The organism is Mangrovibacter yixingensis, assembly GCF_020523985.1.
GTDB lineage: Bacteria > Pseudomonadota > Gammaproteobacteria > Enterobacterales > Enterobacteriaceae > Mangrovibacter > Mangrovibacter yixingensis.
In genome coordinates, this window is the sequence record NZ_JAIVKM010000001.1 from 2,190,271 (window position 1) to 2,247,941 (window position 57,671).

Genomic DNA, 57,671 nt, shown 5'->3' on the forward strand with positions numbered 1-57,671 from the left:
CGCGCCAGTACCGTTTCGGCTGCCGGAACCAGGCTGGCGCTTAGCGCCACCTGTAAGCGATTGTGTTGTGGTTCAGGCCGGGCAACCACCAGCCCGGTAACACCACCAATAACCATCACACGGCTGAACGATTCTTGAGTAACAGACTCCAGGCCACCTACCGCACGGGCGGCCAGGAATTGGCGCATCCATTCCCAGTCATAGGGTGGCTGGTATTGAAGAAAAAACAGGTTGTTCTCTTTACCAGTAATCTCGTCAGGGGTTGCTGGCAGCATGGGGGCACCTTCGGGCAGTGAGCAATAAACAGAGTCAGTATTATCTCCACTACTATACTTGAAATCACTTGTGATACAGACAAGCGAAACTGCTTCGGCCTTCTGCCAGTCACCGAATAAGCACAAAACCCTTTTACCCACACAAAAACAAAGTCATTAAGTACAACCCACTGTACTGACTGAAAAAGAATCCGTGCCTTTCATCACATTTATTAGCCCACCATCGCGCATTTTTGGCTTACCGGTCTTTTCTTTGATGTCTTTCACAAAAAAACCCCGCCGCCGCCGCCACACTGATTCCATTAATACAGACCGGAGTCCAGCATAATGGAAAACAGCAAAGTTCCAGCGCTTACTCGTGCCATTGAGATCCTTAATGTTATTGCCAAATATGGCCCATGTCCGGCCGCAAAAATTATTTCTGAATTAGGTATTCCCAAAAGCACAGCATATTTATTACTAGCTGAATTAAAAAAACACCGTTTTATTTCCACCGACACCAGGGATAATTATTGCTTATGGACCAGGCTGGTTGAGTTGTCTGAACAGGCGCTAAGTAAAATGGATTTACGTGATATTTCCCGGCCAGACCTGACTCATTTAATGGAAGAAACGGGTCTGTTATGCCACCTGGGCATTATGGATGGTGACAGTGCTTATTACATTCTAAAAATCGAGTCTTCCTCAACAATTAGTGTACGTTCACACGAAGGGAAAAGCCTGTCGTTATACAGTTCAGGAATTGGTAAATGCTTGCTGGCATGGCAGGAACCCACCCGGCAGAAAGAAATTCTGAGCCACCTGAGTTTTATTCGCCACACTGCCACCACGCTCAATTCACGTGAAAAACTTGAACACGAACTCACCTGTATTCGCCGCCAGGGCTGGAGTTTTGATAATGGCGAAGATTATATCGATGTCCGTTGTATTGCTGCGCCAATATTCAACGCACGCAATCAACTTGCAGCTGCCATTTCAGTTGTCGGCACACGTTTACAAATAAATCCGGATAATCAGGACTTTTTCGCCAGCAAAGCGATTGCTTGTGCCAAAAATATTTCCAGAAAACTGGGATGGCGTAGCCCGCTGGAATTAAAAGCATCCTGATTATTTTTGTAATAATGGAGAAATAACAATGACCCTACCAAAAATTAAACAAATCCGTGCTTTTTTCTGTGGAGGAGCAACAGCAGATGCTGGTGCTGGCGGGGCTGATTATCATGATCAGCAAGGTAATCACTGGATTGATGACCATATTGCAACCCCCATGAGCAAATATAAAGACTATGAACAATCTCGCCAGTCATTTGGTATTAATGTGCTTGGTACATTAATTGTTGAAGTTGAAGCCGATAATGGCCAGACAGGATTTGCTGTTTCTACTGCTGGTGAGATGGGTTGTTTTATTGTCGAGAAGCATTTAAACCGATTTATTGAAGGGAAATGCGTCAGTGATATTAAATTAATACATGACCAGATGCTGTGCGCCACACAATTCTACTCTGGGTCTGGCGGTTTGGTGATGAACACCATTTCCTGCGTGGATTTGGCGCTGTGGGATCTGTATGGCAAAGTTGTTGGCTTGCCTGTATTTCGCCTTCTGGGTGGTGCGGTACGCGATGAAATTCAGTTCTATGCAACCGGAGCCCGCCCGGATCTCGCTAAAGAAATGGGGTTTATTGGCGGGAAAATGCCCACTCACTGGGGCCCACACGATGGTGATGCCGGTATCCGCAAAGATGCCGCCATGGTTGCTGAATACCGGGAAAAATGCGGGCCTGATTTTTGGCTGATGCTGGACTGCTGGATGAGCCAGGATGTGAATTATGCAACCCGCCTTGCCCATGCCTGTGCGCCCTATAATTTGAAGTGGATTGAAGAGTGCCTGCCGCCACAACAATTCGAAGGTTACCGTGAACTGAAACGTGCTGTCCCCCCGGGAATGATGGTGACCAGTGGTGAACATCACGGAACACTACAATCCTTCCGTACCCTTTCGGAGACGGGAATTGATATTATGCAACCCGATGTCGGCTGGTGTGGCGGGTTAACGACCCTGCTGGAGATAGCTGCGATTGCCAAATCCCGCGGGCAGTTGGTGGTGCCTCATGGTTCTTCTGTTTATTCACACCACGCGGTGATTACCTTTACTAATACGCCGTTCAGTGAATTTCTCATGACCAGCCCTGACTGCGCAACGTTACGCCCGCAGTTCGACCCTATCTTGCTTAATGAACCTGTCCCAGTAAATGGGCGTATTCACCAGTCTGTGCTGGATAAACCCGGTTTTGGTGTTGAACTCAACCGCGATTGCGCCATGAAGCGCCCTTATTCTCATTAATTTAAGTCGTTATTAAAGCCACGAAGCGGCTGGCGTTAATACCAGCTGCTCACCTCTCCATTGAGGAATTCTATTATGAATCTGCATCTTGACAGCGCAGTGAAGAAAAACCGTGCCCGCTTGCTGCCATTTATGCTGGCACTTTATGTCCTGTCGTTTTTGGACAGATCGAATATTGGTTTCGCCAAAGAAGCCTACCAGTTGGATACCGGGCTGAGTAATGAAGCTTATGCACTGGGTGCGGGGATCTTTTTTGTGGTGTATGCCCTGTTGGGTGTGCCCGCTAACCTGATGATGCGCAAAATAGGCGCACGTACCTGGATTGGCGGCACTACGCTTGTGTGGGGAGCGCTTTCTGCAGCAATGGCCTTTGCAGATACAGAAGCAAAGTTTCTACTGGTACGTACGTTGCTCGGTGCTGCCGAAGCCGGTTTTTTCCCTGGAATGATTTACCTGACCTCTCAGTGGTTTCCGCAACAAAACCGCGCAGCAATTATGGGGCTGTTTTATATGGGGGCACCTCTGGCATTAACCCTGGGTTCACCACTATCGGGAGCTTTGCTGGAAATGCATGGCTTTATGGGGTTCGCTGGCTGGTTCTGGATGTTTATTATTGAAGGTTTGCTGGCCGTGGTCGCTGGTGTTTTCACCTTCCTGTATTTAGATAATACACCTGAGCAGGCACGCTTTTTAAGCCATGATGAAAAGCAGGCGCTCATTCGCCAACTGGCCAGTGAAGAGGAAACTAAACTCACATCCCGATTCAGTGTTGCGCTTAAAAATTCACGGGTGTGGCACCTTGCCCTTATCTACATGACTATTCAGATTGCGGTATACGGGCTTATTTTCTTTTTACCCAGCCAGGTTGCTGCCCTGCTTGGCACCAAAGTGGGTTTTACCGCTTCAGTTGTTACCGCTATTCCCTGGGTTGCAGCCTTGTTTGGAACCTGGCTAATTCCGCGCTACTCCGACAAAACCGGTGAGCGTAGGCTAACTGCCGCGACCACTCTGCTTCTTGCCGCATTGGGAATTGGTATTTCCGGTCTTGTCGGCCCGGTGGCTGCCATTATTGCCCTGTGTTTTGCTGCCATTGGTTTTATCGCAGTACAACCCGTTTTCTGGACGATACCCACTCAGTTGCTTTCAGGTACAGCCCTGGCAGCAGGAATTGGGTTTATTAACCTGTTTGGTGCTGTGGGCGGTTTTCTCGCTCCGCTGATTCGTGTGGAAGCAGAAGCACGGTTTGGTTTCCCGGCGGCAGGCCTGTTGACACTGGCGGCCATCGCGTTGCTGGGCTCCCTGGCGATTGTCAGCCTGCGTACCCCAAAAAAGCCGCTTAGCCATAACCCGGCGGCGTCTCACACCAGTAAATGATTTACTCCCGTCTAACGAGGAACAAATATGAAAAACACAAATATGAAAAACACATTGTGTAATCCTTTTAAAACCGCGCTGAGCCGGGGTGAATGCCAGGTTGGATTGTGGTTAAGCAGCACAACCAGTTATATGGCAGAAATTGCTGCCACAGCGGGCTACGACTGGCTGTTAATTGATGGTGAACACGCACCGAATACAGTACAGGATCTCTACCATCAGTTGCAGGCTGTTGCCCCCTATGACAGTGAACCGGTTATTCGCCCGGTAGAAGGCAGCCATGCCTTAATTAAGCAGGTACTGGATATTGGTGCCCAAACTATTCTGGTGCCGATGGTAGATACAGCGGAACAGGCCCGTGATGTTGTTGCCGCCACACGTTACCCCCCGGAAGGTGTCCGTGGAGTTGGAGCCAGTGTTGCCAGGGCTGCCCGCTGGGGGCGAATAGAAAACTACATGGCTCAGGTGAATAGTGCGTTATGTTTACTGATTCAGGTTGAGAGTAAAACTGCGCTGGAAAACCTGGATGCCATTTTGGATGTCGAAGGCATCGATGGTGTGTTTATTGGCCCAGCAGACCTTTCTGCCTCTCTGGGCCACCCGGATAACGCCAACCACCCGGAGGTCATGGCTATTATCGAACAAACAATTAAGCGTATATGCCAGTCGGGAAAAGCCGCCGGCTTTCTTGCTGTTGACCCGGAAATGGCTCACAAGGTGATTGAATGGGGTGCCACATTTGTAGCCGTGGGTGTGGATACCATGTTGTACACCCAGGCACTGGATAACCGGCTGGCAATATTTAAACCGCAGCAGATTACCGCGCAAAAAAACGGGAAAAGTAGTTATTAATTACCACCTGTGGCACAACCTGCATTTTGGGTTGTGCCGTGATTATTATTACTAACTCTATTTATTGAAATTAATATTACCTTTAATTCACACTTGATATTTTTAATAAGCATTGAAAAAACAAATAGAAAAACAAGTCGCCGGATAAAGAGTGATTTAAAACAGCAATGAAATGAACGCAGTGTATTATAATAATTAATCAGGTAACGTATACACCGCGCAGGCACCATACACAAAGCATAATTCAATTGTGCGAATATTATTGTGTAGCCTGCGTTTACTGCCATTTTCTGCAACGGATTTTTTTATGAACAAAAAACGTATTTTTCTGCCCACCCTGGTGGCTCTGCTGCTTACGCCCTTCGCTTTTGCCAGTGTTGAGGTAACTGGCGGGAGCATCGATAAAGGCGGGATAGAAAAGCCAACCATTGAAAAGCCCCGTGTTGTTGGGCCACAAGTTAAGGTGGGCGTTCGTGGTGTACGGGTTGAAAAGCCCCATGTGGAAGGCCCTAAAATCAATGGCCCGGTAGTAGAAAAACCCCATGTCACTGCCCCAGAGATAACCATCAAACCGGGTGTTAAAAAGCACTAACCGGGTCGCTGTGTTATTCGGGCAGCAATCAATAGCACATAAAGCATAATAACCAGCAGCTGACTTCCTCTGTAGCGCACTCCTGTTTCCCCTATATTCCATTTGCTGTCAGTGCCACATTCCGCTAAAGTCCTGCCCCTTCTTCACTGGCATGGGGATAACGAGGCATTATGTTTATTGGTTTTGATTACGGTACAGCGAACTGCTCCGTAGCAGTTATGCGTGATGGCAAGCCCACAATGTTGAAGCTGGAGGGCGACAGTGTTTTATTGCCTTCTATGCTGAGTGCGCCCACACGTGAAGCAGTCAGTGAGTGGCTTTATCGCCATCAACAAGTGAGTTTTGAAGATGCTGAGTCTGCGGCCTTGTTACGCCGTGCTATCAGCGCTAACCGCCTGGAAGATATTGATGTAACCGCACAGTGTGTCCAGTTCGGCCTGACATCATTGCGCCAATATATTGAAGACCCGGAAGAAGTCTGGTTTGTAAAATCGCCTAAATCATTTCTTGGCGCATCTGGGTTAAAACCCCAGCAAGTGGCGCTGTTTGAAGACCTGGTGTGCGCCATGATGCGCCATATACGCCAGCAAGCCGAAAGCCAGTTACAGGAAACGATTAGCCAGGCGGTTATTGGCCGCCCGATTAACTTCCAGGGGTTGGGGGGCGAAGACGCTAACCAACAAGCGCAAGGGATCCTGGCTCGAGCAGCGGCGCGTGCTGGTTTCAGCGATGTTGAATTCCAGTTTGAACCGGTTGCCGCCGGGCTTGATTACGAAGCCTCACTGAGCCATGAACAGCGTGTGTTAGTCGTGGATATTGGTGGCGGTACCACCGACTGTTCTTTTCTGTTAATGGGCCCGCAATGGCACCACCAGTCTTCCCGCGAATCCAGCCTGATTGGGCACAGTGGTTGCCGTGTTGGGGGGAATGATCTGGATATCATGCTGGCATTTCGCCAGTTAATGCCCGCTCTGGGCATGGGTGGGCTCACCGAAAAAGGCATTGCGTTGCCCATTCTTCCCTGGTGGAATGCTGTCGCGATAAACGATGTTCCTGCACAAACTGAGTTCTACAGCAAAGAAACCGGGCTGCTGTTGCAGACCCTGATTCGTGATGCCCGCGAACCTGAACAAGTCACTCGCCTGTTGAAAGTGTGGCGCAACCGCCTGAGTTACCGCCTGGTGCGTAGCGCTGAAGAGGCAAAAATAGCCCTTTCCCAGGCAGATGAGACCGGCACAACGCTTGATTTTATTGCAGATTCGTTAGCTGTGGGCACCCATAAAACAGAGCTTGAAAGCGCAATTGAGCAACCGTTGCAACGTATTCTTGAACAGGTAAACCTGGCACTGAGCCAGGCAGATACTCAACCGGATGTCATCTACCTGACTGGCGGCAGCGCACGCTCCCCTATTATTCGCCAGGCTTTGCAGCAAGCACTACCAGGTATCGCCATTGTCGGTGGGGATGATTTTGGCTCCGTTACCGCAGGCCTTGCCCGCTGGGCAGAGGTTATTTTCCGCTAAATTTCACAACCCCGCCACCAGGCCCTAAAAGTGCAAATTACACTTTTAGGGCCTGTGATTCGCCGCCCGTTATGCATTTCTGTATGCCTGTAGCGCTTATTACGAGCCCGCTCGAAAATATTTTTGTGATATAAAACTGCGTTCCAGACTGTTCCATACAGTCTTCCATTTTTCCTTCATTTTTATAGGTTCCCGCCTCTTTAAACTAGTATGATTAACGCCCACTGGTTTTAAGGAAGAGACAACAACTCCATGAAGAGCGCGACAAAAACACGCTGGTATTTTGGTGCTGGGCTTATTATCGCCATTATTATTGCCGCCATTTGGTATTCCAGGCAGACAGGAAGTGCTGCCGGGCAGGCTGAAAATAAAGCAAGGCAGTCACACTCAAGTGGAAATGGGCGCCACGGTATGCGCCCCCTGGCTCCGGTACAGGCCGCCATTGCTCAAAACCAGGCCGTTCCGCATTATCTCAGTGGCCTTGGCACTGTTACTGCCGCCAATACCGCTACAGTTCGCAGCCGGGTGAGCGGGCAGTTAATTGCCATCCACTTTAAAGAAGGCCAGCAAGTGAAAGCAGGAGACCTGCTGGCAGAAATTGACCCAAGCGAATTTACCGTTGCACTTGAGCAAGCAGAAGGCCAGTTGGCAAAGGACCAGGCGACTCTGGCAAATGCCCGGCGCGATTTGGCGCGTTACCAACAACTGGCCAAAACCAGCCTGGTTTCCCGACAGGAGCTGGATGCACAGCAGGCCCTGGTGGCTGAAAGTACAGGCACAGTGAAAGCAGACCATGCGTCGGTTGCCAGCGCCCGGTTACAACTTAGCTGGAGCCGTATCACTGCCCCTATTTCCGGGCGCGTTGGCTTGAAACAAGTAGATATTGGCAACCAAATCTCTACCGGCGATACTACCGGCATTGTGGTTATTACCCAAACCCATCCCATCGATGTTATTTTCACACTCCCTGAAAGCAATATTGCACAAATTGTCGCGGCACAACATGCAGGCAAAACCCTCGAAGTAGACGCGTGGGACCGCACTAACACGAAGAAGCTTGCCAGTGGCGAATTACTGAGCCTTGATAACCAGATTGATGCCACAACTGGCACGATTAAACTCAAAGCGCGCTTTACTAATGATGATGACGCCCTGTTTCCCAATCAGTTTGTGAACGCACGCATGTTAGTGGACACCCAGCAAAATGCTGTTGTGATACCCGTTGCCGCTCTGCAAATGGGTAATGAAGGTCATTTTGTCTGGGTGCTGAACAGCGAGAATAAAGTCAGTAAACACCTGGTAACACCAGGAATCGAAGATAACCAGCAGGTGGTAATTACTGCCGGGCTTTCTGCCGGTGACCGTGTGGTGACAGATGGTATCGACCGGTTAACAGAAGGTGTAACGGTTGAGGTGGTTGCCCCACAGAGCGCCACAGACCAGGCTATTTCCCCCAAATCGGAAACCCGGAAAGCGCACACAGGCCAGCATAAAGGAGAGCGCTCCTGATGCAGGTATTACCGCCTAACGCTACCGGTGGGCCTTCCCGGCAATTTATTCTGCGCCCCGTTGCCACCACGCTGTTTATGGTGGCAATTTTGCTTGCAGGGATTATCGGTTACCGCTTTTTGCCTGTTTCGGCCTTGCCAGAAGTAGACTACCCAACAATCCAGGTTGTCACTCTCTACCCAGGTGCCAGCCCTGATGTCGTGACATCCGCCATTACTGCGCCGCTGGAGCGGCAATTTGGCCAAATGTCCGGCCTGAAACAAATGTCATCACAAAGCGCCGGTGGTGCTTCGGTTGTGACGTTGCAGTTCCAGTTAACTCTGCCGCTTGATGTTGCCGAACAGGAAGTTCAGGCCGCTATTAACGCTGCCACCAGTTTACTGCCTGATGACCTGCCTAACCCGCCGGTTTACAGCAAAGTTAACCCGGCGGATCCGCCAATAATGACACTGGCTGTCACCTCTTCCGCCTTGCCCATGACCCAGGTGCAGGATCTGGTAGAAACCCGTATTGCCCAAAAGATAGCGCAAGTAAATGGCGTGGGTATGGTTGGGGTTTCTGGCGGGCAACGCCCGGCCGTACGGGTCAAGCTGAATGCACAGGCTCTGGCTGGGCTGGGTATCAGTACCGAAACGGTACGCAGTGCTATCAGCAAGGCAAACGTGAATTCCGCCACCGGTAGTCTGGATGGCCCGGAGCGTGCAATTACGATTTCCGCCAACGACCAGATGAAAACGGTACAAGAATACCGGGACCTGATTATTGCGTATGTTAACGGGGCTGCCGTACGGCTTGGCGATGTCGCGGCCGTTGAACAGGGTGCAGAAAATGCCTGGCTTGGTGCGTGGTCGAATCATGAACCCGCTATTGTGATGAATGTCCAGCGCCAGCCCGGTGCTAACATTATTGAAACTGCCGACAGTATTCGTGCGTTATTACCCGGCCTGAAGGAAAGCCTGCCCAAATCTGTTCACCTGACGCTGGTAGCGGACCGTACCAATAATATTCGTGCTTCAGTAGAAGATACCCAGTCGGAACTGATGCTGGCCATCGCGCTGGTTGTCATGATTATCTACCTGTTTTTGCGCAATGTTCCGGCGACGATTATCCCTGCGGTGGCCGTACCACTTTCCCTGGTGGGGACTTTTGCAGTCATGGTGTTCCTCGATTTCTCCATCAACAACCTGACCCTCATGGCGTTGACTATCGCCACCGGGTTCGTGGTGGACGATGCGATCGTCGTGATTGAAAATATTTCCCGGTATATCGAGAAAGGCGAAAAACCGCTGGCGGCCGCCCTGAAAGGGGCTGGGGAAATCGGCTTTACCATTATCTCACTCACTGTGTCACTGATTGCGGTACTTATTCCGTTGTTGTTTATGGGTGACATTGTAGGCAGGTTATTTCGGGAATTTGCCATCACTCTGGCCGTCGCCATTTTGATTTCAGCCGTGGTTTCACTGACCTTAACGCCCATGATGTGCGCTCGTATGCTCAGCCATGAATCACTGCGCAAACAAAACCGTTTTTCACTGGCCTGTGAGCGTTTCTTTGAATGGGTTATTGCAGGTTATGGCCGTGCGCTTAACCGGGTATTACTGCACCCGTGGCTCACGCTGAGCGTAGCATTTGGTACCCTGGTGCTCACCATTTTACTCTGGGTCTGGATACCCAAAGGCTTTTTCCCTGTACAGGATAACGGCATTATTCAGGGAACCTTGCAGGCACCCCAGTCGGCCTCTTTTGCCAGTATGTCTCAGCGCCAGGCTCAGGTGGCAGACCTGCTGCTAAAAGACCCGGATGTAGCAAGCATGACCAGTTTTGTGGGGGTCGATGGCACCAACCCGGCACTGAACAGCGCACGTATCCAGATAAACCTGAAACCCCTCAGTGAACGGGATGACAGGGTTACCGAAGTGATACAGCGCCTGCAGGATAAAGTGGCGACACTGCCCGGTGTCACACTGTACCTGCAACCCGTACAAGACTTGACGATTGATACCACAGTCAGCCGTACGCAATACCAGTTTACATTGCAGGCCAATACGCTGGATGCCCTGAGCACTTGGGTGCCCAGGCTAATGGCACAACTTAAAACGCTGCCCGAACTGGCAGATGTCAGCAGCGACTGGCAGGATCAGGGCTTACAGGCCATGGTGAAGGTGGATCGCGATAGCGCAAGCCGCCTGGGTATTTCGATGGCTGATGTTGACAATGCACTGTACAACGCCTTCGGCCAGCGGCTGATATCCACCATTTATACCCAATCGAACCAGTATCGTGTGGTGCTCGAACATGACACCCGCAACACACCGGGGCTGGATGCGCTTAATGGTATTCACCTGGTGAGCAGCGATGGTGGAATGGTTCCGCTGAGCGCCATTGCCCAGGTTGAGCAACGCCATATGCCGCTTACCATCAACCACCTGGACCAGTTTCCTTCCACCACTATCTCATTCAATGTGGCAAAAGACGCTTCATTGGGTGAAGCCGTGGACGCCATACTGGCAGCAGAAAAAGAGATGGATTTCCCGGCAGACATCATGACCGCATTCCAGGGCAGTACATTGGCGTTCCAGGCCGCGCTGAGTAGCACCGTGTGGCTGATTATTGCTGCCATTGCCGCAATGTATATAGTGCTGGGCATTCTTTACGAGAGCTTTATTCACCCAATTACTATTCTCTCCACATTACCCACGGCGGGGCTGGGGGCGCTACTGGCATTTCTGGTTTCAGGTTATGAGCTGGATGTGATTGCGATAATCGGCATTATTTTGCTGATTGGTATCGTGAAGAAAAACGCCATCATGATGATAGATTTTGCGCTGGCAGCAGAGCGTGAGCAAGGCATGCCACCACGCGAGGCTATTTACCAGGCCTGCTTGCTGCGTTTTCGCCCTATTCTGATGACCACGCTTGCCGCCCTGCTTGGGGCTTTGCCGCTCATGCTCAGTACTGGCGTAGGTGCTGAACTGCGCCGCCCGCTGGGTATAGGTATGGTAGGCGGTTTGTTGGTCAGCCAGGTGCTGACACTGTTTACCACGCCGGTTATCTATTTGCTGTTCGACCGACTTTCTCACTGGCTGCGTAGCCGTTTGCCGCGCCACGAGGAGGCCTGAGTGCGCTTTTTTGCTCTGTTTATCTACCGCCCTGTCGCCACCATTTTGATTTCAGTGGCGATAACGCTGTGCGGGGTTTTGGGGTTTCGGCTGTTGCCCGTCGCCCCCCTGCCCCAGGTGGATTTCCCGGTGATTATGGTGAACGCATCACTACCTGGTGCTTCGCCAGAAACCATGGCATCGTCGGTAGCCACACCGTTGGAACGTTCGTTGGGCCGGATAGCTGGCATCAACGAAATGACGTCCACCAGTTCGCTGGGTAGCACCAGAATCATTCTGCAATTTGAACTCAGCCGGGATATTAACGGCGCTGCGCGGGATGTGCAGGCGGCGATTAATGCCGCGCAAAGTTTGTTGCCAACCGGCATGCCCTCGCGGCCAACTTACCGTAAAGCTAACCCGTCAGATATGCCCATCATGATTCTGACGCTCACATCCGACACACTATCGCAGGGGGAATTATATGATTTTGCCTCCACACAACTGGCACAAAATATTGCGCAAATAGATGGCGTTGGCGATGTGGATGTTGGCGGTAGTTCATTGCCAGCTATTCGGGTGGATTTAAACCCACAAGCACTGTTTAACCAGGGTGTTTCGCTGGATGCAGTGCGAACTGCTATCAGTAACGCTAATGTGCGCAAACCCCAGGGGGCAATCGAAGACAGCACGCACCGCTGGCAGTTACAAACCAATGATGAACTAAAAACGGCTGCTGAATATCGCCCGCTGATTATTCATTACAACAATGGTGCCGCTGTGCGCCTGGCTGATGTAGCGAATGTCACTGATTCGGTGCAGAATGTGCGCAATGCCGGGATGACCAACGCCCAGCCAGCTATATTGCTGATGATCCGTAAACTGCCTGAAGCCAATATTATCCAGACCGTAGACCGGATCCGTGCCCGCCTGCCTGAGCTGGAGCAAACTATCCCGGCGGCCGTTAATGTTCATATAGCACAAGATTCCTCGCCCACTATTCGGGCTTCACTCGCCGAAGTCGAACAGGCGCTGTGTATTTCCGTAGCGCTGGTTATTCTGGTGGTATTCCTGTTCCTGCGCTCCGGCCCGGCAACGTTAATTCCTGCAGTGGCTGTGCCTGTTTCCCTGATAGGCACTTTCGCCGCGATGTACTTGTGCGGTTTCAGCCTGAATAACCTCTCCTTGATGGCACTCACTATTGCCACTGGCTTTGTGGTGGATGATGCCATTGTGGTGCTGGAAAATATCTCAAGGCACCTGGAAGCTGGGGTGAAGCCGCTGCAGGCTGCGTTACAAGGTGCTCGTGAAGTGGGATTCACCGTGCTTTCCATGAGTGTATCGCTGGTAGCCGTGTTCCTGCCGTTATTGCTGATGGGCGGTTTGCCAGGCAGGTTATTCCGCGAATTTGCCGTCACGCTTTCGGTTTCTATTGCCATCTCCATGGTGGTTTCTCTGACCCTCACCCCCATGATGTGCGGGTGGCTGCTTAAAAACCCCAAACCTGGCGCTAAACGGCAAGGTGCCGGGCGGTTGATGCTGGCCGTACAGGGTGGTTATGCCCGCTCGCTCGCGGTGGCACTGAAATACAAACGCCTGGTGGGTGTTTTGCTGCTGGCGACTATCGGGCTCAATATCTGGCTGTATATCGCAGTACCCAAAACCCTGATGCCCGAACAAGATACCGGGCGAATCATGGGGAATATCCGTGCCGACCAGAGTATCTCTTTTCAGGCGATGCGCGGCAAATTACAGGACTTCATGAAAATCATCCGTGAAGACCCGGCAGTGGATAATGTTACCGGCTTTACCGGGGGTTCACGGGTTAACAGCGGCATGATGTTTATCTCGCTGAAGCCACGTAGCGAACGCAAAGAGACGGCGCAACAAGTGATTGACCGCCTGCGGGTAAAACTGGCAAAAGAGCCTGGTGCCACACTGTTCTTGATGGCAATGCAGGATTTAAGAGTGGGTGGGCGCCAGGCAAATGCCAGTTACCAGTACACTCTTTTGTCTGATGACCTGGGCGCCCTGCGCACCTGGGAGCCGAAAATTCGCCAGGCACTGGCTGCCCTGCCGGAACTCACTGATGTCAACTCAGACCAGCAGGATAAAGGCTCGGAGCTGGCGCTAACCTATGACCGGGCAACGTTATCACGCCTGGGGATCAACGTGGCTGATGCCAATAGCCTGCTTAACAATGCTTTCGGGCAACGCCAGATTTCAACCATCTACCAGCCCATGAACCAGTACAAAGTGGTGATGGAGGTTGACCCTCGCTATACCCAGGATGCCAGTGCGCTGGAAAAAATGTTTATTATCAACAGTGAAGGCAAGCCTGTTCCACTGTCCTGGTTTGCTAAATGGTTGCCCGCAAATGCCCCGTTGTCAGTTAACCACCAGGGCCTTTCTGCCGCTTCAACTATTGCATTTAACCTGCCCGATGGCGTGTCTTTGTCGCAAGCCAGTGATGCCATAGAGCGCACCATGACAGCGTTGGGCGTACCTTCCAGTGTACGTGGTAGCTGGGCGGGCACTGCACAAATCTTCCAGCAAACAATGAACTCCCAGCTGATTTTAATTCTGGCGGCAATTGCTACTGTCTATATTGTGTTGGGTATGCTGTATGAAAGTTATGTTCACCCACTCACCATTCTTTCTACATTGCCTTCGGCCGGTGTCGGGGCATTACTGGCGTTACAGATGTTCAGTACCCCCTTTAGCCTGATTGCGCTTATTGGCATTATGTTGCTGATTGGTATCGTCAAGAAAAACGCCATTATGCTGGTTGATTTTGCCCTTGAAGCCATGCGTAACAGCAATGTTTCCGCGCAGGATGCCATTTTCCAGGCCTGCCTGCTGCGTTTCAGGCCCATTATGATGACAACGCTGGCGTCCATTTTTGGCGCATTACCGCTGGTGATGGCAACCGGTGATGGCGCTGAATTACGCCAGCCACTGGGGATTACCATTGTGGGCGGTTTAGTAGTGAGCCAACTATTAACACTGTATACCACTCCGGTGGTGTTCCTGTTTTTTGACCGTTTGCGGCCGGGTAGCCGTGCACGGAACAAACAACATTTATTACAGGCCAGTGAGTAACACTGGCTTTATCACCCGCCTGGCATGTAAAGCCCTGGCGGAATATGACTGAACTGGAGCCCCGTATGAAGTTCTGGCGCCTGGGTATTACTGGCAAATTGTTTGTCGCTATTTTGTCCACCTGCATTCTGTTGCTTATCACAATGCATTGGGCCGTACGTGTCAGCTTTGAACGGGGCTTTATCGATTATATTAAGCACGGTAACCAACAGCGGCTGGTGTTGCTGCGTGACACTCTGGCGGAGCAGTATGCTATTCACGGGAACTGGCGTTTCCTGCGCCACAACGACAGGTTTATGTTCCAGCTTTTGCGCTCCTTTGACCGTGATTTAGCCGGTGCCCCAATGCCACCACCCCGGGCTGGTGAACGCAACATGGAGCAATATATCCCCGAATCAGAGGGCAAAGACCAGGATGACATGGCAGATAACGATCCTTCTGGAATGGACCACGGGCAACCAGATCCCTTTGCACCCAACAGCGAACCGCCCCAGGAGGATAACGGTGGTCCGAATGGACCCGGAATGGATCCATTACATGGCTGGCGTACTCAATTCTGGGTGCTGGATCAAAAAAGCCGCTTGCTGGTTGGCCCTCCCTTCCCTATTCCGCCAGACAGTAACCGGGAGCCGATTAAATTTAACGACACCACTGTTGGCTGGGTTGTCGCTTCACCCGTGGAACGGCTGACCCGCACCACTGATATCAGCTTTGATCGCCAGCAGCGGCGCACCAGTTGGTTGATTGTTGCGCTGGCAACACTGATGGCCGCCGGGGCAACGTTCCCGCTGGCTCGCGGGTTGCTGGCACCGGTGAAACGCCTGGTGGACGGAACACACAAACTCGCCGCAGGTGACTTCAGTACCCGGGTAGAACAAAGCAGCAACGATGAGCTGGGCCGGCTTGCCAGTGACTTTAACCAACTTGCCAGTACCCTTGAGAAAAACCAGCAGATGCGCCAGGCCTTTATGGCGGATATTTCCCATGAACTGCGCACGCCACTGGCGGTATTGCGTGGCGAACTGGAGGCAATTCAGGATGGCGTGCGGAAATTTACTCCAGAATCTGTCGCTTCATTGCAGGCTGAAGTTGGCACGCTGACCAAACTGGTTAATGACCTGCACCAGTTATCAATGTCGGACCAGGGCGCCCTGGCCTACCAGCGGCGTCACATTGAAGTTATCTCTTTGGTGGAAATGGCTGCTGGCGCATTTCGTGAACGTTTTAACAGCCACGGGTTAACCATCGACCTGAGTTTACCGGATAACGCCATGTTATTTGGCGACCCGGACCGTTTGATGCAATTATTCAATAACCTGCTGGAAAACAGCCTGCGCTATACTGACAGCGGCGGCGGGTTGTCCATTAACGGCCGCATCCAGGATCGCATACTGCATCTGCAATTTGCAGACAGCGGCCCGGGGGTTACAGACGAACAGCTTGCACAATTATTTGAACGGTTTTACCGTGCAGAAGGTTCGCGTAACCGGGCAAGTGGCGGCTCTGGTTTGGGTTTATCTATTTGCCAGAATATTGTGGAAGCCCATGGCGGAAAAATCTCCGTCGGGCATGCCGCTGCCGGGGGCATCAGTATTGATGTGACCTTACCATTAGAGAGTGAAACACAGAGAAGCGTATGAGCGAATTCCCGATTGATGAAAATGCACCACAGATCCTGATTGTGGAAGATGAGCCAAAACTGGGCCAGTTGCTTATCGATTATCTGCGGGCAGCCAGTTATGCTCCAACCCTGGTTAACCATGGGGATCAGGTTGTTCCTTATGTGCGCCAGACGCCACCCGATCTTATCCTGTTGGATCTGATGTTGCCGGGCACAGATGGCCTGACAATTTGCAAAGAGATCCGCCGTTTTTCCGATGTGCCCATTATTATGGTCACCGCTAAAATTGAAGAAATAGACCGCCTGCTGGGGCTGGAAATAGGCGCGGATGATTATATCTGTAAACCCTACAGCCCACGTGAAGTTGTTGCCCGGGTAAAAACCATTCTGCGCCGTTGCCAACCAAAAGCGTTCCAAAACGAAACAGATAACGGCCCGACACTGAAAATTGATGAAAGCCGTTTTCAGGCAACCTGGAATAACAAAGCACTGGATCTGACCCCGGCAGAGTTTCGGCTACTGAAAACTCTCGCCCATGAACCGGGTAAGGTCTTTTCCCGTGAACAGTTGCTGAACCATCTTTATGATGACTACCGGGTAGTGACTGACCGCACTATAGACAGCCACATCAAAAACCTGCGCCGTAAGCTGGAAGCGCTGGATGAAGAACAACCATTTATTCGCGCTGTTTATGGTGTAGGCTACCGATGGGAAGCCGATCCCTGCCAGTTTCTGTAACCCCCCGCCGGGCGTGCTGACGCCCGGGTTTATTTCCCCTGCCGCAAGCGCTACAATGCCCGCCCTGAAAGTATGGCATTATGACGCCTACCTGCCGTTTCACCTGGTGAAGCGGTTCTGACCTGACATCAGAAAGAGCCCAACATGTTTAAACCGGAATTACTCTCTCCGGCGGGAACGCTGAAAAATATGCGTTACGCCTTCGCTTATGGCGCAGATGCCGTTTATGCGGGACAACCTCGTTACAGCCTGCGGGTGCGTAACAACGAATTCAACCACGAAAACCTTGCACTGGGTATAAATGAAGCCCATGCATTGGGGAAAAAGTTTTATGTAGTGGTGAATATCGCCCCCCATAACGCCAAACTGAAAACCTTTATTCGCGACTTGCAACCCGTTGTGGATATGGGCCCGGATGCGCTCATCATGTCTGATCCTGGTTTAATCATGATGGTTCGTGAAGCCTTCCCGGAGATGGCTGTTCACCTTTCCGTACAGGCGAACGCCGTTAACTGGGCGACAGTAAAATTCTGGAAACAGATGGGGCTGACTCGGGTGATTCTTTCCCGTGAGCTTTCTTTAGAAGAGATAGCAGAAATTCGTGCACAGGTTCCAGATATGGAACTGGAAGTGTTCGTTCACGGCGCGTTATGCATGGCATATTCTGGCCGTTGCCTGCTTTCCGGCTATATCAATAAACGCGACCCGAACCAGGGAACCTGCACTAATGCCTGCCGCTGGGAATACAAAGTTCAGGAAGGCAAAGAAGACGATATCGGCAATATTGTACATATGCATGAACCCATTCCAGTACAAAATGTCGACCCAACACTTGGGGCCGGTGCGCCAACCGATAAAGTATTCATGATTGAAGAGAGCCAGCGCCCGGGTGAATATATGACGGCGTTCGAAGACGAACACGGCACTTATATTATGAACTCCAAAGATTTGCGCGCCATTCAGCATGTTGAGCGCTTAACCCAGTTAGGCGTGCATTCGCTGAAAATTGAAGGCCGTACTAAATCTTTTTACTACTGCGCACGTACCGCCCAGGTTTACCGCCGTGCCATTGATGATGCCGCTACCGGGAAGCCATTCGACCCGTCCCTGCTGGAAACACTGGAAGGCCTGGCACACCGTGGCTATACCGAAGGTTTCCTGCGCCGCCATACGCACGACAGCTACCAGAATTATGAATATGGGTATTCTGTTTCCGACCGCCAGCAATTTGTTGGTGAATTTACCGGCGAGCGTAACGGCGAGCTTGCCGCTGTGGCGGTAAAAAATAAATTCAGCAAAGGCGACAGCCTGGAATTAATGACGCCACAGGGCAACATCAGCTTTACGCTGGAGCACATGGAAAATGGCAAGGGCCAACCAATGGATGTCGCTCCGGGTGATGGCTACACTGTATGGCTGCCCGTTCCTGCAGACCTGGCGCTGGAATATGGCCTGTTGATGCGTAACCTGGCGGGGCAAACAACCCGTAACCCACACGCAAAGTAACGGCCAGTGGTGTTTATGTTTAGTAGCGCTAACCTTAGAACTGGATCACATACGTGACGGTTCAATATAGGTATTATTAGCAGGCTGAAAAACATAACCCATAAATGCTAGTTGTACCAGGAACCACCTCCTTAGCCTGTGTAATCTCCCTTACGCAGGCTTATTTTTTTGCGCATTTTACAGAAAAGTTGTTAACGCCTTTTGGTTGAGGATAAAGTTAAACCATTTCTGGATGCCTGCCACATGGCAGATATAAACAGAAATGAATTTAATGAGTTGTGCAGATATTTTTTTGGTGGATTATGAATGCACGAAAAATAATCAGAATTGCCGCTTCCAGAGTTTTACGTGGATTAGGAATGGGAATTTCTTCAACCGGCTTGCTATTTTTCGTTTGGTTTTTCATCTTTTCAGTTGATGAATCTCGCCTGACATGGGGGGTATTATCCTGCCTCCCCATTGTTGCTGGTTACTTTATCTATCGTCTGGCTATTCTGAAGGTCTTTGACGAAAGACAGTATTAAACCATACCCCAAAGCCAAATAATCAGACTTATATTGATGTTCGGTTATTAGAGCCAGGGCTCGGCATTCAGCCAGCCTCTGGATCTTCGTCCTAATTTCAGCGTACCAAACACGTCTTTCCCACCACACCACTCAGGCGATTTGTTGTAGGCAACGGCCTTATTTTATTGCCACGCATAAAGTCTTACTTTCCCCTCCAGTTTTCAGGCTGTTCTGACGATAACAATCTTTATATAGCACTACACTTTGGGTGTGGAGCACTTTACAGGGAATACAAGCCATGAAAACACTTGCCTCTTCCATGCTAATTCTTAACGGCAAACTTGCTAATGATCCCATTTTGCGGGACACCATTCATCAGTTTCGTGAACGGGGGTTTGACCTTCATGTCCGTGTGACCTGGGAATTTGGTGATGCAGAGCGGTTTGTTAATGAAGCTCATCACCTGAAAATCGAAAACGTTATTGCTGGTGGCGGTGACGGCACACTGAACGAAGTGGTCAATGGTATTTACAAGCTGGAAGAAAAATCGCGCCCGATCCTGGGGATTTTACCGCTGGGAACCGCCAATGATTTTGCTACAGCCGCCGGGATCCCCGATGCCCTGAATAATGCACTGATGCTGGCAATCAATGGCCGTCCGCGCCAAATTGATGTGGTACAGGTAAACCGTGGCCGCTGCTTTATTAATATGGCATCTGGTGGGTTCGGCACCAAAGTCACCAACGATACCCCAGAAACCATGAAAGCCACTTTTGGCGGGGTTTCCTACCTGATTCATGGGATCCTGCGTCTGGATAAACTGGCGCCGGACCATTGCGAAATTCGCAGCGGCGATTTTCTCTGGGAAGGTGATGCCCTGATTATGGGGATAGGCAATGGCCGCCAGGCTGGTGGTGGGCAGTTACTTTGCCCTGGAGCCTTAATTAATGATGGCATGCTGAACTTGCGTATTTTTACCGGGGAGTCTCTGGTTCCCACCCTGCTCAGTACCCTGGCACGCAGTGAAGATGAAGAACATATGATAGAAGCCAGTGGCAGTTGGTTTGAAATCCGGGCCGAACACACCATGACGTTTAACCTGGATGGCGAGCCGATTAGCGGAAACCAGTTCTCACTGGTCGTGAAACCAGGTGCTGTTTTCTGCCGCCTGCCTCCGGACTGCCCGTTACTCAAATAATACCCGTCTGCCCCGGCATACTGTCGGGGCATTCCCAAACTAATTTACTGGCTTATTTACTGGATTACGCAATAGTTACCTGCTTGCTGAGGTAAACATCCTGCACAGCATTAATCAGTTTTACCCCTTCTGACATGGATTTTTTAAACGCTTTACGGCCAAGGATAAGCCCCATGCCACCAGCACGCTTGTTAATCACAGCTGTTCGCACCGCATCCGCGAAGTCTGTCTCACCACCCGCGGCCCCTCCCGAGTTAATTAACCCGGCACGGCCCATATAACAATTCGCCAGTTGGTAACGCACCAGGTCTATCGGGTTATCTGTAGTCAGTTTGCTGTAAACGCGCTCGTCGGTGTAACCAAAGTTAACGGCTTTATAACCACCATTGTTTTCAGCCATTTTCTGCTTAACTATATCGGCCCCAATGGTAGCTGCAATGTGGTTCGCCTGGCCGGTAAGGTCGGCGCTGGCATGGTAATCCACGCCATCTTTTTTGAAGGCTGGGTTACGCAAGTAAGCCCACAGTACTGTCACCATCCCCAGCTCATGGGCACGTTCAAATGCTGCAGAAATTTCTTCTATCTGGCGGCGGGATTCTTCTGAACCAAAGTAAATCGTAGCCCCTACCGCTACCGCCCCCAGGTTAAATGCCTGCTCCACGCTTGCATACAGAGTCTGGTCATAAGTCGTTGGGTAGCTCAGGGTTTCGTTATGGTTCAGCTTCATCAGAAACGGAATACGGTGAGCATAGCGGCGGGAAACAGAGGCCAGCACACCATAAGTGGAAGCCACGCAGTTGCAACCAGCTTCTATTGCCAGTTCAACAATGTTTTTTGGGTCAAAATAGAGCGGGTTGGCAGCAAATGAAGCCCCGGCAGAGTGCTCAATGCCCTGGTCAACTGGCAGTATCGATAAATACCCGGTACCGGCCAGGCGGCCTGTGTTATAGAGAGTCTGCATGTTACGCAGTACAGCCGGTGGGCGGTTGTTGTCCACCATAACCCGGTCCACATAATCGGGGCCGGGCAGGTAAAGTTGTTCGGCGGAAATCGTCATACAACGGTGTTGCAGCAGGTTATCGGCGTCATTTCCAAGAAACTGAATAATATCGGTCATCATAAACTCCATTATTTGTCTCTGTTTGCCAGCGAACAATGCCTGAAACAAGCCGCCTTACCGCAGAAGAATTCACTGCCGGGAGCAGCCTGAACCCGGCTCATCATTCGCTGAGAAATATAACCGTAGCAGATTTTCAGGGGAGCCCCTTGTGTAAAAATGACATCCTGTAACTTCCCGTTAGCCCTGATTACAGGGGGAAGTGCTGGTTTACCCCTCTCGTGTTCCTCTCTCACAAAACCCGTATGGGTGCACACCGAATGGAACAGCTTCTCCAGCGTGCAGCCTTGCTTTCGACACACAACCACCGGCCGATTCGTGTACAACAAAACTGTTACACTGATCAAGTAATCATCACAAAGGTATTTCAAAGGTATTATTAAATGGTATTTTAAAGGAGTACCCTATCTGACATGAAGGATTAAACAATGAAAACCAAAGTCCAACTGTCATTCATGATGTTTGTTGAATGGTTTATCTGGGGCGCGTGGTTTGTGCCGCTGTGGTTGTGGCTCAGTAAAAGCGGCTTTACCGCAGGTGAAATTGGCTGGTCATATGCCTGCACTGCTATTGCTGCAATTCTTTCACCCATCCTGGTCGGCTCACTGACCGACCGCTTCTTCGCGGCGCAGAAAGTGCTGGCGTTATTGATGTTCGCCGGTGCCGTACTGATGTACTTCGCCGCACAGCAAACCCAGTTCAGTAGCTTCTTCCCGTTGCTGCTGGCTTACTCGCTGACGTATATGCCCACCATCGCGCTAACCAACAGTATCGCTTTTGCCAACGTGGATGACGTGGAGGCCGACTTCCCACGCATTCGTGTGATGGGAACCATTGGCTGGATAGCCTCTGGGCTGGCATGCGGCTTCCTGCCGCAGATGTTGGGCTACAACGACATTTCGGATACTAATGTTCCCTTGCTGATGACCGCTGGAAGCTCCGCGTTGCTCGGTGTTTTTGCCCTGTTCCTGCCGAATACGCCACCAAAGAGCACCGGCAAGCTGGATTTCAAAGTGATGCTCGGGCTGGATGCACTGGTTCTTCTGCGTGACAAAAACTTCCTGGTGTTCTTCTTTTGTTCGTTCCTGTTCGCAATGCCGCTGGCGTTTTACTACATATTTGCCAACGGTTATCTCACCGAAGTGGGCATGAAAAACGCCACCGGCTGGATGACGCTTGGCCAGTTCTCAGAAATCTTCTTTATGCTGGCGCTGCCATTCTTCACCAAACGCTTTGGTATTAAGAAGGTCTTACTGCTGGGCCTTATCACTGCGGCTATTCGCTATGGTTTCTTTGTCTACGGTGGCGCAGAGCAATACTTCACTTATGCCCTGTTGTTCCTCGGCATCTTGTTACACGGCGTGAGTTATGACTTCTACTACGTAACGGCGTACATCTATGTGGATAAAAAAGCGCCGGCACATATGCGAACTGCCGCACAGGGTTTGATTACGTTGTGTTGCCAGGGCTTTGGCAGCCTGCTGGGTTACCGCCTGGGTGGTGTGATGATGGAGAAAATGTTCGCATACCACGAGCCGGTGAATGGGCTGACCTTCAACTGGGCCGGGATGTGGACATTCGGCGCTGTCATGATTGCTGTGATAGCCATACTATTTATGCTGTTTTTCCGCGAATCGGATAAAGAGATCACCGCAATTGAGGTGGTTGATAGCGATAACGCGCTGACACAAGGGGAAGTTAAATGAAACAAGAACGTGTTCTCGGTGCTCTTTATGGGCAGGCGTTAGGGGATGCGATGGGCATGCCGTCTGAGCTGTGGCCAAGAAAGCGCGTCAAAGCGCACTTTGGCTGGATTGACCGCTTTTTACCTGGCCCCGCAGAGAACAATGCCGCCTGCTATTTTAACCAGGCTGAGTTTACTGACGACACCTCCATGGCGCTTTGTCTGGCTGATGCCATTATCGAATGTGACGGGCAGATCAATGCCGATGTTATCGGTAAGCATATTTTGCGCTGGGCAGAATCATTCGACGCCTTTAACAAAAATGTATTAGGCCCGACATCTAAAATTGCACTGAACGCCATTCGTGACGGAAAACCTGTGAGCGAGCTGGAAAACAACGGTGTGACCAACGGTGCAGCAATGCGTGCTTCACCACTGGGTTGCCTGTTACCCGCCACCCATCTGGCACAGTTTGTTGACCAGGTGGCACTGGCCTCCAGCCCAACGCATAAATCCGACCTGGCGATTGCTGGTGCTGTAGTAGTTGCCTGGGCGGTTTCCCGCGCTATTGACGGTAAAAGCTGGCAAAGCATTGCTGATGCCTTGCCCGGTATCGCCCGTTATGCGCAGGAAGCCAAACCAACGACTTTCAGCCCATCACTGGGGGCCCGCCTGGAACTGGCACTCAGAACCGTCCGCGAAGCAAACGGCACAGAATCCGCCAGCGAACAGGTTTACCAGTTGGTTGGTGCCGGTACCAACACCATAGAATCCGTTCCGGCAGCCATTGCGATGGTAGAGCTGGCCGGAACCGACCCGAACCGCTGCGCGATTCTATGTGCCAACCTGGGCGGCGATACGGACACCATTGGCGCAATGGCAACCGCCATTTGCGGCGCGTTGCACGGGGTACAGGCGATTAACCCGTCCCTTAAATCTGAACTCGACGCCGTTAATCAACTCGATTTCACCAGATACTGCGATGCTCTGCTGCGCTATCGGGAGCAAAGGGAGGATGTATGAATTCAGGTTTTGCCCACCAGCTTGAAACACTGCACGCCACACGCCCGCTTACTGTGCTGGGTGCAGCAGTCATTGACGTGATTGCAGACGCCTGGGCTTTACCATGGAGCGGTTGCGATATCGAGCTAAAACAGCAAGGGGTTAATATTGGTGGCTGTGCACTGAATATCGCCATCGCCCTGCAACGGCTGGGTATTACCGCGCAAAATGCCCTCCCCGTTGGGCACGGAGTGTGGGCCGATATCATTCGCAACGCAATGGCAAAACAGAGTCTGCATAGCGTGGTAGAAGCTGAAACGGGTGATAACGGTTGGTGCCTGGCACTTGTTGAGCCGGACGGCGAGCGTACATTTATGTCCTTCAGTGGCGTAGAAAACCAGTGGCAACCAGCGTGGCTGGCTAAACTCGATGTGCCCCCCGGAAGCCTGGTTTATCTTTCCGGATATCAACTGGTATCGCCGTGTGGTGAACTGTTGACGAGCTGGCTGGAAGGATTGCCGGATGTAACCGCGTTTATTGATTTCGGCCCGCGTCTTGCCGATATCTCTGATGCCCTGATGGCACGGATTATGGCCTGCCACCCCATAGTTTCGCTGAACCGCCAGGAGGCGCGGGTTGCCGCCGGGCGCCTGGGCGTAGCAGAGGAACAACTGGGAGAGGCATGGCAGCAACGGTTTGCCTCTGCACTGATTGTTCGCCATGACAAAGAAGGCGCCACCTGGTACGACGGCACTGAATCAGGCTATGTTCCGGCATTTCAGGCGACCGTTGTGGATACTATCGGCGCAGGCGACAGCCATGCAGGAGGAACGCTGGCGGGCCTTGCCGCGGGTTGGACTCTGGCTGACTCAGTAAGGCTTGGCAACGCAGTGGCTGCCTGGGTTGTCAGCCATCGTGGCGGAGACTGCGCCCCAACGCGTGAGGCGTTACTCCTCACACACAAAGACGTATAGATCGCTGCGGCAGTAGCTGATGCTATACTCAACCGGCCGGTGTTGCTGGTCAAGCGCCACTTGCTTAATCACCAGCACCGGTATTTTGTCATCCATACTGATATGTTCCTGAAATTCGCTGTCCGGCATGCGGGCGCTGACGCGTGAGCGGGTGCGCTGGGGGAATATATTCTGGCTGCGAAAGTAGTCATACAACGAGATACCAATCGCATCGGGATCATGGATTAACCCCGCCGGCACCCAGGACTCTTCAATTGACACAGCGTCTTCATCGACATAGCGAATACGCTTAAGCAAAAAAACATCGCTTTGCGGCGCAATCGACAACTGGCTGGCTACCTCTTCCGGGCATTTCACCACCCGTTTATTGACCCACAGGGTATTCGGTTTCTTACCACGCAACACCACCTGCTGAGAAAAACCGCGCGCCTCTTTCAGGGAATATTCAAAGATATTGTTGATTTGCGTGCCGTAACCACGAGCACGGGTTACCACGCCCTCTTCCTCCAGCGCCTGCATCGCTTTGCGTACCGTGATCCGCGACACCCCGGTCAGTTGGCTCAGGTCACGCTCGCCCGGCAGGATATTGCCGTGCTCCAGCAGGCCACTGCGCACCGCGTTTTTTACCGTTTCGGCAAATTTAAGGTACAGCGGCGTATTGTCGGGCGCGGCAATTCGTTCATTAAGGTGAGCAATTAACCGGGTATGCGCTTGTTCCATCTCTGTTTTTCTCTGGCCGGGGTTTCATGCCAGTATACCCTAAATAATTCGAATTGCAGGAAGGTGGCAAGCCAGTAACCCCCTGGTGCCTTACAACAGTATGCAACGGGGGGGAAAGAGCACAGCCAACGCACCTGCAACCTGAAATATGACAGATATTTACGGCTTACCACCACTCGTGAAAATGGTGAACCGGACCAATCCCGTGCCCCACTTCCAGCGTGTCGGCTTGCGCCAGCGCGGCAGTGAGCCAGTTTTTGGCCTCCTGTACTGTATCTGCCCAGGTATTATGCCGTGGGCGTAACGCTGCAAGAGCTGCAGAGAGCGTGCAGCCTGTGCCATGGGTGTTTTTGGTCAGCACGCGCGGTGTACTAAAACGCCATTCGCCATCACGGGTAAAGAGCCAGTCCGGGCTTTCCGCATCATTCAGATGCCCCCCTTTCATCAGCACTGCACCGCACCCCATCGCCAGTAGCGCCTGCCCCTGTGCTTTCATTTCACCTTCAGTTTGTGCAGATGGCGCATCTAACAGTGCGGCGGCTTCTGGCAGATTTGGGGTGATAAGCGCCACCTGCGGCAACAATTTTTTACGCAGCGTCTCGACGGCAGAGGCAGAAAGAAGCGGGTCACCGCTTTTGGCCAACATCACCGTATCAAGCACCACGTTGTGGCTCTGATAGCGGCGCAGTTGCTCTGCAACCGCCTCCACGATGTCGGCCTCTGCCAGCATGCCGATTTTAGTGGAATCAATACGCACATCACTGAGCACTGAATCCAGTTGCGCCGCGACAAAATCCGGCTCAATGCGGTAGACCGACTGCACGCCGCGTGTATTTTGCGCCACCAGTGCGGTTATCACCGAACACCCGTAAGCACCCAGCGCGGAGAACGTCTTCAAATCGGCCTGAATACCCGCGCCACCACTGGGATCTGTTCCGGCTATGGTCAGAGCATTAATTCTTTTCATGCCAGAGCCTCTTCACTGAGGTTCCACAAAGCATCCAGCATGGCCGGGACAAAACTTCCCGGGCCGTTGCTTGCTGCAACTGCAAGCTCCCCGGCGCGGGACATAATCCGGCACGCACCCGCCACATTGACCAGCCTGTCGCCCGGTAACGCGCAACTGGCGGCAACCACAGCAGAAAGCGCACACCCGGTGCCCACAACAGATGTCATTAATACATCGCCACCTGGTACAGCCAGAGTGCGCTCACCATCAGTGACATAATCCACCTCACCTGTCACAGCAACAACAGCCCCGGTGCTACGGGCAAGGCGCATGGCTGCATCTATTGCCTGCTCTGCAGGCTGCAACGAATCCACCCCGCGCCCGCCAGTACCGGTACCTGCCAACGCCATAATTTCTGATGCATTGCCCCGTATAGCCGCCGGGCGAAGTTCACAGGCCTGATGGGCAAATGTGGTACGCAACTGCAACGCACCCACCGCAACCGGGTCCAGCGCCCAGGGTTTACCCGCGTTATTGGCTGCATGAATCGCTGCCATCATACCTGCGGCTCGCAGTACCGTAAGTGTGCCAACATTAATCAGTAAGGCATCTGCCAGGGCTGCGAATTGTGCGGCTTCCTGCTCGTCTGGCACCATCGCGGGGGACGCGCGTAAAGCAAGCAAGGTATTGGCAGTGAAGGTTTGAACCACATCATTGGTCAGGCAATGCACCAGTGGGCGGTGAGTATGGAAGTGTTGTAAAACGTTGGCGGCTTGATTGCCGCACAGCAGGTCAGGTTGCATTACAGGCTCCTGTCCGGCGTGAAGAAGCGATACCAGACAGGTATCTGACTTCCCTACGCTGGCATTATCCAGATCAGGTATTACGGGTATTTCTCAGCCTTCACAAGGAAGGGCACCCCGAGTCATTTAGCGTAAATATCTATGCTGTTGCCAGATTAGGTCAAGTGAGCAGTTGAAGCAAGCTTGTCTGTTGTGGAATGGAGAAACGCAAGGCTGAATGATTTGGCGATGATTTTACCTTTCACTCACTGCACATTTATCCCCATAAATAGGAAAGTCGCTGTTGATGGTGCTAGTGAGGCTCCATAAACGAAGGTAGTTCAGGTACTGGCAATACAGACAACACTTTTAGCCGTTGAAGTGTACGCGCCTGAGCACGCTCCAGATGATCACGCAGGCAGGCAGCGGCCAACTCCCAGTTACCTTTCAATAGCATTTCATACACCAGGCAATGCTCTTCAAGCATGGCGGTCTCAACTGGAATGGAAAGTAGATCGTAAAATATACGTGTAACAATAAAGGGAGACTGGTTCTGTTGCAGAATTTGCATCATTAACTTGTTGCCTGCAGGTTCAAGGCATCGTATGTGCAAATCCTCTTCCAAACCATCAAGTTCAGCTGTTGTAAGCTGCTTACCTTTATATTTGCGAATTTTATCCAGTAACGATTCCAGCCAGTCAACAGGCAAATGCTTTCCCGCTTTACGCAAAGCAGTTGGCTCAAGACTGGTACGGATTTCAAAATGGTCTGCAATTTCTCGGGCTGTTAATGGGCCGGTTAACCACTGTGAGTAAGGTTCTTTTTCTACTAACCCTTTGTCGCGTAAACGCATCAGGCTTTCGCGAACCACGGAACGGCTAATGTTATAGTGCTGAGCGGCTTTTTGTTCATTAACCAGATAGCAACCAAACACCATAGCAGTGGAAAGAACGAGCTGAAGATTTTCCAGTACCTTTTCGCCACTGCTGCGGGTATCAACCAGCTCTTGTTCTTCATCAAGCCCCAGTAATTCACGCGTCAGGGCAATACGCAACGGTTCAACTTCTTGCTCATCCTGCGCCACGATAAAACCACGGCCTTCGAAACGTGCAATCAACCCTGCGTCATGTAACAAGCTCAATGCACGCCGTACCGGTACCCGGCTGGTGCCAAAGAGTTGCGCCAGAGGCCCTTCCAGCAAGACCAGCCCCTGAGGAATACGCTTTTGTACCAATATGTTATGTAATACCTGGCGAATTACTTCATAACGCGCGGTGCTTGTCTCTTCTGTTCCTGCTGGCACACTCGTTGTCTGCATGGTCATGTCACTGATACTGTTTTCATCAAGATACATTATCACAACTTTTAGACAGGCATATGCACTGTAAGGCAGGCACGCTTATAGTGCATAACGCACAACAATGGATCATAAATAAAAATATACATTTAATAATGTACAAACCTTTTTCTTCGCTCCATTTTATTTCACATTCCAAAAACAAAATAAATACTTGATTTTCTTTAATTTTATTTACAAATAGTCAATAAAGTTAAGTTTAACCTCTCTTTTAAAACAAAAAATGGCATCAGTATTGCTAAATATAAATGTATTTTGATTTTAAATGTACATTTAAGGATGCATATGAATGCCGAGTCGGTTCGCCAGCAATTCCAGAAAGGCCAAATTGATGCCTGTGATATTGCAGCACTGTTTGCCCAGGGGATAATCACCCCACTGGAGTTTACGGAATCATGCCTTGAAGCGGCACGGAACTCGCATGGTATCTTTATCACTGTAACAAGCGAGCGTGCTATACAAGAGGCTGCGGCCTCAACCTGTCGTTGGCAGCAAAAGAAAGCACGCAGCGCACTGGACGGTATTCCGGTGGTCTGGAAAGATTTATTCGATATTGAATCAACTCTTACCAGCGCAGGCTCGGCAACACGAGCGTCCAGCCCAGTGGCAACAACGGATGCCGCTCTGGTTGAACAGTTAACCCAGGCTGGAATGGTTACACTGGGGAAAACAAACTTAAGTGAATTTGCCTTCTCCGGGTTGGGTATCAATCCGGTGTTTGGCACACCTTTTATCTATTCCCATAATGGCGTACCGCACGTACCTGGTGGGTCTTCAAGTGGCTCCGCACGAGCTGTTTCTGAAGGGATCGCCTGTTTTGCCATGGGGACAGATACAGCAGGATCAATCCGAATACCTGCTGCGTTCAATGGCATAACTGGCTACCGAGCCAGCCGCCACCGCTACCCGGATAAGGGCGTATTTCCTCTTGCTACATCGCTCGATACGCTTGGGCCGCTGTGTCGCAGTGTACGTGATGCCCTAACGCTGGACGAAATCCTGTGTGGTTCATCAGAGCAACTCTCACGCACACCATCCTTTATTGCCGATACCACTTTGTTGGATCAAGCGAGCAGCGAAGTACGCGAGCACGGCTATCACTGCCTGGATCGCATGGAAGCATTTGGTTTTGCGGTACAGCGCCGACCACTGTCAGCTTTCCACAACGCATTGGCATGGATTGCCGAAAATGGATGGCCCGGAGCGATTGAAGCGTTCCGGTTACATGCCTCACTGCTCTATTCTGCTGCAGCAGAAAAAATGGATCCTTTTATTCGTAACCGTCTTATTCAGTCTGGACAATTACGCCCTGAATTACTTGATGAATTCCAACACCTTCGCCCTATATGGCAACACGCACTGGCTGAAGAATTAGGCGATGCAGTGCTGGTCACACCGACAGTTGCACATACCGCCCCACCTTATCTGCCGTTGGAGGATGCCAATGTATTCACCAACACAAATAGCGCCACTCTGCGCTTAACCATGCCGGGTAGCTTACTCGATATGCCCGGAATCACCCTGCCTGTTGGTACAACACCCGATGGACTGAATACCAGTTTGTTGTTCTCGCTACCTGCTGGCGAGGACTACCGGCTGCTACAGACTGCCAGTGTGTTGGCCAATGCTCTTTTACCTGGCAATACAGCTCAGGGAAATTTTTCTCCCAATAACTTTTAAGGAACTAAAACATGGCCAAAGAAATTCTTTGCGCATTTGGCGTAGACGTTGATGCCGTTGCTGGTTGGCTCGGTTCTTATGGCGGTGAAGACTCACCAGATGACATTTCACGTGGGTTGTTTGCGGGTGAAGTCGGTGTACCGCGCTTATTGAAAATGTTCAAAGAGAAGAACCTGAAGACAACCTGGTTTATTCCTGGCCATTCCATAGAGACCTTCCCGGAGCAGATGAAAGCCGTCGTCGATGCAGGCCACGAAGTCGGCGTTCATGGTTACAGCCACGAAAACCCAATTGCCATGACACCCGCGCAAGAAGAAGCCGTGCTGGATCGCAGTATTGAATTGGTGACAGAACTTGCCGGTAAACGCCCAACAGGTTATGTCGCCCCATGGTGGGAATTCAGTAATGTCACAAATGAGTTATTGCTGAAGAAAGGAATCAAGTATGACCACAGCCTGATGCACAACGATTTTCATCCCTACTATGTCCGGGTTGGCGATAGCTGGACGAAAATCGATTACAGCAAGCACCCTGAAACCTGGATGAAACCTTTGGTGCGGGGTGAAGAAACCTCACTGGTTGAGATCCCTGCCAACTGGTATCTCGACGATCTTCCCCCAATGATGTTTATCAAAAAGTCGCCGAACAGCCATGGTTTTGTTAACCCCCGTCACCTTGAGGAAATGTGGCGTGATCAGTTCGACTGGGTTTATCGCGAAAACGACCATGCCGTGTTCACGATGACCATCCACCCTGATGTTTCCGGCCGCCCTCAAGTTCTGCTGATGCTGGAGCGCCTGATTGAGTATATCCGCAGTCATGAAGGGGTACGTTTTGTGACCTTCGATGAAATTGCTGATGACTTCAAAGCGCGAAAACCGCGCTGACTATTGCGAAGTGCTGGCGTAATGGCAGGACAGGTAAATGTTCTGCCATCACACCAGGCAATGCAGTCTCTAACCCCTGACAGAGTGATAACGCTATGAGCATTTTTAAAAAAATCTCCGTAAATGGCTGGCAGCCACAGCAGTTAACCATCAGAGATGTCAAATTTGCCACCTGGATTGCTTTTTTCGCCTGGGTCTTTGCCGTCTACGATTTCATTCTTTTCGGTACATTATTGCCAGAAATTGGCGGCCACTTTGGCTGGAGTGAAATTGAACAGGCAGAAATTGCCACCTGGGTTGCTGTCGGTGGTGCCGTCATCGCACTGGCAATTGGACCACTGGTCGACCGCCTTGGCCGCCGTATGGGTATTATGGTTACTGTTGGCGGCGCCGCATTGTGCTCTTTACTGACTGCGGTGGGTGGAGCGTGGGGTAAAGGTGCCCTGACAGCGATCCGTTCAGTTGCAGGGCTTGGCTATGCAGAGCAGACCGTCAACGCAACTTATCTGTCTGAACTCTACACCGCGCTGGATGATCCCCGCCTGAATAAACGTAAAGGTTTCGTTTACAGCCTGGTACAAGGTGGCTGGCCTGTTGGCGCACTGGTGGCCTCCGCACTCACAGCAATTCTGATGCCCATTATCGGTTGGCAAGGCAGCTTTATTTTCGCCGCTATCCCTTCATTGGTTATCGCTGTCATGTCACTGAAACTGAAAGAGACCCCGCAGTTTCAGGTGCAGAAAAAAATTCAACAGTTACGCGAGCAAGGCAATGAGCAAGATGCGCGTCAGGTAGCGGCTGATTACCAGGTTGCATATGAAGAGCAGCATCGTAGTGGCATAAGCAGTGTGTTTCGTGGGCCTTCACTTCGAGCCACATTGGTGCTGGGCGGCGCAGTACTGATTAACTGGTTCGCAATCCAGATATTCAGTGTTCTGGGCACCACTGTAATAACCAAAACCCATGATGTGTCCTTTAGTAACTCGCTGCTGATTCTTATCCTCTCAAACCTGGTGGGTTACTGTGGTTATCTGGTGCATGGTTGGCTGGGAGACCGTATTGGCCGACGCAACACCATTGCTGCTGGCTGGATGATGGGTGGGATAGCGTTTGCTGGCATGCTCTACTGCCCCGATAACTTTGCCACCATTGTTGTGCTCTACAGTATTGGGTTGTTCTTCCTCATTGGCCCTTACGCTGCAGCACTGTTTTTTATCAGCGAAAGCTTCCCCACTGCCATACGGGCTACTGCCGGTGCACTGGTTGGAGCAATGGGCCCAGTGGGCGCTATTGTCGCAAGCCTTGGAACTACCAGCGTATTAAGTAACGGAGGCCACTGGCAAGATGCCGCGCTGTGGTTTGGCGCAGTACCGTGCTTTATCTCCGGCATCATTATTCTGTTTGCCCGCGCACAAGCCCATAACAGTGTTGCGGTGAACGCCATGCCAACCACTCAGCCACAGGCGTAAGGAAATCTAATGAAAGTATCAGTCTCTCAACCTGTTGCCGCCATTAGTGGTGCAGCCAGTGGTATTGGCCTGGCTCTGGCTACTTTGTATGCCAGGCGTGGAGTGCGTGTGATTGCGGGTTATTACCCGCAAGACCCTCACGACGTTGTTGCCGCGGCCGCACAGGTAGAAGCCGCTGGTGGAGACGCACTATGGTTACCTTTGGATGTCGCTTCAACGGATTCCGTCAACACGTTCATCTCCAGGGGTATAGCCCACTTTGGGCAACTTGATTATGTCATAGCAAATGCTGGCATTCTGCGGCGTTCCCCTATTGAAGAGATGAGTGATGAACGCTGGAACGACATGTTAAATGTCGATTTAACCGGTGTTATGCGCCTGTTTCGCACTGCAGTACCGCATTTGGGTGCCGATGCCAGCTTAGTTGCCATCTCATCCATCGCTGGGGGGGTTTATGGCTGGCAGGAGCATGCTCACTACGCGGCTGCCAAAGCGGCAGTGCCCGGAATCTGCCGTTCACTGGCAGTTGAGCTCGCACCCAAAGGCATGCGTTGCAATGCCATCATTCCAGGGTTGATTGAAACCCCACAATCACTGGATGAACAAAACTCTCTCGGCCCGGACGGCCTGGCCAAAGCGGCGAAAGGTATTCCATTACAACGCGTTGGGCGGCCTGAGGAAATCGCTAAAGTGATTGCTTTCCTGACCAGCACTGAAAGTAGCTACCTCACCGGGCAAAGCCTGATTGTTGATGGCGGTCTTACCGTCCGCTGGCCAGACTGAGGAGGAAAAATGCAATTACAAAATAAACGCTGCGTGATTACAGGTGCAGCCAGCGGCATTGGTGCCGCTATTGCTCAATTATTTGCGAGGGAAGGCGCGTTACTGGTACTAACTGACTGTAACGGCAGCAAACTCGACAACATGGTAACAGAATGCCAGCAATCCGGCGCACAGTGCTGTGGTGTGGTGGCTGATGTAGGTGAAGTCAGTGGCGCAACAGCTGCAGTAGACCATTGCCTGGCGTTATATGGCAGTATAGATGTGCTGGTTAATAACGCGGGAATGCTAACCCAAGCTCGTTGCACTGATCTCACACTGGACATGTGGGAAAAGATGATGGACGTGGACTTACGCAGCGTGTTTTTAGCAACACAGCGTGCACTGCCATCGATGCTGGCACAGCGCTCCGGGCGCATTATCAACATTGCTTCTCAGCTCGGGATCAAAGGCGGTGCGGAGTTGTGTCACTACTCTGCCGCCAAAGCTGGCGTCATCGGCTTTACCAAATCACTGGCACTTGAAGTATCGGCCAGTAATGTACTGGTGAACGCCATTGCTCCAGGACCAATTGAAACACCATTGATTGATGGCATTAATCACGCCTGGAAAGAAGCCAAGTCAGCGGAGTTGCCCCTGGGCCGTTTCGGCAAGGCCTTCGAAATAGCCCCCACTGCATTACTTCTCGCCAGCGAACCGGGGGGAAATTTATTTGTTGGCCAAACTCTCGGCCCTAATTCTGGCGATGTTATGCCCTAACGGAGAAGAACATGTGTGGCGTTTGTGGTCTGCTTGATAATGGCCCGCAGTGGAGCGATCCACTGCGCCAGGAATTACCACAGCGCCAGTTGCGATTGCAGCAACTGGCGCTGCTTAACCGTACGCTGAAACCCTGGCACTTAACACTGAGCGAATTTCATAATAGCTGGCTGCTTGCCAGCCCTACAGGCCAGCAAACACTGGTGCATTCTCTGGATATATTGTGGAAGGAAGCAGAAAAAATGATTCACCAGCCTGTCGACCCACTGAATGATAACTGGTTGGAAACGCTAAGAAAATAACCCAAGAAACCTGGGGGTTACACACATCACACCGCTTGCGATCCACAAATGTGCTAACTCTCCAGGCTAGTGCTCAATACGCTATCACTCAGAAGGCTTTTCAATGCAACATGAAGAAAAACTGCCACTACATATACTGAGCGGCTTCCTCGGTAGCGGGAAAACCACGCTATTGAAAAGTTGGCTTGCCCAACAAAACCTCAATGATATTGCATTGCTGGTTAACGAATTTGGAGAGGTTGGCATTGACCACCACCTGCTTAATGAAGTAGCCCCCGACACCATTCTTCTTCCCAGTGGATGTGCCTGTTGCCAAATTCGCGGTGAGTTAAAAACCGCCTTGCTCAACCTTTATGAGCGCCGAACCCGCGGCCTGCTGCCACCGTTCAGCCAGGTTATTCTGGAAACATCAGGCCTGGCCGACCCCGCTTCGATATTGTCCACTTTATTGCATGACAGCCAACTTCGTCACCATTTCACCCAGGGTACCATGGTCACGTTAGTCGATGCAGAACATGCCAGGCAGCAGGCAGATAACCAACCTGAGTGGCTGGCTCAGGTAAGCGCGGCTGATAAACTACTGATTAGCAAAAGTGACCGGGTGGAGCCTGCACAAGTTGATTCACTGCATCAGTGGTTACAGCAAATTAATTCGTTGGCAGAACTCAGTGACACTCGCCAGGCACTTGGCGCACCACAACAACTGTTTCAACAAAGCGTTGTTCGGGGTACACGTGAGCGGCGTTTTCGCTGGTTGGGGGCTTGTGCCAACGAAGACTTTACCCTAAATGCCACACACCACCATAACGCGCATCCGGTCACACAAACCTGTATTATCACACTTCAGGAATCATTGAACTGGCCCGCATTTGCGATTTGGTTATCTCTGCTCCTGCACAGCCATGGTGGTTCAGTATTACGTATGAAAGGTATTTTGCGTGTTAGCGGTAGTACCTCACCGATTGTTATTCATGGTGTACAGCATTCACTTCACCCGCCAGTGCATCTGGACGATTGGCCTGGGGAGTTAGAGAATTCAAAGCTCGTATTTATTTTGCGTGGTCTGGATGCAGATCTTTTACAGAAATCGTTTAACCGCTATATGCAGGCGTTACAGGAGACCTGAAGAATGAATTCTGCGGCAATGGTCAATGATCAACTCACATTACGCGTGTTGGGTACCTCTGTCACATTGCTGGAATTATTACGGGTACGTGCAGAACAGGATCTCGGGATAAAAATAGAGTACCTGTTACATAGTGTGGAAGATGCGCAGCGTATCGCCGTAATGCAACCTGAAAGTTACGATATTTATGACCAGTGGTTCCATAACATAGATTTTGTCTGGCCTGCCCGTGCCATCCAGCCTCTGGAAATCAAGCGGCTAAAATACTGGGATGAAGTCAATGAGCTGGCCAAGCAAGGTACATTGAGTCCGGATGGTAAAGTTGCCGATGGGAGCGTGCCTTCGCAGCGTCTTTACGTACAACGCGACCTTTCACTCAGTAGCCACCCCAGCAACCTGATAAGTATGTTGCCCCTGACCCATAATGCCGATAGTTTTGCCTATCACACAGACCTGCTCCCTGCCTCACTACGCGGTCAACAAGAAAGCTGGGGGTGGTTGTTCGATGATGCGCTAACAGGCCAGGTCGCACTACAGGAAGATGCGGCAATGGGTGGTATTGATGCTGCACTGGCAATGCAGGGTGCTGGGCTTGCAAGGTTTAACAATATTGGTAATTTATCACTCGATGAAATCGATGTACTGACCAATGCCCTGGCAAGGCTCAATCGCCATGGGCATTTTGCTGCATTCTGGTCCACTCAGGACCAGGCTTGTGAGTTAATCGATAACCACCAGGTTGAAGTACAAAGCTTGTGGGCTCCTATCTATTTCCGCCACCACTTCCATCAACGGGGTTACAAAATGGCACATCCCCGTGAAGGGTATCGGGCGTGGTATGGCGGCATGTCTCTCTCACGTTGCGCTACCGGGAAAATCAAAGATGCAGCCTATGAATACCTGAACTGGTGGCTGTCTGGCTGGCCGGGCGCGGTTATGGCTCGCCAGGGGTACTATATTTCGAATCCAGAGCGCAGCCGGGCATTCCTTTCATCAGCCGAGTGGGATTTTTGGTATGGCGGGAAACCCGCAACAGAAACACTGTTTGATGCACTTGGTGCCCCGTTAATTGCTAAAGGCGAAATACGGGATGGTGGCAGCTATGAACAACGCATGAGCCACATCGCCGTGTGGAACTCTGTTATGGATGAACACAATTATCTGACACGGCAATGGCAGGAAGCGCTAAAAATAAAATAAGTGGTAATGTGCCTGCTGTGAATATTGCCAGGCACTCTCCTTCGTTTGTACCGGCTAAAGGAATTGGTGGTTTTCATTTTGAACGGGAAGTAGCAGACCCGGAACACCAGTCTGCCCGGCTATTCTTTACGTTGTCACGGGGGCGATGGCGCGCCAGCCAGGAGGCTGACGCGAAATGATTACGCAACTGCGGGTTGCCCCGCCAGGAAGCCCTCGGCCAACTGAGTTACCCGCGCAATCGCCTGGTAAAGCGCCTGCGGTGTCACTTTCCCTGGCATATTTTGCATATCGGGCGCGATAACCGATTCCTGGACAATGGCATCCAGCTCTTCAGGATTAAGGTCGGCAATGTCAGCAAGGCGCAGTGGTACTGCACAGGCATGGGCCAGAGCAATGGCTTCCAGCATTTCTTCGTCACTGCGATTTTCCAGCGCCAGCAAGCACAGGTTGCCAAAACCCACTAATAAACCGTGGCCGAATTCACGTGTTTTATCGCAAACAGTAAAGCCTTCATAGATTGCGTGTGCGGCTGCAGCATGTGCGCCACTGCTCATCAGCGATGTCAGCCCGGCGAACATAAAAATGGCATCCAGCACTTGTTCCAGCGCAGGGTTGGATTGCCCGGCACGGGCAGCTTCACAGGCTTCACCACCAAAAGTGGCAATCAGGTCATAACAAATACGGCTGTTGGCGCTGGAAGCACAGGCAATTCCACTCAGTTGGGTATGCTGTTCGCCAATAGCGCGGAATTCATACCATTTTGCCAGAGTGTCTCCCAGGCCAGCCGCCAACCAGCGCAGCGGCGCGCGTGCCAATAATTCGCTATCGATAATTGCGGCATGGGGAGCCTGAGGCAACGGGTAGAGATCACGAAAATGCCCGTCATCATGGTAACGAATAGTTAAGGGAGTCACCGCTGCACAAGTAGCAGCAATGGTGGGAACAGTAATAACCGGCACATGTGCCGCAACGCCCACCGCCTTACAGGTATCCAGAGATTTTCCGCCGCCTACGCCAATAATGACATCAGCCCCCAGAGTTTCCACGCAACCCGCAAGGCGGGTGATGTTGCTTTCGCTGGACTGCCCACCAAACCACTCACAACCCACCAGAGTTACGCCACTTAAGCTCAGTTGTTCGCGAATGGTGGATTCGGTGGCCGCAAGGGCCTGATGCCCGCCAATCACTAATGCCCGCTCACCCGCCTTAGCACATATTTCGCCAAGCTGAGCAATCACTCCCGGCCCCCGCAGTATCTGTGCCGGAAAAATGATGTTTTGAGCGCTCATAGTACCTCTCCCTAATTTGTATGCTTGTGTATGACAATAAAAGTAATCGCTCACCGGCCCAAACGCACCAAACTGATGCACAAAATGCACTACTAACGAACAGTTCCCCAAACGGGCAACCATGCGTAGATACAGCGCAGGCAGGCAAGCAGCGAATCACTTCACAAGAAGGGTGACTGAGCAGGCGATAACCTTTAATACAAGCAAGGGTTGTGCCACAACTGGCACAACCCTTGTGAGAAAAAATAGAGCACGGTTATATTACCAGGCAACTATGCACCATCCCCCGACAACTATGCACCATACCCCGGCAACAATGCAGTGATAGCTTCCGGCCACTGTTCACGAGAAGCCCACAGGCGCATATTTTCGATATCTGGTGCCATCAGGCGGTCTTTTTCAAGGAAAGAGACGACTGCGCGAATAGATGCCAGTTCCGCCTCCAGGTAGCTGGCGCTTTGTAATGGGCGGTGGAACTCAATCCCTTGTGCGGCAGCCATAGCTTCAATGCCCACGACCACGCTGGTGTTAAAACACATATCCCGCAGGCGGCGGGCAGCGCCCGTTGCCATTGAAACGTGGTCTTCCTGGTTTGCCGAAGTGGGCAGGCTGTCCACACTGCCTGGGTGAGCCAGTGATTTATTTTCTGAAGCCAGTGCAGCCGCTGTCACCTGGGCAATCATAAAGCCGGAGTTAACCCCGCCATCTTTCACCAAAAATGGCGGCAGGCCAGACAAACCGCTGTCGAGCAACAATGCCATACGGCGTTCAGAAATCGCCCCAATTTCCGCAACCGCCAGCGCAATAATATCTGCAGCAAACGCAACCGGCTCTGCATGGAAGTTACCACCAGAAATAACATCGCCGTTATCCGCAAACACCAGCGGGTTATCAGATGCGGCATTGGCTTCAATGCGTAAAATGCGCGCAGCATGCGTCAGGTTGTCCAGGCATGCGCCCATCACCTGCGGAACACAACGAATAGAATACGGGTCCTGAACCCGGCCACAATGTGCATGAGAAGCCACAATTTCGCTGTCGGCCAGCACTTCACGCAACGCTGCCGCCACTGCAATTTGCCCGGCCTGGCCACGTGCTTCATGAATACGCGCATCCAGGGGTTTCACCGAGCCTTTAATCGCTTCCAGCGAGAGTGCGCCAGCCATCAACCCGGCAGCAAACACCCGCTCTGCTTCAAATAACCCGGAAAGTGCCAGTGAGGTGGAAACCTGAGTACCATTCAGTAATGCCAGGCCTTCTTTTGGCCCTAATTCGAAAGACTTCAGCCCGGCCAGCGCCAGACCGTCAACAGCCGGGATCTTTTCACCATTAACCCGTACCTGGCCTTCGCCAATCAGCATCAGAGATAAATGCGCCAGCGGTGCCAGGTCGCCAGAAGCGCCAACCGAGCCTTTTTCCGGAATGCAGGGCATAACACCGGTATTAAACAAGGCAACCAGTGCGTCGATAATCTCCGGGCGAATACCAGAATGGCCGCGCGAGAGGCTCAGAACCTTGGTTGCCATAACCAGCCGGACAACGTTATCCGGTAAATCACTGCCCACCCCAACACTGTGAGATAACACCAGGTTGCGTTGCAATTCAGCAAGGCGGTCAGCCGGAATCCGGGTTTGCGCCAGTTTGCCAAACCCGGTGTTAATGCCGTAAACCACCTCACCGGTATCAACAATATCCAGTACCCGTTGTTGTGCAGCCTCAATACTGGCACGGGCCTCTTCAGCCAACGCCAGCTGTACATTACCCTGGTAAATTTGGCGTAATTCCACCAGCCCAATATGGCCGGGATGAAGTTCACAACGGGTTAAGTGTGGGGTAGTTGCAGCCATAGTCTATTCCTGTATATACAAGTGTAGCGAAAAAAAATCTGTTAGTTAAAACGCCTTGCGAGCACCTGCTCTCATGGCTTCATATGGCACTGGCCGCAGCATCATAAAGGTGAGCCAGTGCAACTTAGTTAGTGTGCCAGCATGGTTTCTGCCCGGATTTCTTCAGTAACCCGAGCCTTAAGAGCCATAAACTCTGGCGATGTTTTCAGCCGGTAATCCCGTGGATGTGGGAAATCAACCGGTACTTCCGTCTTGATTCGGCCTGGGCGGGCACTGAAGATAGCTACTTTATTTGCCATAAAGATGGCTTCGTCAATATCGTGCGTCACAAAGAGTACTGTTTTGCGCGATGCCTCCCAAATTGATAACAACAGCTCTTGCATCATGACCCGTGTTTGGTTATCTAGCGCGCCGAAGGGTTCATCCATCAGTAGCACTTTCGGGTCGTTCGCCAGTGCGCGGGCAATCGCCGTGCGTTGTTGCATACCGCCGGAAAGCTGGCGCGGGAAGTGTTGCTCAAACCCACGTAACCCGACTTTATGAATGAAATAGTCACTGCGGGCTTTCTGTTCTGCTTTAGCGATTCCCCGCTCCTGCAAACCGAAGCGAATATTTTGTTCCACCGTCAGCCAGGGAAACAGTGTATAGCTTTGAAAGACCATACCCCGGTCTGCCCCTGGGCCTTCAACTCGCTCACCATCCAGCCACACTTCGCCGCTTGTGGGCGTATCCAGCCCGGCGACAATGCGCAGCAAAGTCGATTTACCACACCCGGACGGGCCAAGAATGGTAATAAAATCGTTTTCATTCACCTGGTAATCTACCGGCAACAGCGCCTGAGTTTGTTCCCCGTTAGGCCCCTGGAATACCCGCTCCACCTGGCGAATGCTGAGTTTGGGATAATGCATTACAGTGAACTCCACATAAACAGGCGGCGGTTAACCGCTTTAAACACCAGATCAGACAGCAAACCAATCACCCCGATAACAATAATCCCGAAGATCATTTGCCCGGTATTAAGCAATGCCTGGCTGTCTACAATCATGTGGCCTATCCCACTCGATGAACCAATCAATTCAGCTACGATGACATAGGTCCACGCCCAGCCAAGCACCAGGCGCAATAACTCGGCAATTTCGGGCGCGGCGCCCGGAATTATCACCCGGCGTACCACACTCTTATTCGTGGCCCCCAGGGTATACGCCGCTTCAACCAGGTCACGGCGGGCTGCACCTACAGTAACGGCCACCATCAGGGTTATCTGGAAAAATGACCCAATAAAAATGACCAATACTTTTTGTAACTCCCCAACCCCGGCCCACAGAATCAGCAGTGGAACAAAGGCCGATGCGGGCAGGTAACGGCAAAAGGAAATAAACGGTTCGAAGAACGCTTCAACCATCTTCCAGGAACCCATCATTATGCCCAGAGGAACACCCAGGGCTGCCGCCAGGATAAAGCCTGCCAATACCCGGAAAATAGTCATGCCTACATCACCGGCAAAACCATAATCCCGAAACAGGTAGAACCCTTCTTCCAGCATAGTGGCTGGGTTGGCAAGGAATGTCGGCGAAATCAGGCCAGTAAACGTCGCCAATGCCCACACGGCAAAAAAGAGAATAAAAAAGCAAATACCCAACAAGATACGGTGGCGAAGATTCACCGGGCGCAACGGCACCATTAATGGGTTATGCCACACCTTTTTACTGGCCGGCAACGGAGCCGGCTCAGCAAAATGCGATGTGCTATTAACGTTAGTTTCTGCGACCTGGCTTGCAGGACTTGTCATATCACGATCCTTCATTACTTGTTCACATACTGCGCATCGTACAGTGTGCTGATATCCGGCGTTTTACGCAGGATTTTCATTTCGGTCAGCAGGTGAGCGGCTTCATTACTGAAGGTGGTAATCTCGCCACTAAAGAATTTTTTATTTGCCGCACGGTCTTGCCAACGCAAGTAACTGGCTTCCTCGGCGAACTGTTTACCGGTTTCTTTTACTGCCGCACCCATAATTTCATTCGCTTTTTCCGGATCTTTTTTGATCATATCCAGCGCATCAAAATAGCTGTCTACCAGACCCTGAGCCGCTTTCGGGTTGTCTTTCAACCAATCTGGCGTACAACCTAACGTGTCCATCACAACCGGGTAATCAAGCGTAGTGGCAAGGATCTTGCCCTTTTCCGGGTTCTGGCGGATTGAGGATAAATAGGGCTCATAACTGACTGCGGCATCGTTCTGACCAGCAATAAAAGCACGAGCAGCTGCATCCGGGCCAAGTGTTGCCAGTTTGACATCTTTCATGCTCATGCCATTTTTATCGAGGATCCATGCCAGCAGGAAGTAAGACGATGTCCCTGGCGCATCCACACTGATGGTTTTGCCCTTAAGATCAGTGATTTTAGTGATACCGTTACGCACGGCGATACCGTCCGCCCCGTAGGATTTATCTAACTGGACAATTTGCTTAATCGGTACGCCGCTGGCGTTCCAGGTCAGGTAGGTTTCCACAGTGGTCGCAGCGCATTGCAGTGAACCGGAAGCAATAGCCAGATGGCGGGATTGCTGTGGCACCATTTTCAGTGTCACATCCAGGCCATGCTTTTTAAAAATGCCAGTTTTCTGTGCCAGAGTCAGTGGTGCAAACCCTGTCCAGCCAGAAATACCAATGACGACGGGCGTATCGGCAGCCTGTGCAAGACCACCAGTAACTGCACTGATTGCCAGTGCCACGCCACACACAGACAAGACGCGCTTCAATCTGTTTTTTGCATTTTTTTTGTTCATCGACCACTCCTGAAAAAGCAACCTGTTAATGGAAAGTGATAACCCCAAATGCTGTGCTGAACGCCCAATACTACTACCTGGAAATGCGATAAAGGCGGACGCGTATAGTCTTGTCTATACAAGCAACAGTCACAAAGTTGCAATGCCTGTGCCAGCTTTATTTAAACCCGGAACAGTGGGGATAACAGGCAGGAGAGAGGAAAAGGTGTGCATAACAACAGGGCGAACGCCCCAATACAGTGCATGCCCTGCGCACAAGCGGGGCATGCGCTAACCAGAGTTTTATCAGGCCGGTCGGCTTTCCAGGGCCGGTAACGCATTCTCACCATAGTTATTCGATGAGCCACTGGATTTCAGCGTAAAGCTGTTAACGCTTTCCAGTAAAGCGGCAGCGTGGTGATGGAGCTGGCTGGCGGCTTCACTGGATTGCTGAGACAACGTGGCATTTTGTTGCGTAGCTGAATCCATATGCGTAACAGCGAGGCTCACCTGCTCAATACCCGCACTTTGCTGGTTACAGGCAACAGAGATAGTTTCCACCAGTTGTGATACCTGGCGAATGTTATTCAACATCTGTTTCATCGCCACCCCTGCTTCCCCGGCAAGGTCGTTGCCTTGGGCAATGCGGCTGGAAGTGCGGCTTATCAGAGTATTAATCTCTTTCGCAGCATTAGACGAACGCTGTGCCAGCGCCCGCACTTCACTGGCAACAACCGCAAAGCCTCGCCCTTCAGTACCTGCTCTTGCGGCTTCAACAGCGGCGTTAAGCGCCAATATATTGGTCTGGAACGCAATACTCTCAATCACCGTCACGATACTGTTTATTTCTGTAGAGAAGCGGTTGATATCGCCCATGGCCTCGACCAGGCGTTCCACTGAGTGGTTACCGTCCAGGGCCATGGCATCGGTATTCTGGCTCAGTTTATTCGCCTCTGCCGCGTTGTCAGCGGTATGTTTCACGGCGGAGGTCACCTCTTCCATCGATGCCGCCGTTTCAATCAACGCACTGGCCTGTGCTTCATTGCGGGTAGACAGCGCCTGGCTACCATCAGCAATACTGGCAGATGCACCAGCTATATTTTCCGCACCATCAATCACTTCACTCACAATACGCGCCAGGCTGTTGTTCATGGTTTGCAGAGCGGCCATCAGCCCGGCTATTTCATCTTTGCCGGACACTTCTATATTGGCTCTCAGGTCACCGGAAGCGACCTGGCGCGCAACCTGTACCGCCTGAGCGACAGGCCGAGTAATACTGCGGATAATCAGCCAGGTCACCACACCACCCGTTAGCACTGCCAGCACGATTACCAGAGCAATAATGGTCTGGATTTGTTGGTAATGGCGGGTGTTCTCTGCATTAATTTCCTGGTGCAGCATTTTGGCATGTTGCAAGGTTTTCTCGACCACGCCGTCAATCATTTTGGTAGGGGCACGGTCAATACCGCGTACTTGTTTATCGACCCTGGCAGGGCTGTTTATGTCAGCAGTATCGTATGATTCCAGGGCACTGAGGTATTGGCGCAGTAACTGCGAGTGCGCTTCACGGGCCGCCAACACATCCTGGTTACTCATACCCAAGGCGGGTAATTGCTTGCTTAAGGTATTCAGCAACGCCTGGGTTTTGTCATTCTGAGCCAGAAATGCCGCTTTGTATTTGGTGAACAAGTCTGCCTCCTGAACACCGCGCAGTAAGGTGTCCTTCCACTCCTGTACCTGTATTTTGAATTGCACCTGGGCATTACGTGCAGTATCAATTGATTGTTCAATCAGCATTTCACGGGCAATAAATTTTTGGCTGCTCTTGGTCCAGTGGTAATTCACATAGCCGCCGATTGCGCCAGCGCACAATGTCAGTACCAATAGCAGAACAGATAACAGCCATAAACGTGGCCCAATACGAAATTGATTTAATCTCAGTGCAGAAAGCATAACGGTGTTCCTTAACGACAATACCTGCCAGTGTTATCGTCCTTTCTGCTTATTTCTTCACCACTAAATCGGTTCAGAGATAAAAGGGTGACCCCCTTCCCATTAATATTTCACTTTCATGTCACCGTATGGTTATTTAAAGGCGGAATACAAAACTGCCAGACTGGCAAAATCACCAACGCTCATCAACACGTTGGCAGGCTTCATTACCCACCAATACGCGGGCACTGTGAAGGCAAGAATTCAAGGCCACAATGCGGGCATTTCAACAGGGTATTTTTACGGAGTTTAGCTGCGCGTTGGTTAGCTATATGAGCGCATTTTGGGCATTTTACGGGGACTGGACGTTCACCAAAATGGCGCAGACCACTGGTATATGACATATGCGAACACCTCCGGGGTATTGAACGGCTAAGCAATAGCAACCCGTTTGTTCTGCTTATTTTTCACCCAAAGAATAAACCCGCACAAAATGAATGGCAATAACCTGTTTATGGCTCAACTTTCTGCTTAATACGGGGATTACCTGCACACAAAGTCTGTGCAGGCTTTAACCGGTGAGTTACGCAACATCCCGCAACGTACTAAGATCCAGTGTGATAGCAACCTGTTGCCCGTCAGACAATAAGTCCGCGATACTACGGTTAAGCACATCCACACGTAATTCAACCCCCTGCGCGACAACCCGGTAACGCACCACGTTCCCCAGTAAGCTGCGGTCAAGAATGGTGGCTGGAATACCCTGGCCTGGAGCACAAATGGTGATGGATTCTGGGCGTAACGCACACTGCCCGTTGTGTTCAATACCGCTCAAACGCGCCATATCCTGAGCACTGAGTACGTTATAGTTACCAATAAAATTCGCGGCGAATAGATCGGCAGGTTCGGTGTACAGGGTTTCGGCACTGCCATTCTGAATGATATTGCCCTGGTTCATCAGGATAATCCGGTCAGACAGTGTCAGCGCTTCCTCCTGATCGTGGGTGACAAACAGTGTAGTCAGGCGCAACTCCTGCTGAATACGCCGGATTTGTTCACGTAAATGGCGGCGAATACGGGCATCCAGCGCAGAAAGTGGTTCATCCAGCAACAGTAAACGTGGGCGGGTAACCAGTGAACGGGCCAGGGCAACACGCTGGCACTGCCCACCAGACAACTGGTGTGGGAAACGGTGGCTGTATGCCGACAACTCCACCAGCTCCAACACTTCACTGGTGCGCTGCTCAATTTCACTGGCCGGGAGTTTTTGCATCCGCAGGCCAAAGGCAACGTTCTTTTTCACCGTCATATTCGGGAACAGCGCATAGCTCTGGAACACCATGCCTATGGCGCGTTTTTGCGGTGCAAGCGGCACAATATTTTGCCCGGCAATCTCTACGCTGCCACTGTCCGGGTCTGTCAGCCCGGCAATACAGCGCAACAACGTTGATTTACCGCAGCCACTGGGGCCAAGTAAGGTAACGAATTCGCCTTCATCCGCACTGAAATCAATATTTTCAAATACCCGGGTTGGGCCATAGTGTTTATTGAGTTGTGAAACTTTTAAATAAGACATAAGCCCTCACTTACGATTCAGTGCACTGGCAAGCCAGGTAATCAGCAGAACAACACAGAAATAAGAAATCACCAGCGCACTGGTAAAGTGACCGCTGCCGTTACGCATGTTATAGAGATAGACCTGCAACGTTTCGTAGCGCGTGCCCACCAGGATATTGGCAAACACAAATTCCCCAATCAGAAACGAAAACGAGAGCAATACGGCAACCATTGCCCCTTTACGCAAGTTTGGTAGCACCACCAAAAACGCCGCCTGGAATGTGCTGGCACCCAGCAGGTTTGCCGCGCTCACCAGTTCTTTAATATTCACAGCCTGCATATTGTTGCTGATGGCCCGCCAGATAAACGGCAGAGTTATGGTGAAATAACAGGCAATGAGTATCCAGGGCGTTCCTGTCAGCACCACAGGGCCTGATGCGTACAACTGCAACAACCCAACTGAAGACACCACCGGCGGGATAGCAAAAGGCAGTAAAATCAGCACGTTCATAATGCTGCCCAGGAATGGGAAGTACCAGGCAATCACAAACATTACGGGCAGAACCAGCACAAAAGAAAACACCAACGCACCAAAACAGATGATCAGTGAACGGCCCAGTGCCGCCAGGAAACGTGGGTCGTGCCACAAATGGGAAAACCACTCAATCGTCAGCCCATCTGGCAAAATTGTGGCACCCCATTCGGTTGCCAGCGCATATAACAACGTTGCCAACAATGGGACAACAAGAATCAGTAATAACAAACTAATCACGACACGGTGATATACATATTCACTTTTCGACATGGGTACCGCTCCTTGACTCAGCGCGCATTCAGGTAACTGCGGCGCTGGATCCACTGCTGAATAACAGTAATCGCCGACATCAATACAACCAGTAACATGGCCAGTGCACTACCCATATTGGGATCAAGAGATATATCCCCGGACACCAGTGCTGCAATACGCACCGGAACCACGTTGAAATTGCCAGAAGTGAGTGCGTAAATGGTGGCATAAGCACCCAGTGCATTTGCCAGTAAAATAACAAATGTGCCAATCAGCGCGGGGGACAACACTGGCAGCCCGATATGCAGCCAATAGCGTATGCGGCTGGCACCCAGCAGCGCGCTGGCCTCTTCCCAGTCTTTTTTCAGCCCATCAAACGCGGGGAACAACAGCAATAAGCCAAGCGGGATTTGGAACCAGGTGTACACCAGAATCATGCCGTCAATGGAATAAAGCCGGAAATCACCAAGCAAACCATATTTGCGCATCAACAATGTGATACAGCCGTTTAGCCCCAATAAAATAATGAAGGCGAACGCCAGTGGTACGCCGGCAAAATTGCTGGTCATATTGGTGAATGACATAATAATGCGCTGTAACTTGCCATTACCGATTTGATGCAGAGAATAGCCGCCAATCAGCGCAATTATTAACCCATAAAGACTTGATAATATAGAAATTTTCAATGAACTGGTGATAGCTTGCTGGTAAAAGGGGGAAGTCAGAATATCCTGGTAATTCCCCAGCCCCCATGCTTCCATGCTGTCGCTCCAGAAACTGTTCACCACTATCCAGATAAGCGGTGCAATCTGGAAGGCAAGATAAAACAGTGTAAAAGGCAACAGGCATAGCACCGCCAGCCACTTTCCTTTCATCATTAGTGCCACTCCTGCTTAGGTGCCAACAACGCACGGCAAACCGGTTTATCGTGCGCCACTCCCAATAGTTCACAAACAGTGCCGCACAAGGTGGTTTGGGGAATGGTTAAATCAGGAAGTTTTGAAAACCCGTCACCAAATACAAACAAAGGCACACAGGTCTCTTCTTCCAGAATGCCACCGTGGCTTCGGTCATCATTCATACCATGGTCGGCTGTCACCAGTACCTGGTAGCCTTCGGCAAGCCAAACTGGCATCCAATGAGATAAATAACCGTCAGCAAAACGCGCTTTGTTGCGGTATTGCGGCGATGAAAGACCAAACTTATGCCCGGCATCATCAATATTCATGGGATGAATAAGCAAAAAATCCGGGTCATGGCACAGGCGCAGGCTTTCTGCATCTTCAAACAGGTGTGAATCAGGGTAGGTGTCATCAGAATAAAAGTGTCCATACTGCACAGGAAGTGTTGGGTCCTGTACATGTCGGTCGCGTGCCGGGTTGAAAGGTGTACGGTTGTACAACTCGCTAACCCAGTGGTAAGCGGCCGCTGCCGTAGTTAATCCCGCCGCCCGCGCATAGTGAAAAATACTTTGCTCACGGCTTAACCGGCTCACCCCATTATGAATAATGCCACTTCTCACCGGCGGAATGCCGGTGAGAATGCACTCATAAAGTGGGCGGGATAACGATGGCAGTTCGCAGGTCATTGAATACACCTGCCCTTTTCCCTCCGCGCATTCTGCGTGCAGGTAGCCCATTGCATGTGATGCAACCTGGTTGCTCAGGCCATCGAGAATAACCAGAATCGTTTTCATACCGCCCTCAAACTTATTGCTGCATGTTGATCATGACGTTTTCCTGCCACAGACGCGGCAGCATTTTGGCGCTCTTCTCCCAGGCTTGCTGGTCAGCAATCGGGCGGGCATTTTTATATTCGCTGTCTGGCAGCATTTGCGCTTTCACATCTGCCGGGTAGGTCAGGTGCTCTGCACGAATCGGGCGGGCAAAACCACGAGCAAGGTTGATCTGCCCAGCGTCGGAGAAGATATATTCGCGGGTCAATTTAGCGGCATTCGGGTGTTTGCCGTATTTATTGATAATGGTGGTGTAACCAGAGGTCACAGAACCATCTGAAGGAATGACCACTTCAAAACGTTTCGGGTCGATTTGTTTGCGGTAGTTCAGGCCGTTGAAGTCCCACACTACGCCAACCTGCACTTCGCCTTTTTCAATATTCGCAATTGTTGGGTCTGTGACGCCCAGGCGCCCTTGTTTTGCCAACTCAGCGAAAAATGCCAGCGCAGGTTTGAGATTTTTTTCATTGCCACCCAGCGCGTAGTTGGCAGCCAGCACACCAGATGCTGCCTGAGAAGCAACACCAACATCACCGATATCCACAACATATTTGCCTTTTTTCAGGTCAGCCCAACTGTGTGGTGCGTCTTTTACTTGTTGTTTATCAATAATAAACGCAATGGTGCCGGTGTATGCCACAGCCCAGTAGCCATCTTTATCTTTCGCCCAGGCGGGAACCTGATCCCAGGTGCTGGGTTTATAAGGCAACGCCAGGCCCTGTTTCACTGCTATTGGGCCAAAAGAAATCCCCACATCACCAATATCGGCTGTCGCATTTTCTTTTTCTGCTGCAAACTTTGCCAGTTCCTGAGCTGAAGACATGTCCGTATCCATATGCTTCAGGCCATATTTCGACAGCATATCTGCCCAGGTGCCTTTCCAGTTTGCCCAACTGTCCGGCATACCAACGCTATTCACTTCGCCTTCACTTTTTGCCGCTTTTTCAAGCGCACTCAAATCTGCCGCATGGACATTGGCTACCTGCAATGCCACGAGCAATGTACTGGCTAACAAAGATACATACATGCGTTTCATAAATGCTATGCTCCAGTGATGTGATTGTTATTGGACTAGTCCAGCAAAATCGTTCTTGCAAAACACAGGCCAAAGCAGAACAACGACTTAAGACGCTGGATCTTATCTTTGATTTATAAACGTTTTATTACAGAAACATGACAACCCGACAGTGAGTTGTTTCCAGGTTGCAGGGAAAAGGTGAGTCATGGGATGCACTATTTTGGCTAATTGGCACATTTTTGAGGCTGGGGAAAATGGCAAAGAAAACTGTCGAGGTGATTTGTGAAGCACTGGCAGAGCGCATTCAGCGTGGTGAGTTTAACGAAGACCGGCGTTTGCCCTCTGAGCGCACGTTAAGCCAGCAATTTATGACTACCCGCATTACGCTGCGTGAAGCCTTGCGCCAGTTAGAAGCACAGGGTGTCATTTACCGCGAAGTACGCCGTGGCTGGTTTATTGCCCCTCCCCGCCTGGTATACAACCCACTCCACCACTCCCACTTTCGTGAAATGGCTCAGGCTCAAGGGCGTCACACCAGTACGGAATTGATAAATGCGGGTTTTCAACCCGCAAGCGAAGCTGTTGCCCACCAGTTAGGTATTCCCCTGGGCAGTGAAATCATTTGTATTCGCCGCCTGCGCCATATTGATGGACGGGCGGTGTTATATGTTGAAAACACACTTAACCCAAGTTATTTCCCAGGGTTACTGGAAAAAGACCTGACTGGCTCGTTAACCGATTTATACCAACGAGATTATGGGCTGCACTACGGTGGGGTGCGCTTTAGGGTTTTCCCAGGGCCACTCCCCGCTTTTGCGGCAGGCCGCCTGCATGTTTCCCCCGGCAGCCCAGGATTGTTTATTGACCGAACAAACCGCGACCAGTATGGGCGTATTATTGACTGCGACCACGAATACTGGCGCTATGATGCGTTGTGTATTGATGTGGCTGTTGGGCCGGGTTCAGAAACAGACTGGGCACCGTTTTATAGCCACACAACTTTATAGTCACACAACACCAAAGTGATAATGGCAAGCATGAAGATGGGGTTGGGCGTGCCACGCGAGCACGCTACAGAGCCAGAACGCGCTACAGTTTTCCTTCTTTTATACGCCGGGCGAGCAGCACTCGCCGCAACTGCAATTCCCGCAATTCGAATGTGACATCAAGACTAACCGGGGGGTAATCGGCATCTTCTTCATTACTGACTGCTGTTTCTTCCTCGCTGCTGGCGTACACGTCTTTTTCAATCAGCCGGAAGGCCTCTTTTTTACTCAGCCCCTGCTTTTGCAGGAGTTTCGACAGCATCTTATCAACAGCCGTATATTTTACTTTTCTTCGAAACATACTTTTTCTCTGACACAGGCCTGGTTGCAGATCCTGCCAATCGGTTTAACGCAAATTTTATCTTCTGTGCGCCCGCAAGTTAAGCAGTGATAGCGCTTTGTGACAATCTCTGACAATTAATTAATGGTTGTCATAAAGCGAATGCTTATTAAACCAGCAAGATGGTGTTTTTTTATGCAGCAGACTGGTGAAAAACCGGAAAGGCCATAACGGATATATTGCCAGAGAAGTGATGACACACCGGGCGGGGAACCCGGTGTGTTGGTATCAGAAACGGTACTGCAGGCCAACAGTCGCCGTATAGTTTTTATTTTGCAACCCGGCGGCATCGCCACCATAATACTCATGAGCACCAGTATCACGGTCTATCACTTCCGTGCCGCCATTCCCTTCTTCGTATTTGTTCCAGGCAACTTCCGCAAATACTTTGGCATTTGGTGTTACGTAGTACCCAACATCCATAGCCACGCCGTAATAATTGCTGTTACCGCCTTTATCACGGAAAGTCAGGTCGCGCATGTAGTGTTCGTCGTTATCTTTTGACTTCACCCAACCGCTAAATTTAAATGCGCCATTGATTTCGAAGTTTTGGTAACGGTATTGCCCAACCAAACCAATATATGGCATTGAGAAACGTTGCTGGTAGCCAATCCCTCTTTCACCCGGAGTAAAACTCCCCACATCAGTACCGTTATCATAATTATAATCACCACCAAACGCCGTCCAGCTAAACCGGGTTTGCTGGTAACCTGCTATCGCCCCAACTTTGTAAGTTTCACCGCGCAGTATCCAGCCTTTAATATTCAGGTCAAATTCATTGGCGTAATTCAGGGTGGTATTTTCATGGTAAGAATGATCCGTCCAACCAGACTGATTTTCGTTGAGCCAGTCATAATCATCCATACGGCCTGAGCCAGAAGCCATGGTTGTCCAACCGCGGGCGTTCAGGGTAAGCCAGCTATAAGCATCCCAGGAGATATCCCCTTTGATGATCGCTGCGTTTTTTATCTTCCAGTCTAACTGGCTGACTTTGCGGCCATCTTCATAAACCAGCTCATGTGATTCGCCACCCAAGTACCCTGTTGATGCTGATACGGAGACACTTTCTGGTGAGAGGTTTGGCATTGCCGGGTTCATATCTGCCGCAGCGACACCAGAGAAAGACGCAACAACTAAGGCTGCTATTGTTTGTTTTTTCATTTTCATTCCATTTATTGTTATCCCTGAATTCTCACGCCGGGCACTATTCTGGCACAAGCACGAAGCATTCAGAATTTTCGCGAAGAAGCCATTCGCATGCCGATATTAATCCTGCTACTTTTAACCAACAACAATCAATATTAGTAGGTTATTTTTATTTTTCATAACTTAGCACAAATTAAATATCTACCAAGAGCATTCTCTGGGCGAGCCGGGTTTAAATAACAAGAAAAACCGTATAATTAGGAATAAAAATAGATTATTTATTACATTGTGAATGAAATTTGTAGTTTTATTATTCCTATAGCGTAATAAGCGCTTATTCTTTAGCGTTATTCACTCTATTACCAGGTTCATGCCCACCAGCCAATAAAAATACCCGGCATAAAAAAGCCTGCCAGTACGAACATACTGGCAGGCAAGGAGGAAAGATGTGGCGTTACTGACTAAGTGGTTTGCGAACAAACAGGCCAAAACTGATAGCGCCCAGCATCAACAAAGCCGCGCCCAACAGAAAGACATTAGTAAATTTACCCGTGGCATCCAGAATAACACCGGTAACAATCGGTGCCATTGCTGCCCCAAGGAAACCACCAAAGTTCTGAATAGCGCCAAGTGAAGCGACCTGGTCTTTTGGCGCGATATCGGTTGCCAGTGTCCAGAGCGCCCCTTGTGGCATTTGGGAACAGAAATACCCCAGCGATAACAAACCAATCGCCAGTGGCGTACTGCTAACAAAAGGAATGGGGCCGACAAAACAGGCTGCCAGCGCTGCGCCTAAAACAATCGGCACTTTACGAGAGGTAATAGGTTTAACACCCCGGCGTACCAGCCAGTCAGATAATGTGCCACCGACCAGCACACCCAGAATACCCGCCAGGAAAGGAATGGATGCAATCCAACCTGTTGCTTTCAGGCTGAACCCCAGTGATTTTTCCAGGTAGCCAGGCAACCAGGTGAGGTATACCCAAATGGTAAACATGATTGAGAAGTTACCAATCACCATAAACCAGGTAGTGGGATGACGGAACAAGCTGCCCCAACTGGTACGTTTTTCGCTATTTTTACTGGCAGTGGTGTGCCCGGCATGAATCAGCGCATCTTCACGCGCCACCGGATCACGGTAGAATTTCCACCAGGCCAGCAGTAATGGCAACCCCATCAAGCCAATCCCCACAAACATGCCACGCCAGCCAAAGCTGAGTAACAAAATAGTCAGGATAGGCGGAGCCACTGCATTGGCGATTTGTGAACCCGTGTTGATGATAGCCGTGGGTAAACCACGTTCTGTTTCACCAAACCAACGGTGGGTAATTTTGATCCCGGAAGTGAAGAACGGCGATTCTGCGACACCCAGCATCATGCGCAGGCCATAAAAGAAGCTGTAACTATTCACAAAAGCAGCCAGTACGGTACAGCTTGACCACAAGCACAGCGCCCAGGAGAACATCCGCTTGGGGCCAAATTTATCTACCAGCCAGCCTGCAGGCAGGTTGGCCAGGGCATAAGGCCAGAGAAACGCAGAGAGCAATAAGCCCATTTCGGTTTGCGAGAAGCCAAATTCTGCCGCAATGGTAGTATTGGCAATACTCAGATTCGCCCGGTCAAGGTAGTTCACTATTGCTGCCAATAGCAGCAGCAAGATAATTCCCCAGCGCAGCCGGGTTACAACTACCGGCTGGCTGGCTGTGCCCTGGTAACCTTTCACGCCAGGCAGGCTATCCTCAGGCAGGGTCGAGGTAAGTTCTTTCATTGTTATGTCACCTGGTTATCCCTTGTTACAGGGAAGGGTTGTAGGGAAATGCTGCTAAGGTTTGGTTAGCGAGCGGTTTTGGTTTGCCACAGTGCAGTACCCTGGCGAATCTGGTCGAGAATGACGCCCAGCCCCCAGTATTTTTCCAGCACATCGTCCTTGTTCACCCGGCAGAATTCGCTGGCAAACGTGCCCATTTGCTGGTGATAAATCTTGGCGTTTTTGGGGTAACCCAGGGTTTCTGTCACAGCAGAAAGGGAGAGGAACAAAGAGAGTTCCTGTGCCAGAGCGGGTTGTTCCTTGCCATGTTTCCATAACCAGGCATACAGCTCAGGGTGGAAATTGGTGAAGACGCCGCTGAACCCTTTAGAACCCGCCTGAATAGCAGGCCAGGCAATGGCGGCATTCGCATTAATGACATGAAGCGGTGTACCCTGCGCTAGTTTGACGCGGCGAACAACGGTGGGCAGGTCGCAACTGACATCTTTGAGCACCACAAAACGGCCACTTTGCGCACAGAAGTTGAACTCTTCATCACTCAGTAAACGGCGCCAGGGAGCAGGGCATTCATACAAACCCAGCGGTAATTCTTGCGGTAAAGCTTCAAACAGCGCGCCCAGAGTGGCCTTAAAGGTTTCCGTACCTTTATTTTGTGGATCCAGATGGTTCGTCACCAGTACCAGCGCATCGATGCCAGTTTTCGCCATTGCCTGTAGCTCATCAATCTGCGCACTTAAATCATCGCTGATATGCCCGGAAGCAATGACCGGAACCCTGCCCTGCACTTTTTCAACCACAAAACGGGCAAGCTCCGTGCGCTCTTCCAGCGACAGATATTGCATTTCGCTGGACTGGCATACGGCAAATAACGCATTCACTCCTGACGCAATGTACCAGTCAATCAGCCGCTCAAGCCCAGTCCAGTCAATCTGGTTTTCTGCTGTAAACGGGGTCAGCATGACCGGAACAATACCCTCAATGGACTTCATAAATTCTCCTGATCCGCCAGCCTGGCGGTGATTGCATTCAAAAAACAACACGTTATGTCAGCGTAACGCCAGGCGTGAAATCACCTGTTGGTACGCAGGCATGTTAGACGCCCCTTCTCGCTCAACAGCCAAAGAGGCAAACGCCGAGGCAAAAGTTGCAGCCTGTGCCAGGGTTTGTCCGTCTGCTATTGCTGCTGCAAGAGCGCCATTAAAAGCATCACCGGCTCCGGTGGTATCCACACTCAGCGCCGGGAAAGCCGGAATATGTTGAAATTGCTGGTTGTCATAAATCAGCGCTCCACGGCTGCCCATGGTGATAATCACCCGCTTTGCGCCACGCGCGACTATTGCCAGCGCAGCGGCTCGCGCACTTTCAAGGTCGGTAATTTCCACCCCCGAGAGCAACGACGCTTCAGTTTCGTTCGGGGTAATAATGTCGATAAGATCGATACAACTCAGGATGTCGGGTGAAAATGGCGCCGGGTTCATAATCACCTGCACGCCCAGCGCCCGGGCTAATTTCATTGCGTTCAGCGTGGCGTCAAAATTGTTCTCCAGTTGCACCAGCAGCACATTGCTACTGGCAAGCTCTGGCGACATACTGGCAATCTCGTCATTGCTCAGGGTTTTATTGGCACCGGAATAAATAGCTATCATGTTTTCGCCATCATCCTGCGAGACATAGATCAGCGCATTGCCCGTAGGCTCCCGTTCAGACTGGTACAGCCGGAAAGAGTGGATCCCAGAAGACGCCAGGTGATCGAAAGCAAACTGGCTGAACTGGTCTTTGCCCACTTTGGCAACAAAATGCACCTGAGCGCCCGCCCGGCTTGCTGCCATCGCCTGGTTAGCGCCTTTGCCTCCCGGCCCCAGTGAACTGCGTTGTGCCAACAACGATTCGCCACCACGGGGAAACCGATGTACCCACGCCACAATATCCACATTGAACGCCCCCAAAATGCACACTTTGCCCCTTAATGCATGAGGCGATACATCCGGGTTGCGCACCGGCTCCTGTTCAGAAAGGCGTTTGAGTAATACCTCAAAGTTGTCACCTGTTTCGCTAATTAACCTGGACTGCAAGTTACGCCGCACAATCATGGCGCCACCATGGCAACGCCGAATCAATCCTTGTTTCACCAGTGCCGCTAAATCACTGCGAATAGTTTCTTTGGTAACAGCAAAATGCCCAGCCAGCCAATCCACCGTGACGCGTTCATGTTTATCTAAATGCTCAAGAATTTTGTTACGGCGCTCTTCGCGAAACATAATTTCCCTCTCCAGTACACTATTGAGACTAAGAAATACCCTGGCTGTAAAAAGTGATTTTCTTCAAACCTTGCAGAGCAAAACGGAAACAAACAAAAATGACCAAAAACCTTGCTTTAAAAAAAACAAAAACACCTGCACTTTTTTCTTAATTCATTTTTTTGCAGTCAATTATTTGATGGCCATCACACATAATCCTTATAAAAACCAAGGATAAGAGCGGGTTTCATGAGGACAAAAAATAGTTAATTAATTGATTAAAAACATATAAAATAACCAACCCAGTCAATTCAGCCACAAATAGCGCTAACCAAGACAATCACAAAATTAGTTTCATCCATTCGATAAAAAATATTATCCATTGCAAATAATGGGGAAAAACAGGAAAGCAAAAACAGAAAAATCTCATTATTAAAAATGGTATCTTTCGCCAACCCAATAGTTTCATTAAGCACTTAAATAAAATCTTCAAAAAATATTTCACACATACATACGGCACCACAGGTTTTGCGCCAATTATCTTGAGACCGACTACCCCAACAGAAGTATTTCCTCGGAAGTAAATGTGTCGATAATAAATAGCAATCATGCCCAACAAAGTATGCAGTTAAATATTGCCAAGCAGAACGGAGCAGCACCAATGGCTGGCCTGAGAAGGAATACCCCTTGAACCTAAGGGAAAACTAATTTTGCTCCACCCGGGAGAGCATATGAAGCAGTGGTCCTTTGTGATTTCACACCAACACACGCTTTCTCAGATATGGGAGTCGAAAGGGTTGCTGTCTCTGGAGTCAAACCCGTCCCCAAAACTGGTATTTATCTATACTGGCTCAGGCTTCGACAATCTGTACGCCTTTGTGCAGCGCTGGCTGAAAGACAAGCTGGATAACGTTGAAATTATCGGCGTAACCACCGGTGGGCACTTTATGAATGACGCCCCTGGCAGCCAACAATTAATGGTCAGTATTACGCTGTTTGAACAGAGCTATATTCAGGCTTTACCTGTTAATATGCAGCCCCCTTCCCTGAGCACGCAGGCTATTAATCAAATTCTGCACCATACGCCTAACCTGAGCCTTGTCATGTTACTGAGCACCACAGTCAATGACGGGATCCTTAATACTGTGTTAAACCTGCAACTCCCGGAGCAAACACAGCT

The 57,671-nt window shown here is 50.9% G+C and carries 51 protein-coding genes and 1 riboswitch (2 of these 52 only partly in view); of the genes, 28 read left to right on the plus strand and 23 right to left on the minus strand.

Annotated features, from left to right (window positions below; translation table 11 throughout):
* Positions 1-275, minus strand: partial view of a DNA-3-methyladenine glycosylase 2 gene (gene alkA, locus LC084_RS10105; protein WP_319004402.1) — the start only. The gene continues 610 nt to the left of window position 1, outside the view; 275 of the gene's 885 nt are visible here — the first part of the coding sequence; the start codon lies at positions 273-275; the stop codon falls past the left edge of the window.
* A 324-nt stretch (positions 276-599) separates the two neighbouring features.
* Here alkA and LC084_RS10110 point away from each other — a divergent pair, with 324 nt between their 5' ends.
* The 14 genes from LC084_RS10110 to yegS all read left to right on the plus strand — a co-directional run bounded on the left by LC084_RS10110 (position 600) and on the right by yegS (position 20,235).
* Positions 600-1,382, plus strand: a complete 783-nt coding sequence (locus LC084_RS10110) for an IclR family transcriptional regulator (RefSeq protein WP_226571205.1) — start codon at positions 600-602, stop codon at positions 1,380-1,382.
* A 28-nt stretch (positions 1,383-1,410) separates the two neighbouring features.
* A complete protein-coding gene (rhmD, locus tag LC084_RS10115; RefSeq protein WP_226571007.1) occupies positions 1,411-2,616 on the plus strand; it encodes an L-rhamnonate dehydratase in 1,206 nt (401 codons plus the stop codon).
* A 75-nt stretch (positions 2,617-2,691) separates the two neighbouring features.
* Positions 2,692-3,990: an MFS transporter gene (locus LC084_RS10120; protein WP_226571008.1), complete on the plus strand. Its 1,299-nt coding sequence runs from the start codon at positions 2,692-2,694 to the stop codon at positions 3,988-3,990.
* A gap of 42 nt (positions 3,991-4,032) precedes the next feature.
* Positions 4,033-4,842 (plus strand): 2-keto-3-deoxy-L-rhamnonate aldolase, encoded by an 810-nt coding sequence (gene yfaU, locus LC084_RS10125; protein WP_226571206.1) that lies wholly within the window; start codon positions 4,033-4,035, stop codon positions 4,840-4,842.
* 307 nt (positions 4,843-5,149) lie between these two features.
* The gene (locus LC084_RS10130; RefSeq protein WP_226571009.1) at positions 5,150-5,434 is read left to right on the plus strand and encodes a hypothetical protein; all 285 of its coding nucleotides are present in this window, start codon (positions 5,150-5,152) and stop codon (positions 5,432-5,434) included.
* Between the two features lie 170 nt (positions 5,435-5,604).
* Positions 5,605-6,957, plus strand: coding sequence for a molecular chaperone (yegD, locus tag LC084_RS10135; RefSeq protein WP_226571010.1), 1,353 nt, complete (start codon positions 5,605-5,607; stop codon positions 6,955-6,957).
* Between the two features lie 252 nt (positions 6,958-7,209).
* Positions 7,210-8,466 (plus strand): MdtA/MuxA family multidrug efflux RND transporter periplasmic adaptor subunit, encoded by a 1,257-nt coding sequence (locus LC084_RS10140; RefSeq protein WP_226571011.1) that lies wholly within the window; start codon positions 7,210-7,212, stop codon positions 8,464-8,466.
* Complete coding sequence (locus LC084_RS10145; protein ID WP_226571012.1) at positions 8,466-11,585, plus strand: MdtB/MuxB family multidrug efflux RND transporter permease subunit; 3,120 nt, start codon at positions 8,466-8,468, stop codon at positions 11,583-11,585. The genes LC084_RS10140 and LC084_RS10145 overlap by 1 nt, the downstream gene beginning before the upstream one ends.
* Positions 11,586-14,666 (plus strand): multidrug efflux RND transporter permease subunit MdtC, encoded by a 3,081-nt coding sequence (gene mdtC, locus LC084_RS10150; RefSeq protein ID WP_226571013.1) that lies wholly within the window; start codon positions 11,586-11,588, stop codon positions 14,664-14,666.
* A gap of 65 nt (positions 14,667-14,731) precedes the next feature.
* Positions 14,732-16,306, plus strand: a complete 1,575-nt coding sequence (gene baeS / locus LC084_RS10155; protein ID WP_226571014.1) for an envelope stress sensor histidine kinase BaeS — start codon at positions 14,732-14,734, stop codon at positions 16,304-16,306.
* The gene (gene baeR / locus LC084_RS10160) at positions 16,303-17,025 is read left to right on the plus strand and encodes an envelope stress response regulator BaeR (RefSeq protein WP_226571015.1); all 723 of its coding nucleotides are present in this window, start codon (positions 16,303-16,305) and stop codon (positions 17,023-17,025) included. Before baeS ends, baeR begins: the two co-directional genes overlap by 4 nt.
* A 144-nt stretch (positions 17,026-17,169) precedes the next feature.
* Complete coding sequence (gene trhP / locus LC084_RS10165; protein WP_226571016.1) at positions 17,170-18,531, plus strand: prephenate-dependent tRNA uridine(34) hydroxylase TrhP; 1,362 nt, start codon at positions 17,170-17,172, stop codon at positions 18,529-18,531.
* 359 nt (positions 18,532-18,890) lie between these two features.
* Positions 18,891-19,055: a hypothetical protein gene (locus LC084_RS10170; protein WP_226571017.1), complete on the plus strand. Its 165-nt coding sequence runs from the start codon at positions 18,891-18,893 to the stop codon at positions 19,053-19,055.
* Positions 19,056-19,335: 280 nt separating this feature from the next.
* Positions 19,336-20,235, plus strand: coding sequence for a lipid kinase YegS (yegS, locus tag LC084_RS10175; protein WP_226571018.1), 900 nt, complete (start codon positions 19,336-19,338; stop codon positions 20,233-20,235).
* 64 nt (positions 20,236-20,299) lie between these two features.
* Here yegS and fbaB read toward each other — a convergent pair whose 3' ends face one another.
* Positions 20,300-21,352: a class I fructose-bisphosphate aldolase gene (fbaB, locus tag LC084_RS10180; protein WP_226571207.1), complete on the minus strand. Its 1,053-nt coding sequence runs from the start codon at positions 21,350-21,352 to the stop codon at positions 20,300-20,302.
* Positions 21,353-21,780: 428 nt separating this feature from the next.
* Between fbaB and LC084_RS10185 the strand changes: the two genes are divergently transcribed.
* The 3 genes from LC084_RS10185 to LC084_RS10195 are packed head-to-tail and all read left to right on the plus strand — an operon-like array spanning position 21,781 to position 25,012.
* On the plus strand, positions 21,781-23,058 hold the full coding sequence (locus LC084_RS10185) for a nucleoside permease (protein WP_226571019.1): 1,278 nt from the start codon (positions 21,781-21,783) through the stop codon (positions 23,056-23,058).
* Positions 23,055-24,059, plus strand: a complete 1,005-nt coding sequence (locus tag LC084_RS10190) for an ADP-ribosylglycohydrolase family protein (RefSeq protein ID WP_226571020.1) — start codon at positions 23,055-23,057, stop codon at positions 24,057-24,059. The genes LC084_RS10185 and LC084_RS10190 overlap by 4 nt, the downstream gene beginning before the upstream one ends.
* Entirely contained in the window at positions 24,056-25,012 is a 957-nt protein-coding gene (locus tag LC084_RS10195; RefSeq protein ID WP_226571021.1) for a PfkB family carbohydrate kinase, read from the plus strand. The genes LC084_RS10190 and LC084_RS10195 overlap by 4 nt, the downstream gene beginning before the upstream one ends.
* Here LC084_RS10195 and LC084_RS10200 read toward each other — a convergent pair.
* The 4 genes from LC084_RS10200 to LC084_RS10215 form a co-directional block, all read right to left on the minus strand.
* Complete coding sequence (locus tag LC084_RS10200) at positions 24,986-25,732, minus strand: GntR family transcriptional regulator (protein ID WP_226571022.1); 747 nt, start codon at positions 25,730-25,732, stop codon at positions 24,986-24,988. The genes LC084_RS10195 and LC084_RS10200 overlap by 27 nt on opposite strands.
* A 166-nt stretch (positions 25,733-25,898) precedes the next feature.
* Complete coding sequence (gene thiD / locus LC084_RS10205) at positions 25,899-26,699, minus strand: bifunctional hydroxymethylpyrimidine kinase/phosphomethylpyrimidine kinase (protein ID WP_226571023.1); 801 nt, start codon at positions 26,697-26,699, stop codon at positions 25,899-25,901.
* Positions 26,696-27,484, minus strand: a complete 789-nt coding sequence (thiM, locus tag LC084_RS10210) for a hydroxyethylthiazole kinase (protein ID WP_226571024.1) — start codon at positions 27,482-27,484, stop codon at positions 26,696-26,698. Before thiM ends, thiD begins: the two co-directional genes overlap by 4 nt.
* A 33-nt stretch (positions 27,485-27,517) precedes the next feature.
* Positions 27,518-27,614: riboswitch (TPP riboswitch) on the minus strand.
* Positions 27,615-27,776: 162 nt separating this feature from the next.
* A complete protein-coding gene (locus LC084_RS10215) occupies positions 27,777-28,787 on the minus strand; it encodes a GntR family transcriptional regulator (protein WP_226571208.1) in 1,011 nt (336 codons plus the stop codon).
* A gap of 318 nt (positions 28,788-29,105) precedes the next feature.
* Here LC084_RS10215 and LC084_RS10220 point away from each other — a divergent pair, with 318 nt between their 5' ends.
* The 9 genes from LC084_RS10220 to LC084_RS10260 all read left to right on the plus strand — a co-directional run bounded on the left by LC084_RS10220 (position 29,106) and on the right by LC084_RS10260 (position 37,202).
* Positions 29,106-30,500: an amidase family protein gene (locus LC084_RS10220; RefSeq protein WP_226571025.1), complete on the plus strand. Its 1,395-nt coding sequence runs from the start codon at positions 29,106-29,108 to the stop codon at positions 30,498-30,500.
* An 11-nt stretch (positions 30,501-30,511) separates the two neighbouring features.
* Positions 30,512-31,387: a polysaccharide deacetylase family protein gene (locus LC084_RS10225; RefSeq protein ID WP_226571026.1), complete on the plus strand. Its 876-nt coding sequence runs from the start codon at positions 30,512-30,514 to the stop codon at positions 31,385-31,387.
* A gap of 95 nt (positions 31,388-31,482) precedes the next feature.
* Positions 31,483-32,856 carry an MFS transporter gene (locus LC084_RS10230; RefSeq protein WP_226571027.1) on the plus strand — a complete coding sequence of 458 codons (1,374 nt, stop codon included), beginning with the start codon at positions 31,483-31,485 and terminating at the stop codon, positions 32,854-32,856.
* A 9-nt stretch (positions 32,857-32,865) separates the two neighbouring features.
* Positions 32,866-33,639, plus strand: a complete 774-nt coding sequence (locus LC084_RS10235) for an SDR family NAD(P)-dependent oxidoreductase (protein ID WP_226571028.1) — start codon at positions 32,866-32,868, stop codon at positions 33,637-33,639.
* 9 nt (positions 33,640-33,648) lie between these two features.
* Positions 33,649-34,395 (plus strand): SDR family NAD(P)-dependent oxidoreductase, encoded by a 747-nt coding sequence (locus LC084_RS10240; protein WP_226571029.1) that lies wholly within the window; start codon positions 33,649-33,651, stop codon positions 34,393-34,395.
* An 11-nt stretch (positions 34,396-34,406) separates the two neighbouring features.
* Positions 34,407-34,697, plus strand: a complete 291-nt coding sequence (locus LC084_RS10245; RefSeq protein ID WP_226571030.1) for a hypothetical protein — start codon at positions 34,407-34,409, stop codon at positions 34,695-34,697.
* 103 nt (positions 34,698-34,800) lie between these two features.
* Complete coding sequence (locus tag LC084_RS10250) at positions 34,801-35,823, plus strand: CobW family GTP-binding protein (protein ID WP_226571031.1); 1,023 nt, start codon at positions 34,801-34,803, stop codon at positions 35,821-35,823.
* A gap of 3 nt (positions 35,824-35,826) precedes the next feature.
* Positions 35,827-37,023 carry an ABC transporter substrate-binding protein gene (locus LC084_RS10255; RefSeq protein ID WP_226571032.1) on the plus strand — a complete coding sequence of 399 codons (1,197 nt, stop codon included), beginning with the start codon at positions 35,827-35,829 and terminating at the stop codon, positions 37,021-37,023.
* Positions 37,024-37,040: 17 nt separating this feature from the next.
* Positions 37,041-37,202, plus strand: a complete 162-nt coding sequence (locus LC084_RS10260; RefSeq protein WP_226571033.1) for a hypothetical protein — start codon at positions 37,041-37,043, stop codon at positions 37,200-37,202.
* On the opposite strand, the gene LC084_RS10265 is transcribed toward LC084_RS10260, so the two are convergent.
* The 12 genes from LC084_RS10265 to LC084_RS10320 all read right to left on the minus strand — a co-directional run bounded on the left by LC084_RS10265 (position 37,203) and on the right by LC084_RS10320 (position 49,972).
* On the minus strand, positions 37,203-38,312 hold the full coding sequence (locus LC084_RS10265; protein ID WP_226571034.1) for an iron-containing alcohol dehydrogenase family protein: 1,110 nt from the start codon (positions 38,310-38,312) through the stop codon (positions 37,203-37,205).
* 293 nt (positions 38,313-38,605) lie between these two features.
* Positions 38,606-40,159 (minus strand): histidine ammonia-lyase, encoded by a 1,554-nt coding sequence (gene hutH / locus LC084_RS10270; RefSeq protein WP_226571035.1) that lies wholly within the window; start codon positions 40,157-40,159, stop codon positions 38,606-38,608.
* A gap of 128 nt (positions 40,160-40,287) precedes the next feature.
* Positions 40,288-41,067 (minus strand): ABC transporter ATP-binding protein, encoded by a 780-nt coding sequence (locus LC084_RS10275; protein WP_226571036.1) that lies wholly within the window; start codon positions 41,065-41,067, stop codon positions 40,288-40,290.
* On the minus strand, positions 41,067-41,948 hold the full coding sequence (locus LC084_RS10280; RefSeq protein ID WP_226571037.1) for an ABC transporter permease: 882 nt from the start codon (positions 41,946-41,948) through the stop codon (positions 41,067-41,069). The genes LC084_RS10275 and LC084_RS10280 overlap by 1 nt, the downstream gene beginning before the upstream one ends.
* A 14-nt stretch (positions 41,949-41,962) precedes the next feature.
* On the minus strand, positions 41,963-42,946 hold the full coding sequence (locus LC084_RS10285; RefSeq protein ID WP_226571038.1) for an ABC transporter substrate-binding protein: 984 nt from the start codon (positions 42,944-42,946) through the stop codon (positions 41,963-41,965).
* Positions 42,947-43,231: 285 nt separating this feature from the next.
* Entirely contained in the window at positions 43,232-44,878 is a 1,647-nt protein-coding gene (locus LC084_RS10290; RefSeq protein WP_226571039.1) for a methyl-accepting chemotaxis protein, read from the minus strand.
* 206 nt (positions 44,879-45,084) lie between these two features.
* Entirely contained in the window at positions 45,085-45,261 is a 177-nt protein-coding gene (locus tag LC084_RS10295; RefSeq protein WP_226571040.1) for a YnfU family zinc-binding protein, read from the minus strand.
* A gap of 179 nt (positions 45,262-45,440) precedes the next feature.
* Positions 45,441-46,433, minus strand: coding sequence for an ABC transporter ATP-binding protein (locus LC084_RS10300; RefSeq protein WP_226571041.1), 993 nt, complete (start codon positions 46,431-46,433; stop codon positions 45,441-45,443).
* A 6-nt stretch (positions 46,434-46,439) separates the two neighbouring features.
* Entirely contained in the window at positions 46,440-47,219 is a 780-nt protein-coding gene (locus LC084_RS10305) for an ABC transporter permease (protein ID WP_226571042.1), read from the minus strand.
* Between the two features lie 17 nt (positions 47,220-47,236).
* Positions 47,237-48,076, minus strand: coding sequence for an ABC transporter permease (locus tag LC084_RS10310; protein ID WP_226571209.1), 840 nt, complete (start codon positions 48,074-48,076; stop codon positions 47,237-47,239).
* Positions 48,077-48,078: 2 nt separating this feature from the next.
* On the minus strand, positions 48,079-48,897 hold the full coding sequence (locus LC084_RS10315; RefSeq protein ID WP_226571043.1) for an alkaline phosphatase family protein: 819 nt from the start codon (positions 48,895-48,897) through the stop codon (positions 48,079-48,081).
* A gap of 13 nt (positions 48,898-48,910) precedes the next feature.
* Positions 48,911-49,972 (minus strand): ABC transporter substrate-binding protein, encoded by a 1,062-nt coding sequence (locus LC084_RS10320; protein WP_226571044.1) that lies wholly within the window; start codon positions 49,970-49,972, stop codon positions 48,911-48,913.
* Positions 49,973-50,208: 236 nt separating this feature from the next.
* Here LC084_RS10320 and LC084_RS10325 point away from each other — a divergent pair, with 236 nt between their 5' ends.
* The gene (locus LC084_RS10325) at positions 50,209-50,961 is read left to right on the plus strand and encodes a UTRA domain-containing protein (RefSeq protein WP_226571045.1); all 753 of its coding nucleotides are present in this window, start codon (positions 50,209-50,211) and stop codon (positions 50,959-50,961) included.
* An 82-nt stretch (positions 50,962-51,043) separates the two neighbouring features.
* Here the strand turns inward: LC084_RS10325 and LC084_RS10330 are convergent, their stop codons facing one another.
* The 5 genes from LC084_RS10330 to rbsK all read right to left on the minus strand — a co-directional run bounded on the left by LC084_RS10330 (position 51,044) and on the right by rbsK (position 56,512).
* A complete protein-coding gene (locus tag LC084_RS10330) occupies positions 51,044-51,262 on the minus strand; it encodes a hypothetical protein (protein ID WP_226571046.1) in 219 nt (72 codons plus the stop codon).
* A 306-nt stretch (positions 51,263-51,568) separates the two neighbouring features.
* Positions 51,569-52,501, minus strand: coding sequence for an omptin family outer membrane protease (locus tag LC084_RS10335; protein WP_226571047.1), 933 nt, complete (start codon positions 52,499-52,501; stop codon positions 51,569-51,571).
* A 439-nt stretch (positions 52,502-52,940) separates the two neighbouring features.
* Positions 52,941-54,254 (minus strand): MFS transporter, encoded by a 1,314-nt coding sequence (locus tag LC084_RS10340; RefSeq protein ID WP_226571048.1) that lies wholly within the window; start codon positions 54,252-54,254, stop codon positions 52,941-52,943.
* A gap of 65 nt (positions 54,255-54,319) precedes the next feature.
* Positions 54,320-55,243 (minus strand): dihydrodipicolinate synthase family protein, encoded by a 924-nt coding sequence (locus LC084_RS10345; RefSeq protein ID WP_226571049.1) that lies wholly within the window; start codon positions 55,241-55,243, stop codon positions 54,320-54,322.
* A 57-nt stretch (positions 55,244-55,300) separates the two neighbouring features.
* On the minus strand, positions 55,301-56,512 hold the full coding sequence (gene rbsK, locus LC084_RS10350; RefSeq protein WP_226571050.1) for a ribokinase: 1,212 nt from the start codon (positions 56,510-56,512) through the stop codon (positions 55,301-55,303).
* A gap of 710 nt (positions 56,513-57,222) precedes the next feature.
* On the opposite strand from rbsK, the gene LC084_RS10355 reads away from it, so the two are divergent.
* A protein-coding gene (locus LC084_RS10355; protein ID WP_226571051.1) for a sensor domain-containing diguanylate cyclase crosses the window boundary here: on the plus strand, positions 57,223-57,671 show its beginning. Its footprint extends 1,264 nt past the window's final position; 449 of the gene's 1,713 nt are visible here — the first part of the coding sequence; its start codon is at positions 57,223-57,225; its stop codon lies off the right edge, out of view.

Bases quoted from the DNA above. Each gene is read 5' to 3' on its own strand.
- rhmD (WP_226571007.1), top strand. From the start codon at position 1,411: ATGACCCTACCAAAAATTAAACAAATCCGTGCTTTTTTCTGTGGAGGA.
- LC084_RS10120 (WP_226571008.1), top strand. From the start codon at position 2,692: ATGAATCTGCATCTTGACAGCGCAGTGAAGAAAAACCGTGCCCGCTTG.
- yfaU (WP_226571206.1), top strand. From the start codon at position 4,033: ATGAAAAACACATTGTGTAATCCTTTTAAAACCGCGCTGAGCCGGGGT.
- LC084_RS10130 (WP_226571009.1), top strand. From the start codon at position 5,150: ATGAACAAAAAACGTATTTTTCTGCCCACCCTGGTGGCTCTGCTGCTT.
- yegD (WP_226571010.1), top strand. From the start codon at position 5,605: ATGTTTATTGGTTTTGATTACGGTACAGCGAACTGCTCCGTAGCAGTT.
- LC084_RS10140 (WP_226571011.1), top strand. From the start codon at position 7,210: ATGAAGAGCGCGACAAAAACACGCTGGTATTTTGGTGCTGGGCTTATT.
- LC084_RS10145 (WP_226571012.1), top strand. From the start codon at position 8,466: ATGCAGGTATTACCGCCTAACGCTACCGGTGGGCCTTCCCGGCAATTT.
- baeS (WP_226571014.1), top strand. From the start codon at position 14,732: ATGAAGTTCTGGCGCCTGGGTATTACTGGCAAATTGTTTGTCGCTATT.
- baeR (WP_226571015.1), top strand. From the start codon at position 16,303: ATGAGCGAATTCCCGATTGATGAAAATGCACCACAGATCCTGATTGTG.
- trhP (WP_226571016.1), top strand. From the start codon at position 17,170: ATGTTTAAACCGGAATTACTCTCTCCGGCGGGAACGCTGAAAAATATG.
- LC084_RS10170 (WP_226571017.1), top strand. From the start codon at position 18,891: ATGGGAATTTCTTCAACCGGCTTGCTATTTTTCGTTTGGTTTTTCATC.
- yegS (WP_226571018.1), top strand. From the start codon at position 19,336: ATGAAAACACTTGCCTCTTCCATGCTAATTCTTAACGGCAAACTTGCT.
- fbaB (WP_226571207.1), bottom strand. From the start codon at position 21,352: ATGACCGATATTATTCAGTTTCTTGGAAATGACGCCGATAACCTGCTG.
- LC084_RS10185 (WP_226571019.1), top strand. From the start codon at position 21,781: ATGAAAACCAAAGTCCAACTGTCATTCATGATGTTTGTTGAATGGTTT.
- LC084_RS10190 (WP_226571020.1), top strand. From the start codon at position 23,055: ATGAAACAAGAACGTGTTCTCGGTGCTCTTTATGGGCAGGCGTTAGGG.
- LC084_RS10195 (WP_226571021.1), top strand. From the start codon at position 24,056: ATGAATTCAGGTTTTGCCCACCAGCTTGAAACACTGCACGCCACACGC.
- LC084_RS10200 (WP_226571022.1), bottom strand. From the start codon at position 25,732: ATGGAACAAGCGCATACCCGGTTAATTGCTCACCTTAATGAACGAATT.
- thiD (WP_226571023.1), bottom strand. From the start codon at position 26,699: ATGAAAAGAATTAATGCTCTGACCATAGCCGGAACAGATCCCAGTGGT.
- thiM (WP_226571024.1), bottom strand. From the start codon at position 27,484: ATGCAACCTGACCTGCTGTGCGGCAATCAAGCCGCCAACGTTTTACAA.
- LC084_RS10215 (WP_226571208.1), bottom strand. From the start codon at position 28,787: ATGACCATGCAGACAACGAGTGTGCCAGCAGGAACAGAAGAGACAAGC.
- LC084_RS10220 (WP_226571025.1), top strand. From the start codon at position 29,106: ATGAATGCCGAGTCGGTTCGCCAGCAATTCCAGAAAGGCCAAATTGAT.
- LC084_RS10225 (WP_226571026.1), top strand. From the start codon at position 30,512: ATGGCCAAAGAAATTCTTTGCGCATTTGGCGTAGACGTTGATGCCGTT.
- LC084_RS10230 (WP_226571027.1), top strand. From the start codon at position 31,483: ATGAGCATTTTTAAAAAAATCTCCGTAAATGGCTGGCAGCCACAGCAG.
- LC084_RS10235 (WP_226571028.1), top strand. From the start codon at position 32,866: ATGAAAGTATCAGTCTCTCAACCTGTTGCCGCCATTAGTGGTGCAGCC.
- LC084_RS10240 (WP_226571029.1), top strand. From the start codon at position 33,649: ATGCAATTACAAAATAAACGCTGCGTGATTACAGGTGCAGCCAGCGGC.
- LC084_RS10245 (WP_226571030.1), top strand. From the start codon at position 34,407: ATGTGTGGCGTTTGTGGTCTGCTTGATAATGGCCCGCAGTGGAGCGAT.
- LC084_RS10250 (WP_226571031.1), top strand. From the start codon at position 34,801: ATGCAACATGAAGAAAAACTGCCACTACATATACTGAGCGGCTTCCTC.
- LC084_RS10255 (WP_226571032.1), top strand. From the start codon at position 35,827: ATGAATTCTGCGGCAATGGTCAATGATCAACTCACATTACGCGTGTTG.
- LC084_RS10265 (WP_226571034.1), bottom strand. From the start codon at position 38,312: ATGAGCGCTCAAAACATCATTTTTCCGGCACAGATACTGCGGGGGCCG.
- hutH (WP_226571035.1), bottom strand. From the start codon at position 40,159: ATGGCTGCAACTACCCCACACTTAACCCGTTGTGAACTTCATCCCGGC.
- LC084_RS10275 (WP_226571036.1), bottom strand. From the start codon at position 41,067: ATGCATTATCCCAAACTCAGCATTCGCCAGGTGGAGCGGGTATTCCAG.
- LC084_RS10280 (WP_226571037.1), bottom strand. From the start codon at position 41,948: ATGACAAGTCCTGCAAGCCAGGTCGCAGAAACTAACGTTAATAGCACA.
- LC084_RS10285 (WP_226571038.1), bottom strand. From the start codon at position 42,946: ATGAACAAAAAAAATGCAAAAAACAGATTGAAGCGCGTCTTGTCTGTG.
- LC084_RS10290 (WP_226571039.1), bottom strand. From the start codon at position 44,878: ATGCTTTCTGCACTGAGATTAAATCAATTTCGTATTGGGCCACGTTTA.
- LC084_RS10295 (WP_226571040.1), bottom strand. From the start codon at position 45,261: ATGTCATATACCAGTGGTCTGCGCCATTTTGGTGAACGTCCAGTCCCC.
- LC084_RS10300 (WP_226571041.1), bottom strand. From the start codon at position 46,433: ATGTCTTATTTAAAAGTTTCACAACTCAATAAACACTATGGCCCAACC.
- LC084_RS10305 (WP_226571042.1), bottom strand. From the start codon at position 47,219: ATGTCGAAAAGTGAATATGTATATCACCGTGTCGTGATTAGTTTGTTA.
- LC084_RS10310 (WP_226571209.1), bottom strand. From the start codon at position 48,076: ATGAAAGGAAAGTGGCTGGCGGTGCTATGCCTGTTGCCTTTTACACTG.
- LC084_RS10315 (WP_226571043.1), bottom strand. From the start codon at position 48,897: ATGAAAACGATTCTGGTTATTCTCGATGGCCTGAGCAACCAGGTTGCA.
- LC084_RS10320 (WP_226571044.1), bottom strand. From the start codon at position 49,972: ATGAAACGCATGTATGTATCTTTGTTAGCCAGTACATTGCTCGTGGCA.
- LC084_RS10325 (WP_226571045.1), top strand. From the start codon at position 50,209: ATGGCAAAGAAAACTGTCGAGGTGATTTGTGAAGCACTGGCAGAGCGC.
- LC084_RS10330 (WP_226571046.1), bottom strand. From the start codon at position 51,262: ATGCTGTCGAAACTCCTGCAAAAGCAGGGGCTGAGTAAAAAAGAGGCC.
- LC084_RS10335 (WP_226571047.1), bottom strand. From the start codon at position 52,501: ATGAAAAAACAAACAATAGCAGCCTTAGTTGTTGCGTCTTTCTCTGGT.
- LC084_RS10340 (WP_226571048.1), bottom strand. From the start codon at position 54,254: ATGAAAGAACTTACCTCGACCCTGCCTGAGGATAGCCTGCCTGGCGTG.
- LC084_RS10345 (WP_226571049.1), bottom strand. From the start codon at position 55,243: ATGAAGTCCATTGAGGGTATTGTTCCGGTCATGCTGACCCCGTTTACA.
- rbsK (WP_226571050.1), bottom strand. From the start codon at position 56,512: ATGTTTCGCGAAGAGCGCCGTAACAAAATTCTTGAGCATTTAGATAAA.